This is a genomic window from Halobium salinum, from assembly GCF_026586625.1.
Classification (GTDB): Archaea; Halobacteriota; Halobacteria; order Halobacteriales; family Haloferacaceae; genus Halobium; species Halobium salinum.
Window position 1 is genome coordinate 615,824 of record NZ_JAODIW010000010.1, and the last position, 49,392, is coordinate 665,215.

A 49,392-nucleotide genomic window follows, 5' to 3' on the forward strand; every position below is an offset into this window, starting at 1 on the left:
AGCGGCGACGTCGGCCCCGTGTTGCGCATCGCCGCCGACGAGGCGCAGACGAGCCAGCGGCTGAAACAGGAGCGTCGACAGGAGATGCTCACCTACCTGATGGTCATCTACGTCTCCTTCTTCGTCTTCCTCGCCATCGTCACCGCCCTCCTCGTGGCGTTCATCCCCGCCATCGACGCGGCGCAGGCCGCACAGGCGGCACAGAGCGCCGCCGCGGGTGGGTCGGGAGCGACGACGGCGGGCGGCGGGCTGGGCGCTCTCGGTTCGGTCGACACCGCGGCGTACGCACAGGCGTTCTACCACGCCTCGGTCGTGCAGGCGCTCTGCTCGGGTATCGTCGCGGGCCAGCTGGGCGGCGGGCGGGTCGCCGACGGGGCGAAACACGCGCTCGTGATGTTGCTGGCGGCGTACGCGACGAACCTCGCGGTACCGACGCTGACGACGCTGTGGCAGGCGACGGTCGTCGCCGGTTAGTCACCGAGCCCGTTTCGAGGGAGCTTTCACCTCCCTCCGTCGACCACCGACCGTGACCGCGAGCGACGGCGACGACGACACCGAGGGCGACACGCCAGCCGGCGAGGCGGCGGACGCGCACCCGACGACCGGCGACGCCCGCACCGTCGGCGACACCTACGACCGAATCGCCGGCCACTTCGCGAAGACCCGCGAGTACGCGTGGCCGGAGGTCGAGTCGTTTCTGGAGGGCCGCCGCGGCGCCCGCGCGCTCGACCTCGGCTGTGGCAACGGCCGCCACGCCGAGCGCCTCGCCGAGCACGCCGACCGCGTCGTCGGCCTCGACGCGAGCCGCGGCCTGCTCGCCGAAGCCCGGGCGCGCGCCGCGGAGCGAGGGTTCGCGGTCGACCTCGTCCACGGGGACGCGGCGGGGCTCCCCTTCGCCGACGACGCGTTCGACCTCGCGGTGTACGTCGCCACGCTCCACCACCTCGCGCCGCGCGAGCGCCGGGTGGCGAGCCTCGACGAACTCGCGCGCGTGCTCGCTCCGGAGGGTCGGGCCGTCGTCAGCGCCTGGAGCACGGCCCACGACCGCTTCGAGAAGAACGAAGGATTCGACACGAGCGTCGACTGGACGCTCCCCGGCGGCGAGACCGTCGGCCGGTTCTACCACATCTACGACCCCGCGGAGTTCGAGGCGGACCTGACCGCGAGCGCGCTCCGCGTGGAGGAGACGTTCGTCTCCAGCGGGAACTGCTACGCCGTGGTCGGTGGGCCGTGACGGCGGCGGGAGGTGGAAACGGTCCGGGAGGAGCAACGGTCCGTGGGGAGGAACCGCGGGGAGGCGGAACGGTCGGGGGAGCGCTCAGAACGCCGTCCACTCGCCGACCCCGCGTCGACTCCGGAGACGGTACTCGCGGTCGTCCTCGACGCGCGTCTCGATGACGGCGTCGAAGGGGTCGTAGAGGGTGTGGAGGGTCTGTTCGTCGTGCATCGTCGAGCCGACGGTGGCGACGCCGGTCCAGCCGGAGTCCTCGATTTGGCCCGTCAGCACGCGGACGAAGCGGTAGACGCGCTGGGCGTCGAAGTACATCAGGAGCGTCGAGAGGGAGTGAAAGCCGACGGCGACGTCCGTGTACCCGCGGGTGCGGAACGTCTCGGCCACGTCGGTGAACTTCACGCCGATGGCGGTGAGGTTCTCCGGCGACCCGGCGTGTTTGACCAACTCGGTCTCGGCGCCCTCCCCGGGGGCGACGCTGACGCAGTCGACGACGCCGAACCCCTCCGGTGGGGCGGTACCGGCGAGCGCCTCGAAGTCCTCGCGCACCTCGTCGGCGCCGTCCTCGGTGGAGACCAGCAGCGCCTGCTCGCCGAGCGCCGACACGAGCCGCAGGAGGAGTTCGTACTTGCCGGACATCGGCGGTCCGGTGACGAGGACGTTCGACCCCTGGCGGATATCCGCCGTCGGTAACACGTCCTCGTCGGGGTTCATACCGCGACGTTCGGACCGCACCGTACAAAACTCTTCATTCTCGGCCGCCGACGAGGGGGTCACTCACGGCGCAGAAACGGGGGGAATCGGAGCGCCTCGCGGTCGTCGGGGTCGACCCGGTCGAGCAAACTCGCTCTGGAGAGCGCGTCCGGTCGGTCGGTGGCGCGGGGTCCGGACCGCGTACCGTCCGCTCCCTCCTCCGTACCCGTCTCCGCCTCGTCCCCGTCCTCGTCGTCGTCTGCGTCCGTCGACTGCGGAGGCCGGTCGTCGACGAGCGTCTCCCAGACCGCCGCGTCGTCCTCCAGTTCGGGCCGGAGCGACCCGCCCTTCTGTCGACCCTCGTGGAAGGCGAGTTCGACCATACTCCGGTCGTAGGCGGTGTCGACCGCGGAGACGAGTCGGTCGAGTTCCGCCTCGTCCTCGTCGCCGCAGGCGGCCGCGACTCCGAGCGCGAACGCCCGCGTGAGCGCGTCCTCGCGCTCCAGGCCGGTCCAGTCCGTGCCGAAAGCGTCCTCGTAGCGGTCCACGACTACTCCACGGTCCCGGTCGCGTCGACGGCCACCCCGTCGGCGCCGAACGAGACCGGGTGGATATCCGTATCCACGTCGGTCCCGCGCATCTTCACGACCTGGACGCCCCGGCGCATCCCGTCACCCTCGAGGTAGTTGTGCATGAACACGACGCCGTGGGCGAGGTAGTGCTCGTCGGAGTAGGAACTGGGGTCGGTCATCTCGGCGATGAGGACGACGGTGGCGTCGGTGCGCTTGAGCGAGGAGAGAAAGCCGATGAGGGTGTCCTCGTCGTCGTCGAGGAAGTACCGCAACAGCATCGTCGAGTCGATGACCAGCCGCTTGATGTCGCGGGACTCGACGAAGCTCACGATGCGGTTCGTGAGGTTCGACTTGTCGTAGCGGTCGCCCGGCAACCCGAAGAAGCGCTTCCCGTCGTTCGAGAAGGCGTCGAGGAAGGTGACGCGGTCGCTCTTGACCGCGCGGCCGAAGTCGAACTCGTAGTTCGCCATGTCCTCGACGATGTCCTCTTTCGTCTCGTGCATGCTCAGGAACAGACACCGCTCGCCACGGAGGGCGCCCGCGGTGACGAACTGTGAGGAGAAGGTGGTCTTGCCGCTGCCCGGAGGGCCACAGACGACGTACAGTCGGCCGGCGGGGAGCCCCCCGTCGACGAGGTCGTCGAAACCGTCGACGCCGCTCGAGATACGCATGGGGAGGGTCTTGGACGAACTCGACATAAGGGTTCCCCCTCGGTTATCAGCTTTGAAAAAAACCGCGGGCCGACCGGCGAGGACGCCGGACGGGGAGCCTCGGCGGTGGCGTCGCCGCCGCCGAAACGACACGCCCCGGGTCGCCTCGGGTCGGGTCGGTGTGGCGGGTCGTTCGCGGTGGGTCGCTCTCGGGAATCGGTCGCCGGAAGCCGTGGTCAGCGGGCGGCGAGCGGGTCCACCCAGACGACGAACCCGTCCTCGCGCTTGACGACGCCGCGGACCCCCTCGTCGTCGGAGAGCGTGGAGTCGTCGAGCGAGTCGGGGTCGACGGTGATGACCTGGTACACCTCGTCGACGACCCACCCCATCGCGCCGCCGTCGCCGGCCTCGTCGGGGTCGAAGACGACGATGCGGTTTCGCCCCTCGCCGGCGCCCGACGCGTGGATGTCGAACACCTTCTTCGGGTCGACGATGGAGGTGGTCCGCCCGCGGAGGTCCATCACGCCCTCGACGTGGGGCGGCGAGTTGGGGATGCGCGTCAGCTCGCCGGCGTCGACGATCTCGTCGATGTAACTGATGTCGAGGCAGTACGACTCGTCGCCGAGCCCGAACTCCAGCACCTGCGTGGTCGCGGCACGTGACATTTGACTGAACCTCGAAACGGCCGGAGGTAAAGCTATCCCCAGGATTATCAGCCGTGATTCTCGGGGCGGTGTCTTTATTCGGCCCGTTCGGGTAGCGTTTCCCGAGCGAAATGTACGGGGAACGAACGGACGGAGGTGGTCGCGGGCGACCCGCCGAGGCGGGGCCGTCCCTCGGTCACGGAGGTGCCGGTGCCGAGCGATAGCCCGCGGGCGGTCGTCGTCGACGACTCCCGGTTCATGCGCGGACTCATCGGCGACGTGCTCGCCGAGGGCGGCGTCGAGGTCGTCGGCGAGGCCGCCGACGGGAGCGACGCGGTCCGCGTCGTCGCCGAACACCGCCCCGACGTGGTGACGATGGATTTGGAGATGCCGGAGATGAACGGCATCGACGCGGTCGAGGCGGTTATGGCCGAGGTCCCGACGCCAATCCTCATGCTCTCCGCCCACACCGAGGACGGCGCCGAGGTGACGTTCGAGGCGCTCGACCGCGGTGCGGTCGACTTCTTCACCAAACCCGGCGGCGAGATATCGACGGGCGTCAGCCGACGCAAGGCACAGCTCGTCGAGAAGGTCCGCGAGGTGGCGACGGCCGACGTGTCGACGCCGCTCGCGCGGTCGAGCGCCGGCGTGGACGGCCCGTCCGGTTCGCGGGCGGGTCCGGGTGGAAGACGGACGCCGGCGGTCGGCTCCTCGTCTCCGGCGGGACCGACCGACGGTGGCGGCACCGACACCCGACAGGCCGGGTCGGCCTCGGTCTCGAACTCGACGGCGGGGCCGACGACCGACGCCTACGTCGCGAACCCGACGCTGGTCGTCGGCGCGTCGACCGGCGGCCCGAACGCCGTCGAGCGCGTGCTCTCCGAACTTCCGCGCGCCGCCGACTTCCGCGTACTCGTCGTCCAGCACATGCCGGCGGCGTTCACCCGCCGGTTCGCGGAGCGCCTCGACGCGAAGAGCGACTACGACGTGTACGAGGCGACCGACGGCGCACGCATCGGCGGCGGCGAGGCGCTCGTCGCCGAAGGTGACACGAACACCCTCGTGTCCGGGTACGCGAACGGTCGACTGCGGGTTCGACTCACCGACGAGGACTACGACAAGGGCGTTCAGCCGTCGGTCGACGTGACGATGGAGTCGGCCGCCGAGGCCGTGACTGGCCCGCTCGTCGGCGCGGTGCTGACCGGCATGGGGGCCGACGGCGCCGCCGGCATCCGCGCGATGTCACGAGCGGGCGGACACACGCTCGCCGAGAGCGAAGAGTCGGCGACGATTTACGGGATGCCGAAGCGGGCAATCGCGACCGGTGCCGTCGACGACGTGCGCCCCATCGACGCGGTCGCGAGCGGCATCTGCGACGCGGTCAGGGATGGTACGAGATGACGAGTGACCACACACAGGCGTTCATACACGAGGCCGAAGAGGGTATCACCGAGCTGAACAACGCGTTGCTGGCGCTGGAGGCCGACCCCGACGACCGCTCGGCGATGGACGGCATCTTCCGCGTCGCCCACACGCTGAAGGGCAACGCCGCGGCGATGGGGTTCACCGACGCCAGCGGCCTCGCCCACGCGCTGGAGGACCTCCTCGACGAGGTCCGCGCCGACGAAATCGAGGTGTCCCCGGAGCTGATGGACCTCCTGTTCGCCGGCGTCGACGAACTGGAGGCGATGCTGGGTGAGATTGCCGAACACGGCGAGTCCTACACCGACCCCTCGGACACCGAGGCGCGCGTCCGCGCCGTGATGGACGCCGGCGGCGTCGACGAGAACGGCCTCGGGGCGCGCGTCGGTTCGGACACCGGCGCCGAGAACGGCGTGGACGCCGACACCGAACCCACCGAGGCCGACGGAGCCGAGACCGACGCGGCCGCAGACGACACCGGCCCTGTCGATGCCGACACCGAGTCCACCGACGACGCCGACCTCCCGCTCTCGGCGGACGAGGTGCGCGCGGTGGCCGACCTCGCGGCCGAGGCGGACGGCCGGCTGTTCAGCGCCCGCGTCTCGGTCGGGGACAGCGCGATGAAGGGCGTCGACGCGATGTTCGCCGTCCGCGCCGTCGAAGGAACGTTCGCCGACTTCCGGACCGTCCCCGACCGCGCGGCCGTCGAGGAGGGCGACTACGGGGAGGCGTTCGACGTGTTCGTCGCCGCCGAGGACGCGACGGCGGTGGAGTCGACGCTCGACGGCGTGAGCCAGGTCGACTCCGTCGTCGTCAGCGACGTGACCGACGCGTTCGACGCCGACGCGGCCGCCGGTGAGCCGGTCGACGCCGACGACGGGACGGCGACCGACGACCGAGGGGTCGGGGAGCGGGCTCACGACGGCGCCGACGAGACGGAAGAGGAGACGACCGAAGGCACCGAAGCCGACGACGGCACCGAAGCCGACGACGGCGCCGGGGCCGGTGCTGGCGCCGGTGCCGACGACGGCGCCGAGACCGACGACAGCGGCGACGCCGATAGCGTCGGCGACACGACGTCGGACTCGCCGCCCGAGAAGAGCACCGAGTCGAGTCGGGACGACATCGCCTCCGTCCGGGTGGACGTAGACCAGCTCGACGAGCTGTACGGGCTGGTCGAACAGCTGGTGACGAGCCGCATCAAACTCCGCCGAGAGATGGAGGCGGTCGGCGCGGAGAAGTCCGAGAACCTGGACGAACTGGACAAGATATCCTCGAATCTCCAGAACACCGTGATGGACATGCGGCTCATCCCGCTGAAGAAGGTCGTCAACACCTTCCCGCGGCTGGTTCGGGACGTCGCCCGCGACCAGGGCAAGCAGGTCGCCTTCGACATCGAGGGCGAGGACATCGAACTCGACCGGACCATCCTCACGGAGATTCGCGACCCCCTGATGCACATCCTGCGCAACGCGGTCGACCACGGCATCGAGTCGCCCGAGGAGCGCGAGGCGGCCGGCAAGGAGCCGAAGGGGACCATCGAGCTGACCGCGACCCGCGAGCGCGACCACGTCACCATCCGGGTCGCGGACGACGGCGCCGGCCTCGACGTGGAGCGCATCCGCGAGAAGGCCGTCGAGAAGGGCGTGAAGACCCCCGGCGAACTGGAGGAGATGACGGACTCCGAGGTGTACGACCTCGTGTTCCACCCCGGCTTCTCGACGAACGACGAGGTGACCGACGTCTCGGGTCGCGGCGTCGGGATGGACGTGGTCCACTCCACGGTCAAACAGCTCGACGGGAGCGTGAGCGTCGACTCCGAGCCGGGCGCGGGGACGACAGTCTCCCTGCGCCTGCCGGTCACCGTCGCCATCGTGAAGGTGATGTTCGTCGAGGTCGCCGGCACCGAGTACGGCATCCCGGTGAAGAACATCGACGAGGTCGCTCGCGCCCGCGACGTGCGGACGGTCAACGGCCGCGAGGTCGTCGAACACGACGACGACATCTTCCCGGTCGTCCGCCTCGGCGACGTGCTGGGCGAGACCGCCGCCAGGGCCGCGAGCGGGGAGCCGCCGGCCGCGGCCGACGGCGGCTCCGTACAGACCGGTTCGGACCCGCCCGGGACGACCGACGACGCGGCGACCGCCGGCGTCGGCGGCGGCGAGGACGGGATGCTGTTGCGCATCCGGCCCGAGAAGCGCGCCGTCGCGCTCCACTGCGACGCCGTCCTCGACCAGGAGGAGGTGGTGGTCAAACCGCTCGAAGGCGTGTTGTCGGGCATCCCCGGCCTCTCGGGGACCGCCGTCCTCGGCGACGGGGACGTGGTGACCATCCTCGACGTGGTGACGCTATGAGCCGCTCCCGGAAGCGGGACGACGCCGGCTTCGGCCGCGTCGTCGAGTTCGTCGCCGACAGCGTCGACTTCGAGCCGGACTACTACAACGACGACTACCTCGGCCGGCGGGTCACCGCGCGGATGCGCCGACGCGACGCCGACAGCTACGACGCGTACCTCCGCGAGCTCCGTTCCGACTCCGAGGAGCAGGCCGCCCTGCTCGACGCGCTGACGGTGAACGTCACGAGCTTCTTCCGCAACGTCGAGATGTGGGAGGCCCTCCGGCCCGTCCTGCGCGAGTTGACGAGCGAGCACCGCCGGGTTCGGGTGTGGAACGCGCCGTGTGCCGACGGCCGCGAGCCGTACTCGCTGTCGATGCTCGCCCACGACGACCCCGACATCAACGAACGGCGCCTCCGCATCACCGCGACCGACATCGACGGCGCCGCCCTCGACGCCGCGCGCGAGGGCGTCTACGAGACGACCCGGACGACCGACATCGGCGAGGAGCTCTCGCCGCTCTCCGACCCCGAACAGTACGTCGAACGCGACGGGGACAGCTTCCGCGTCAGGGACGGAATCAAGCGCCCCATCTCGTTCGAGCGCCACGACCTCATCCGGGACGAGGCGAAGTCGGGGTTCCACCTCGTGTTCTGTCGGAACCTGCTCATCTATATCGACACGGAGTACAAGCGGCCGGTGTACGACACCGTGACCGGGGCGTTGGAGCCGGGGGGCTACTTCGTCGTCGGGATGACCGAGTCGCTCCCGCGCGACCTGCGGGGTGGGTTCGAGACGGTCGACAAGCGTCGACGCATCTACCGGCGGCGGGAGGCCGGGGAGGAGTAGGGGATGTCGCTCTACCAACTGGCACACGACGGGGACGCCGACACCCTCCTGACGAAGCTCAGGGAGAGCGAGAGCGCGGCGGTCCGCAAGCGCGCCGCCGAACTGCTGGGCGGGCTCGGCGAGGACCTCGACGACGTCGACCGTCGGGAGGCCGTCGGCGGCCTCATCGAAGTCGCCGCCGGCGACGAGGAGGCGACGGTCCGCGGGGCCGCCATCGACGCGCTCGACGGGTTCGGCACCGGGGCGGTCGAACGCCTCCTCGCCGAGTTGACCGGCGTCGACCCGGAGGAGGGCGCCGACTGGGTGACGGCCAAACGCTTCGCGAAGGCGCTGTCGGCCGACCAACCCGAACTCCGGATGGCGGCCGCGAACGCGCTCGGCCGCATCGGCGACGGCGACGTCGTCCCGCGACTCGTCGGCGCGCTCGACGACCCGGACGCGAGGGTCAGACAGCGGGCCGCCGCCGCGCTGGGGAGCGTCGGTCACTCCCGCGCCATCGGCCCGCTGTCCGGCCTGCTCGAGGACGAGACGCCGGCGGTGAAGCGTGCGGCCGCCGACGCGCTGGCGATGCTCGACGGCGACGCCGCGCTGGCCCCGTTGCTCTCCCTCCTCGACGACGACGGCGAGACCCTGCGGTGGATCGCGGCGAGCGCGCTCGGCAACGCGAGCAGCGCGAAGCCGGTGCCCGCGCTCGCGGCGGCGCTCACCGACGAGAGCGAGCCCGTGCGACGCTCGGCGGTGTTCTCCATCGTCCAGCTGTTGTCGAACGCGCCGCAGGCCCGGAGCCACAAGGTCCGCCAGGCCGTCGTCTCCGAGCTCACGGCGGTCGACGACGCCGCCGTCGTCGACCCGCTCGTCGCCATCCTCTCGGAGGGGAGCCAGCGGCCGCCCCGGCGGAACGCGGCGTGGCTGCTCGGACGGGTCGGGAGCGCCGAGAGTCGGGACGCCGTCGGCGACGCGCTCGTCGACGCGCTCGTCGACGACGACTCGACGGTGTCGCAGTTCGCGGCGACCAGTCTGACGAACGTCGGCGGGGAGCGCGTCGAGCGACGACTGCTCGACCTCGTCGCCGACGGGGCCGTCGCCGACGACGCCCGGGCGAAGGCCGTGTTCGTCCTCGGGCAGGTCGGCGGCGACCGCTCCCGCGAGCGCCTCGAACGGCTCACGAACGAGGCCGAGGACAAGGAGGTCCGGAAGCGGGCGTTCTCGGCCCTGTCGAAGCTCGGAGGCCACGCATGAGCGAGGAGTACAAGATATCAGACGTACGCGGCCGGTTCATGCAGCCGGTGAAGGAGGGCCGCCGACTCAACGACCCGAGTTGGACGAACGGCCGCATCGTCCTGTCGAACAAGCGGCTCGTCCTCGCCGGCAACGGTGGGAAGCGCACCGTCCCGCTCTCGAAGGTGGAGGGGCTCGGCGGGCGTCACGACGCCTCGCAGGCGGTCGCCCGCGTCTCCGGCTACACGAGTCTCCCCTTCGACGGCGGCGAGAACGTCGTCCTCGTCGCCACCGAGGACCACGACACCCTCGAGGGAGACCTCTACCGAGCGTTCCTCGACCAGGAGGTCGTCTACGCGAAGCATCCGGCGGTCGCCGGGGGGGTCGTCCAGGACAGCGTCTGGGAGCAGGCGCGGGTGAAGGTCGGCGACGACTCGCTCGACGTGGCGACGAAGAGCGGGGCGTTCGTCCAACTCGACCTCGACGACATCGGCGGCATCTCTACCGGCGAGCGGACCGTCGAGGGGGAGATGCGAGGCGTCATCGAGGCCGAGCACACCGAGGGGGAGACGAGCGTCCAGACGCACCTCTCGGGGACGGAGCGCCAGTGCCGGTTCCTCGCGGCGTACCTCCAGAAGGGCGCCGAACGGAGCAAGGCGAACGTGGACCTCGACGAGAGCGACCGCGAGGTGCTGATGGCGCTGTACTCGGGCGTCTCGCCGTTCGAGATTCCGAACTTCCTCGGGATGGACACCGACCGCGTGGAGTCGATATTCGAACGACTCATCGAACTCGACGTGCTGGAGGAGGTGCGCGTCCGCCGCGAGGTGTCGCTGAAGCCGCGCGGGCGCAACATCGCCAGCGAGGCGATGAACGACCAGTAGCGGGAACCGTCGGCTCCGTCCCTCAGCAGAACGGGCGGCGCTGTTCGAACTGTTCTTTGAGCGCCCGTCCGACGAGCGAGAGGTCCTCGAGGCGCAGCAGCGACACGATTCCACGGACCGTCCCCCGAGTCGCGCCGGCGAGCAGGTCCTCGTCCGTGCGCCGGAGGTCGCGCATGAACTCGTCGTAGCGCTCGTTCGAGGCGAGATAGACGAGGTTGCTCAGGAGCAGGCGCCGATGCATCTTCGGCGCCACGTCCTCGTGCCAGAGGTGGTCGTAGACGGCCATGTTCTCGGCGCCGGTGTCGCGCTCGTCCGGGATGAAGGCGCGGTCGATAGTCGCCGCCGCGGCTCGGCCGGACTTCATGCAGACGTGGATGCCCTCACCCCAGAGGGGGTCGATGGTCGGGACGGTGTCGCCGATGGCGAGGAAGCTGTCGGTGCTCATGCGCCCCGGCGGCTGGATGTGCGCCGACCCGCGGTGTTGCTTCCCGGCGATGCGTTCTGCGTCCTCGAAGCGTGGGTCGCGGTCCAGCCAGTACTGGAGGTAGTCGTCGACGGTCATCCCCTCGCGGGCGTACCCGCGGTGGGCGTCGTTCTGGACGTAGCAGACGCCGACCTTCGCGGTGTCGGCGCCGGTGTGGAAAATCCACGAGTAGCCGCCGGGGGCGAGGTCGTGGTCCAACCGGAGCATCATCGCGTCCGTGAGGTCCGCGTAGCCCGCACAGTCGAGGTCGATTCCGTCGAGTTCGTACTCGATGCCGATAGCCTGTCGCTCGCGCTCGAGGTCGACGACGCCGAGTTTCTTGGCGAGCGGCGCCGCCGGGCCCGTGGCGTCGACGACGACGTCGGCGTACACCTCCTCGCCCCCGCTGTGACGGACGCCGACGAGTTCGTCGCCCTCCATCACCGGGGCGTTGGCCCGGGCGCCGAAGCGGACCTCGGCGCCGCGTTCGCGGGCGTCGCGCACGAGGAAGCGTTTGAACTCCGCGAACTCGAGGACGGCGCCGGGCCGGGGGTGGACGTAGTGGTCGTTCGGCGATTCGAGCACTACGTCGTCGGTGTAGTGCATCACCACGTCGTCCGGGAGGCCGAACGACGACAGCGCCGGCGGGAAGGTGCCGCCGGTGGACTTGTTGCTCCCGCGCGGGAAGTCCTCCTCCGGCTCCGCCTCGAGGAGGAGCACGTCGTAGTCCCGCGCCGCGAGTTCGCGGGCGCACTGGCCGCCGGCCGGGCCGGCGCCGGCGATGACCACCTCATATTGGTCGTCGCCGTGGTTCACCGCCGCTCACCCCGCGTCCTACGGTCCCGTTCCGTTCGATATCGGTTCCTCCCCGTTCTCGGTCCCCGGTCGTCCGCTTCGGCCGCCATATCCAGACACTCCGGAGAACGAATCGATAAAACATGGGGCTTCGCGTCGGGCCCGCCCGGCACTCGCAGGCGTCCCTCACCGCGACGACCTGTCCGACGAGCGCAGTACCAACGCCGGGGACGGGTCGCCCGTCAGATAAATGCTAACACATAACACGGCGTCCGTGGTATCACTACCTGCGCACTACGGACGGCGTCGCGGGAGCGGACGGGCCGCCGAACGGTCGGGAAGCGACGCGGACGACCGACTGAGGGCGCGAGAGGGACGATAGCATGTCACAGTCAACAGAGTCGTACGAAGCGGCAGTCGAGGGGATGCAGGCGACGTTCCGAGGGGAGTTGATATCATCCGACCACTCGTCGTTCGACGACGCGCGCACGATTTACAACGGGATGATCGACACGGAGCCACGACTCATCGCCCGCTGCGGCGACGTCGCCGACGTCGTCGCCGCAGTGAACTTCGGGCGCGAGACCGGACTGGACACCGCCGTGCGAAGCGGCGGTCACAACGGAGCAGGTCTCGCACTCGTGGAGGACGGACTGGTGGTCGACCTGTCGGAGATGCGTGGCATCCGGGTCGACCCGAACGAGCGCACCGCACGGGTCGAAGCCGGCTGTACCTGGGGGGACGTCGACCACGCAACCCACGGGTTCGGGCTGGCGACGGTGAGCGGCGTCATCTCCACGACCGGCGTCGGCGGACTGACACTCGGCGGCGGACACGGCTATCTGACCCGAAAGTACGGGCTCACCATCGACAACCTGCGTAGCGTGGACGTCGTGCTGGCCGACGGCCGACTGGTCCGCGCGAGCGAGGCGGAACATCCGGACCTGTTCTGGGCCGTTCGGGGCGGCGGTGGCAACTTCGGCGTCGTCACCTCCTTCGAGTTCACGTTGCATCCGGTCGACAGCGTGGTCGCGGGGCCGCTGTTCTGGCCCATCGACCGACTCGACGAGACGATGCGGTGGTACCGCGAGTGGCTCCCGGAGGCACCGAGAGACGTGTACGCGTTCTACCTCGTCGCCGAAGTCCCGGGGGACCCGTTCCCGCCGGAAATCCACGGCGAGAAGGTCTGCGGACTGATGTGGTGTCACCTCGGGTCGCAGGAGGAGGCGGAGGCCGCCATGGGGCCGGCCCGCGAGGTCGCCGAACCCCTGTTCGAACACGTCGGGCCGATGCCGTACCCGGCGCTCCAGTCGATGTTCGACGACCTCTACCCCCCGGGCGACCAGTGGTACTGGAAGGGCGACTACGTCCGCGAGCTGTCCGACGAGGCCATAGACACCCACGAGCGGTTCGCCGAGGTCCCGACGCCGAAGTCGACGATGCATCTCTACCCCGTCGACGGCGCCGTCCACGACGTGGATGCGGAGGAGACGGCGTGGGCCTACCGCGACGTGAGGTGGTCGATGGTCATCGCCGGCGTCGACCCCGACCCGACGAACCAGGAGGCCATCTCCGAGTGGGCTCGCGGCTACTGGGAGGCGCTCCACCCGCACACCGCCGGCGCCGCTTATGTCAACTTCATGATGGAGGAGGGCCCGGACCGGGTCCGGGCCACCTACGCCGACAACTACGAGCGGCTCCAGCGGGTCAAGGCGGAGTACGACCCCGAGAACATCTTCCACGTGAACCAGAACGTCGAGCCGGCGGGCTGAAGCCACGAACCCGCTTTTTGACTCACTTCCGCCAGTAGAACTTCGGCCCGAGGGTGAGGTAGCACATCGCCAGCACGAGCAGGCCGAACGCGAACACCTCGCCGTAGAAGCCGGTGAGGAGGATGGCGAGGCCCTGGACGACGCCCATCACGGCCGCGTCCTGCGCGTGGAGGTCGGGGTAGCCGACCGTCGACACCATCATGGCGGCGAGCAGGCCGGTGACGGCGACGAGGAACATCGGACGGACGGGGCCGATGTACCCCGAGAGGACGCCCGCGGCGAGGATGGTCGCCGCGAGCGTCGTCTGGACGCCCTCGGTCGCGTCCGACTCCACGTCGTAGGCGGTGTAGAGGCCCAGTCGGGTGACGGCCATCGCGACGAACAGCGCCGGGAGGAGGACGCCGGCGGCGGCGGCGACGGGAGCGGCGTCGAACGTCCACATCTGTCGGGCGACGAGGGCGACCAGCAGGGCGGGGGCAACGCCGAAGGAGGCCACGTCCGCGAGCGAGTCGAGGTACTCGCCGGCGGCGGAGCCGCCGTACCGCCGCGCGAGGATGCCGTCGAGGGCGTCTGCCATCGCCGCGAGCAGGATGAGTCGGGCGGCGAGGCCCACGTCGACCGTCGCCGCGACCGCCGCGAGAAACCCCAGCGAGGCGTTGCCGACGGTGACGGCGTCGGCGACGCCCAGCCGGCCGACGAACCGCGGTTGCATACTCGCCGCGTCCCGTCCCCACGGTTTACGGTTTTCCATCGACGCGGACTGTATCGGTTCGGTGAGTGTGACACGAGAACACGGGGGTCGCGCGGAGTCGGTAGTCTACGGAAGCCCCCGGCGTCTCGGCTCGATGGACTCGCTGCGCCCTTCAGTCGCTCGTTTCACTCGCTCCTTCCAGTGCTTGCGTCGCCCGTCTTCGCCGAGACGCCGGCCCCTTCCGGAGTCCCGCCCGAGTGCGGTTGGTCAGTCGGTCGTCGTCCCCTCTCCCCGGAGTGACCTACGTCCGAACCCGGTCGACGCGCCCATCACCTACCCACCCCTTCGACGGCCGAACCAAGCGACCTTTACCCGTCCCGTCCCGAGGTTCGGGCATGAACCGTCGCGGCTTCCTCGCTGCCGCCGGAAGCGCCGTCACCGTCTCGCTCGCCGGCTGTGCCGGCGTCGGAGGCGAACAGCCCGGCGACGTACAGATGCGTGCCGTCTCCTTCGACCCCGCCGAGTACACCGTCTCCGTCGGCGACGAGGTCGTCTGGCACAACCCGAGCACGCGGTCGCACACCGTCACCGCCTACGAGGCCTCCATCCCCGACGAGGCCGAGTACTTCGCGAGCGGCGGCTACGAGTCGGAGGCGGCCGCCCGCGAGGGGTGGACCGGCGGCAACTTCGGCGGCGCCATCACGAGCGGCGAAACCTACAGCCACACCTTCGAGGTCCCCGGCACCTACGAGTACGTCTGCATCCCCCACGAACAGGGCGGGATGCTCGGAACCGTCGTCGTCGAGGAGTAGCGCCGCGGGCCGAGTTTCTGACCCTCAGCCGCCGTCGGGGTAGTAGCCGTCGAACCGGGTCGCGGCGTAGCGGAATCCGAGTCCCCCGCCGACCAGCGCGAGCGCCATCGTGGCCCCGACGCCGACGACGGCGACCACCGCGGCGTCGACGCCGAGCAGCGACTCCAGCACCTCCCCGACGACCGGCGTGCCGCCGACGAGTGCCGGCACCGAGAGGAGAACGAGCGCGAGCGAGAAGGCGGCGAACCCGAGCAGGCTCGGGACGACGGCTCTCCGACTTCGAGTGATACGCGAGGCCTCGAACTGCGGGAGCGCCGTCCCGACCGCGGCGCCGATTCCGGCCGCGGCGACCGGGAGCACGAGTGCGTTGACGACGACGGCCAGCGTCGCGACCGGCGCGAACGACGCCGCGACTGCGGCCGCGGCCGTCACCGCGGCGGTGAGCGGGACGCCGACGGCGGCGCCGGCCAGACAGCGACCGAGGACGAACGCCCGGCCGGAGACGCCGGAGGTGAGCGTCACCGGGAGCACGGCCCCCTCGTCGCCGATGGGGTTGAGCGTGAACGCCGCGGCGGTCGCCCACGCGCCGTACAGCGGGAGCGCCGCCGGGAGCCACCCCGGGACGACGCCGGTCCGAATCGCCGTCGACAGCGGGCCGCCGACGACGAACAGCGGGTAGACGACGTAGAGGAGGCTGATGGGGGCGCGCCGGGCGCGGAGCCAACTCCGGCGGGCGACGGTCACCGACGCCGGGGGAATCGGTCCGGCCGCTCCCGTGCTCCCGACGCCGAGCCGGTCGGCGAACCCGCCGGCCATCCCCGACGGTTCGGTTCGTGACTCCGTCGGCGTCACCCGCGGCTCGAACCAGAGCCGCTCGGCGACGCCGACCGACGCGACGTAGCCGGCGACGGCGACGGCGGGGAGGACGACGGCGCCGGCGGCCGCTCCCACGGCGTTCGCCGCCGCGAGCGTCCCCAGCGTCGCCAGCGAGCCGAACCACGCGACCGGCGGTCGGTCGGCGAGCACGACGAGGTCGGCGAGCCACGGGAGGTCGACGCCGCCGGTGACGACGGCGAAGTAGCCCAGAAAGAGGGCGACGCCGATGACCGTCTTGTAGCGGGCGAGGAGTTTCGAGCGGGCGATGGCGAGGCGGACGAGCAGACCCAGCGCGAAGCCGGTCGACGCGCCGGCCAGCGCCCCGCCCGCGAGCGCGAGGGAGGCGAAGAGGACGGCCGGGAGCGACCCCGCCCCGACAGCGAACGCCGCCGAGACGACGACGGCGACGGCGACCACCGGTCCCGTCACGACGAGCGTCTCCACCGCGGCCAGCCCGAGCACCACGTCCCGGACCGGCGCGGCGAGGAGGACCGCCTCCGGGGCGTCGGGGTCGCCGGCCTGGACGGTCCGGAGCGCGACGAAGACCGTCACGAAGCCGGCGAGGAGGACGACGGCCGCCCCGGCGGCCCGAAGCGTCGTCGCCGGCGAACCGAACGTCCCACTCCCGAGGAAGTACGCGGCGACGGCCATCCCGCCGACCGGCAGGAGGAGCAGGACGCCGCTCAGCGCCAGGAGGGCGAGTCGCCAGCCGGCGTCCCGGAGCCCTCGCAGACGCCGGCGGCTCTCGGTGCGGACGACGAGGCCGGCTCGCCGGGCAGACGGCGGGTTCACGAGTCGGCCTCGGGACCGGAGTCGACCTCGGAACCGGAGTCACCCTCGGGGCCGGAATCAGCCTCTGGACCGGAGTCGACCCCGGAGGTAGGGTCGGAGCCGACGCCGACATCGGTGGCGTCGACGTCACCACTACCGGCGGCGTCGTCCCCGCCGGTGACCGCGAGAAACGCGTCTTCGAGCGTCCCGCCGCCGGACGCCCGCTGTGTCAGCTCCTCGGGGGCGCCCTCGGCGACGAGCGACCCGTCGAAGAGCACGCCGACGGTGTCGGCCAGTTCGTCGACGACCGGGAGGATGTGCGTCGAGAGGAACACCGTCACGTCGTCCTCGGCGAGGTCGTCGAGGGTCTCCCGGACCGTGCGGGCGGCCCGCGGGTCGAGCCCGCTCGTCGGCTCGTCGAGGAAGACGACCTCGGGGTCGTGGACGAGCGCCTGTACCAGCCCCGCCTTCTGTTTCATGCCCTTCGAGTACGTGCCGATGCGTTTGTCCGCGTCCGCGGCGAGGCCGAACCGGTCGAAGAGCCGGTCGGCCCGGTCGCCGGCGCGCTCGGGGTCGAGGTCGCGCAGGCCGGCGACGTACTCGACCTGCTCCCTCGCCGTCAGCTCCTCGAACAGCGGCGGCTCCTCGGGGAGGTAGCCGATGTTCGGCGTGACGGCGTCGCGGTCGGTCACGTCGGCGCCGGCGACGTACGCCTCGCCGCCGGAGGGTCGCAGGAGGGTGGTGAGCATCCGAATCGTCGTCGTCTTGCCGGCGCCGTTGGGGCCGAGGAAGCCGTAGACGGCGCCGCGGTCGACGTGGAGGTCGAGACCCGAGACGGCGACCTCGTCGCCGTAGCGACGCGTGAGGCCGTCCGTCCGAATCGCGGGGGTGACCATAGGGGATGCTGTGACCGCCTGACGCAAAGGAGTTCTGTATGCGGGGTTTCGGGACCGGTGACGGACCCGGCCCCGCGCCAACGCTTTTGTGCTCTCACTCGCTCGCGTCGACCATGGAGCGAGTCGAGTTCGTCGTCCGCGGGAAGGGTGTCGAGACCGTCCCGGAAGCCATCAGCGGCGTTCCTCAGGACAAGCGGGTCGACTACGACGGCGACGGGTTCCGCGTCGTTACGACCGAACAGTACTACCTCAGGACGAACTCGAACCTGCAAGCCACGACGATTATCGAACTGCTCGACGAGACCACGTGCAGGGTCGCAATCATCTCCGGCGGCGGCGGGTCGGGACTGCTCGGGAGCACCATGGGGTCCGAATCGAGCGAGGCGAACAAGCTCGCCCGGAAGATCGAGGAGTACTGTGCGGAACGCGGTCTCGACGTGGAGCGGGCGTAGCCGCACCCGGGACGACGCGGCCGGCCGGCGACCCGAGCGCCGTCGCTCGACGGCGTGAAAGATGAAGAACTGAAGTCGGCCGGCGACGGAGACCCGGCTTACGCCGCGTCTTCGTCGACCGCGACGTCCTCCTCGTCGACGTCGACGGCGGCCTCCTCCTCGGCGGCGACCTCCTCGGGTCGCGCCTCGAGGGCGAGTTTCATGACCTCGACCCGGCGGAGCGGGTAGATGGTCTTCGCGTCGCCGTAGATGGCCGAAGAGAGCCGGCCCTCGACGATGCTGTCGACGAGCTGCTCGAAGGTGTTGTCCTTCGCGGCGGCCTCCACCTTGTCGATCATGATGCGGCGGATGGCCTGCTCCTGGCTGCGGTCTGCCTTCTTCGTCGTGATGGCGACCGGCTGGAGCTTCACGCGGTAGTCGTCCGTCGTCAGCACCGTGCGGTTGACGGCGATTTTCGAGGCGCCGCGGCGGACGAGCGAGCGCAGGTAGTCCCGCGTCAGCTCGTGCTTGACGAACTCGGTGTAGGCCGCGTCGGAGCCGACGTCGGTGACCTTGAACGTCAGCTTCGTGTTGTTCGCGCTCTGGTCCCCGGTGAGTTCACCGAGGGTGGTCTCGATGGTCCGGCCCATCACCTTCTCGGGCTCGTCGGCCATCGTCTCGCCCAGCTCTTTGCGGTCGAACTGCTCGGGGGCCACGAGGGTGTACCATCGCTTGCCCCGCTTCTGTCGTGATACGGATCGTTCGCTCATTGTGGTGTCGTGTCTGATTCGGTGTCTGCGTTCTGTGTGCTGTTCGCGTTCTCGTCGTCCTCGGAGTTCTCGGTGGCGTGGTCGGTGTCGTCCGCGTCCGCGTTCGTATCCATGCTCTCGACCGCCTCGCGTCGGCTTCGGGCGTCGGCGACGACCGTCTGGGCGACCGTCAGGTTCACCACGTAGTCGTCGACGGACGACCCGAGGCCGCCGGTCGTCCCGCGCTCGACCGTCGTGACGACGCGGTCGCCGTCGACCGTGGTCGCCATCGAGTCGGTGTTGTCCGGGGTGAGCGCGGCCGCGACGAGTCCGGCGTCGGCGTGGCGCGTCTCGATACGCGCCCGTCGTGAGCCGTCCTCCGCGCGGGTCGTCCGCGAGCGCCCCGCCTCCGAGTCGGCACCCGTCATCCGAGCGCCTCCCGGAGGGCCGCGATGAACTCGGTCGTGTCGCCGCCGAAGCGCGCGGCGCCGCGCCTCGCGGTGCCGTACCCCTCGCCGTCGAAGACGTCGGCGACCGACGAGAGCGCCTCGCCGACGTTCCGGGGGTCGACGCTCGCGACGGCGGCGTGTGCGGCGGTCGTCCCGCTCCCCTCGCTGACGACGAGCGCGACCGACTCCGGCGAGCGGAAGTCCCGCAGGAGTCGGGCCGCCGTCTCGAGGGCGGACCGGGCGACGGGCGTCGCCGACGTGTCGCCGGCGTCGGCGTCGAGGTCCGACTCGACGCGCGCGACGAACAGACCGTCGTACCGGCCGGTCGTCGCGTCCGCGAGGGCGCCGTGGGCGACTCGTGCGTGGTCGCGCCACGTCTCGAGCGCCGGCGTCCGGGCGTCGTGGCCCAGCGCCAGCGCGACGCCGGTTCCGGGACGCTCCCGGGCGACCGCGTCGAGCACGTCGGCGTAGCCGCCGACGGTCTCGAACGGCCCCTCGGGGGTCGCGTAGGGGTGGAGTGCGCGCTCGACGGACGCGGCCGCTCGCGGGGTCGCGAACGCCGCCGTCGCGGCTTCGAGAGCGACGGCGGAGGCGACCCGTCGGCCCGCCTCGTCGTCGAGTTCGGCGGGCAGACCGAGTTCGGCCAGCGTCGCACCGGCCGCGTCGGGCGTCCCCGAGAAGGGGGCCGACAGCAGCGTCGAGTGCGCGAGGCCGTCCGCGAGGTCCGCGGTCGGCACCGCGACGCCCGGTCGGCGTGCGACCAGGTCGCGACTTTCGGCGGCGTCGAGCACGTCCGGATGCTCGCCCGGCGGGTCGCCGTGGGCGACGACGCCGGCGAGTGCGATCACCGGGTCCGCGACGGTGTCGTTCTCGCCCGCTGCGGCGACGTCGACCGGGTCGCCGACCAGTTCGCGGGCGACCGCGAAGGCGGTCGCGCTCGCCGGTCGGCTCGCGAGTTCCAGGTCGGCGCCGGCGGCGGCGGTGCCGACGGTCACGGCGAGTCCGTCGTCGGTCGAGTCGACGACCGGGTCGGGAGCCGTGCGGGCCTGGAAGGGGACGCCGGTGGCACGGAGCGCCCGCGCGAGGACGCCAGCCGCCGCTAACGCGTCGCCGTCGGCGCGAGCCGCGAGGCGCACGAACGGTGCGTCGCGGAGCGCGCTGGCGAGCGCGGGGGCGTCTGCGTCCTCGGTCGGTGCGGGCGCGGTCGACATCGATTAGCCTTCGAGGAGTTCCTGGGCGACGTTGTAGTTGTAGGTGAAGTCGGCGTCGAGTTCGTCGCCGCGGTAGTAGGCGACGAGGCGTCGAATCTTCGACTCCGTGTTCTGGAGCGCCCGCTTGTTCTGGTGGTCCTGCGGGTTCTCGTTCATGTGCTCGCGGAGGCGCACCGCGCGCTCCATGAGGTTCCGGAGGTCCTCGGGAAGGTCACCGGAGGCGTCGTTCTCCTCCAGAATCTCGGTGACCTTCTTTCCGGTCGCGAGCTTGACGTTGGGGACCGGCGTCCCCTTCACGCCCTCGTCACGCAGTTTCATGCCGATCTGGCTCGGGTCGTGACCCTGTTCTGCCAGCTCGACGACGCGGGATTCGATCTCGTCTTCGTCGACGTCGCTCCACTCGGGGGGTTCGTCTGCCACCGGCTTGTCCGAAGCGGACGAGCCACGGCGGCGGGTGTGCATTCGTGCCATCGTTCTGAGATTGGAACACACAGGCCGCAGGAGAGCGATACGGGCGACTACGTCGCCACGCACGTCCGCAATCCCAAAGTTCGGGCGTCTTGATCGATGACCCCGAACGAGTCAGATTTGCGGCTGTGCTGTTCCCGTCTTGTGTTCCCCGCGTCCGGGATTAAACGGTTTCGTTCCCGTCTTCGCGAGTCGTCTCGGACGGAACCGTCTCGGTCGGGTCCCGTAACGTCGTGACGACGCTCGAAAGCCCCTGGCCTCTCGGGTCCGGGGCCTCGCTGCGCGCTTCCCTCGCTCCCTTCGGTCGCTGTGCTTCTCGCCCCTCGCACGGATGTACCGCGGACGGAGCCGCGGCGGCGCGCGCCGAGCGACCCTCGTGTCCGTGAGTACACCGTGCGAGGGATGACTGAGCGAGTGAGCGGAGCGAACGAGCGAAGGAATCGGTTGGGAGGGCGTGGCTGCGGTCGGGTGGGACTTCGGAAGGGGCCGCACGCTCGGCGGCTCTGTCTCGCTGCGCTCCTCGGTCGGTTGCTACGCTCCCTTCCTGCGGTGCTTACGTCGCCAAACCCGCCGAGCGTGCGGGGGCTTCCGGGCGTACCATCACGACTGTCACGAGGAGAAGGCGAGCCGTTGCATCAGTTTCCCAGCGAACTCACTCCACCCGTCTGAACATCGCGTGGGAGTCGGGCGCCGTCCGTTCGAAGCCGAAGCGCTCGTAGAACCCCTCCACGTCGGCGACGAGGGTCACGTACGCACGCGAGGGCGCGTGTTCGTCCACCCACTCGACCAGCGCTTCGGTGATTCGCGTGCCGAGGCCTCGGCCTTGTACTGCGGGGTCGACAGCGACGTCCGAGAGCACGTAGGTGGTCCCGCCGTCGCCGACGACGCGACCCATCCCGACCAACTCGCCGTCGGTGTCGCCTCTCGGGTGGTCGTCGCCTGCGCGGTCGCGGCGCACCGACACCCCGTACACCGTGTTCGGCAGGCCCGCGCGGGCGCCCTCGAGAGAGCGCGCCGGCATCCCCGCGGCCTCCCGCAGCGCCATGTATTCCTCCGGCGCCGGGACCGACTCGTGGAGGGTGTACCCGTCGAGGTCGTTCATGGGGGAGGGTCGCGGGCGAGCGCGAAGTAGCTGTCCCGTGCGAGACAACCTCACCGCCGCCCGTCGAAACTTCGAAGCCCTTAATAATGGTTCCACGGAAGATGTAGATGCGTTCGAGGGCTCGTAGATCAGGGGTAGATCACTCCCTTGGCATGGGAGAGGCCCCGGGTTCAAATCCCGGCGAGTCCACTACCGTTTCTCAGCGACACCACGCGAAGGAGCGGCGCGACTGAGCCGGTGGCGCGTGTTCGTGTGCCACGAGCCGGGATTTGAATCAGGGAGTGGAGCGAGCGCAGCGAGCGGAACGACCGTGGTTCAAATCCCGGCGAGTCCGCGTTTAGTATCGCTCTACGCCCGACTCCGCTCCACTTCCAACTCCTTCAACGTATCCGGCGTCTCCAACAGCGTCTCCAACCGGGCCTCGAACTCGTCGTCGTCCATCGACCCCTCGGCGTAGCGTCGCTTCAACACGGTGACGGGGTCCTCGGCAGGTTCCGCCTCCGCGACAGGTTCGGACTCCGCTTCGGTCTCCTCCTCGGACCCGAAACTGTAGCCGAACAGCTCCTCCATCAGTGACTTGTCCTCGTCGAACAGGTCGAAGAAGGTCAGCCAGACGATGCCGTACATGATCCAGAACCAGAACGCCTCGAACGTCGCGCCGCCGCTGACCAGCGCGGCGGCGCCGACGAGGCCGAGCATGACGGCGACGACGTGGGCGAGGTTCGAGTCGAGAAGCTTCTCGGGGGAGACCATGGTCGAATATCACCGCATCAGGTGATAAGCGTTGAACTCCACTCGACCAGTCCCCGGACCGACGAGCGCCCGATTACCTCCCGGTTACGACCCGGTGATGCCCTCAGGCGACCTACTCCCTGTAGAGAGTGCCATGTCCCCGACGAAACTGCAGACGAGGGACCCCGCTGTCCCCCCCACGCGACGGCCGCTCACGCGACGGCGCGTCGTCGCGCTGGGTGTGACCCTGCTCGTCGCTCCCCGCCTCGCCTCGCCCGTCGCGGCGAGTCACAACGACGGCGACGACGACGACTACCGGCCGGGACGGACCGGCGGCTGTGTACGCTACTTCGACTACGAGGACGAAATCGAGGAGGAGGAGGAGCGCTTCTGTGCCGGTCCGGAGGGCGCCTACTACGAACTGGAGGAGGACGGCGACGAGGAACGCTACGACTGGGACGCGGCCGGGACCCTCCGCCGGTACCGCGAGGAGGAGGCGGACGGCGACGAGGTGGAGTACTGGTACGACGGGAACGGCGTGCTCAGATACTACCGCCGGGAGGACGACGACGACGACCTGTACGAGGTCCAGTACGACGCGGCCGGCCGGCGCCGGTGGGCCCACCGCGAGGACGGCGACGACAACGAGGACACCTACTGGTGGTGGGACGAGGAGGGCAACCTGGTCGACTTCTGGGACGACGACTGAGGGGGCCCGCGGTCGGGTCTCGGCTCCGGGGCGGGTTACTGACCGGGAGGACGGGCACACGGTTTTTCTCCACGCCACCCCGTCTCTCCGCATGAAGGTCGCACTCCTCACCGTCGGCGACGAACTGCTCGCCGGCGACACGGTGAACACGAACGCGGCGTGGCTCGCGAGCCGTATCGACGAGCGTGGCGGGTCTGTCGTGCGCGTACTCACGATTCCGGACGACCGGGCGCTCATCGCTCGCTGGGTCCGCGAGTGGGCCGGCGACTTCGACGCCGTCGTCGTCACCGGCGGCCTCGGCGGGACGCCGGACGACGTGACCCTCGCCGCCGTCGCCGACGCCTTCGAGCGCGAACTCGTCGTCAACCCCGAGATTCGAGCGCTCCTCGTCGAGAAGGCAGAACACTATCGCGAGGAGCACCCCGACCTGACCGAGCGCTACGAGTTCGACTTCGACCTCGACGAGGCGGCCTCGCTCCCCGAGGGTGGACGACCGCTCGTCGTCGAGGAGGCGTGGGGCGTGGGCTGTGTCCTGGAGAACGTCTACATCCTCCCGGGTATCCCCGACGAGATGGAGGCCATGTTCGCCCGCGTCGCCGACGAGTTCGACGGCGACGTGGTCTCGGAGACGTTCCACACCCCGACGCCGGAAGGGGCGATGACCGCGGCGCTCCGCGAGGTGCGCGAACGGTTCGGCGTCGCGGTCGGGAGCTACCCGAGCACCGGGTCGGAGCCGAATCGCCTGAAGGTGACCGGAACCGACCCCGAGGCGGTCGCCGACGCGACCACGTGGCTCGGCGACCGGGTAGGCCGTGCCGACCTACCCGACGACGAGGCCTGAGCGCGCAGACGCGGACCGCCTGAGCGGCGCCGACACGGACCGCACCGGACCGCACCGGACCGCACGCCGACGGTCGCGTTCCGAACGAATCGTTTCGACGGCTGCGTCCCGAGCGCTTCGCACCGGCAGGTAACCGACGGGAAACTCCCGGTTCGAACGGGCTGCGGTCGACCGATTACCGACCGGTGACCCCGCCACCGACAGTCCGGTCGCGGCGGCGCGGGCGGCGCTCACCGGTCGGTAACTGGTCGGTGAGCAGGGACAGTAGACCCTGCGCTGTCGGTGTAGCGTCCGAAGAAGTCGCGCCGGCCGATAGCTCGTGGCCAGCGGAAGCCTAAACCCCCCCAAGGGTCAGGGTCGTCTCGCGGTCGCACCGCAACGTCCCGTCGCATCCTCTTCACCACCGTCCGGTGGTCCATCGTCGTCGGGCGCCGTCTCCCAGGGCGCCCGTTCTCGGCGGTCAGCGGTCGATTCGGCCCTCGGCACCGGGTACTCGGGCCGACTATCGGTTCCGGTGGGCGGCCATCGCGCGGTCGTACTCGGCGTCGATGGTGTTGCGCTGGGTGCGCTCAATCTGTACGTCGCGGTCTGCGTCACGACACGTGCGGAGGTGCTGCGGTCGGTTGTGTGTCGACACCTGCTCGCTGCAGAACGGACAGTTGAACGCGGTACCGGTCTTGCTCCCATCCTTAGCGGACATACACGTTCGGAGTGGAATTATCTACTTGAACGTTCGCTAACCCGGTGGTAAGCGGGGCCGATTGCCCCGCTGTAAGCACACATTCTCTAGGGGATGAATTTTAGTAGTTCCGATACGTTTCGTTCCCAATGAGACGCACCGGGCCGAGAGTGCCGCCGCTCTACCGATTCGTCCGTGACCGGTCCGGGGGGGCCGAGTCCATCGGGGTCGTGCTGTTACTCGTCGTGACGGTCGCGGGGACGACCGCCGTGGTCACGCTCGGCGACGAGGCGCTCTCGGGGGTCGAGCGGTCGGCCGACGTCCAGCGCGCCGAGCACGCCATGACCCTGCTCGACTCCCGCGGGGCGATGGCGGCGCTCGGCGACACCAACGCCCAGCAGGTCGACTTCGGCCGGGCGGGTGCGGGAAGCTACGGCGTCGACGGGAGCGCCGGTCGAATCACCATCGAACACGTCAACTACACCGCCGCCGACCCGAACGACGCGAGCGACCCGGAACTGACCGAGACCCTGTACGACGCTCCACTGGGGGCCATCTTCTACGAGAACGGCGACGACCGCATCGCCTACCAGGGCGGCGGCGTCTGGCGCGTCCGCGACGAGGGCGCGACGATGGTCTCCCCGCCGGAGTTTCACTACCGGCGGTCGACGCTGACGCTTCCCGTCATCCGCGTCACCGGGTCGGGGACCGCGTCGGGCCACGTCGGCGCGACGTTCGAACGGACGGCGTCCCGAGAACGGGTGTATCCGAACCCGGGCGCGACCGCCGACGACCCGAGCGGCGTCGGCGCTCCGTACGACCCCGACGGGACGGACGGGACCGGCGACGAGGTCCCCTACGACAACCCCGTCCGGAACGGAACCATCCGTGTGACGGTCCAGAGCGAGTTCTACCAGGGGTGGGCCGACTACTTCCGCACCCGGACGGACGGCGACGTGACCGTCGACGACGCGGCCGAGGAGGCGGTCGTCGAACTGCAGACCGTCGGCGGGACGATGGGCGACTTCGACCTTCCGACGCACGGCAACGCCGTCAACGTCGAGGCGATGTCCGGCGGTCACCCGATAAACGAGTTCGAAGTCACGCTGCAGGACCCCGCCAACAGCAACAACTACAAACACCTCTACTGGTCGTTCTCCGCGACGAACGGCGCCGAACAGTTCGAGGTACTCGTCTACTCCGCGGACAAACAGCGCTGCAAGAACGGCGGGGAGTTCGCCCCCCTCACCGTCGGCGTCCACTACACGAACGGCACGGCCACCCACGAGTGGGAGAACGCGAACGTCGACCCGACCTCCGGCGACATCCGAATCGAGTGTGCAGACATCGACAGCGACGGGAAGCAGGAGCCGCGCATCGTCTTCGACCTCGTCGGGTCGACGCCGATGGACTACCAGGACGTGTCGACCCCGGCCGACAAGTGGCAGACCGACCCGAGCGGAGCGTCGGACGCGAAGGCCTACTGGACCGAACACGACGACGATGCCGCGACGGGCGAACCCCGGACCTTCGTCAAGGGGACCGGGTCGGCCGAGTTGGGCGAACTGACGAACCACTACCTCTCTCTGATGGGGCCGGACTTCGACCTCGTGGTCGGCGAGACCTCTCCGTCGGGGAAGCGCATCGACGAGGAGGCCTCCTACGGCACCATCGACTACGACCAGGGCGCCGGCGGCCGCTACATCACGTTCCTCCACGTCACCGAGAACGAAGTCGAAGTGCGGGTCTCGTAATCGGGCCGCCCCGGTCGGCCGTCGTCGCCTTCGTACTTCCTATCCCCTCGTCGCGCCGTTGATTCGACCTCGGGCCACCCACTCACCGTCATCTCGTCCACTCGCCGCCCCTCCCGCTCGCTCCCTCGACCGGCCACCGACCCGGCGAGTAACAGACCGGGACCGACTGCCGGATCGGTCGACCGTTCCGCCGTTCGACCGCAGGACCGCACGACCGTCCGGCTGACGAATCGACCGACCGACGGCGTACTCGACCGTTCGGCCGACTGGGAACACCGTCCGACCGACCGCTCACTCGATGGAGACGTCTATCTCCACGACCGTGACGTAGACGCGTTCGACGCCCTCGACGTCGCACTCGACGGTGTCGCCGTCGACCGAGCAGTCGTCCGCGTTCGGCGTCGCGTCCTCGAGGTAGCGCTCCCACGCGTCGGTTCTGGGGGTCGTGACGTTGAGGTAGAGGTGGTACGGCTCCGTCTCGTCACGTTCGGTCACGAACACCCGTTCGGTGGCGCGCTCGGTCCGGACGAGCACCGTCGTCGAACCGGCCACGTTCGTCCCCGCGTCCCGAGCGGGACGGGTCGCCACGACCGGGATGATGGCCCGGTCGGTTCGCATCTCGTCGGCGTCACCGTCGTCGAGCACCAGGTCGGGCTGACGGGTGACCACGGCGCCCTCGCGCTCGCTCCGGAGGACGGCACCGTTCGAGTAGACGACCTGTGAACCGCCGTCGGCCTCGTACACGAGCGGACTCACCTCGTACTCGGTCGTCATCGATTTCGCCGCCGTCGTCGGGTGCGCGGCGGTCACGTTCACGACGGTCGGCTCGTCGACGGACAGACCCGCGTCGGCGAGTTTCAGTTCGGTCGCGCGGCTGGGAGCGCTGTCGCGGGCCACGTCGTCGACGTTGTCGGCGAGCACGTCGAAGGCGCGCTCGGCGTTGTTCACCCGCTCGAAGTCGCGGGCGTCCTGTAACCCCTGCTGGCCAGCGACGTAGACGATACCGACCGACGAGAGCACGAGCCCGAACACCAGGACGAAGCCGAGCACCTCGCTCACGCCACGTCGGTCGCCGCGGAGGGCTCCGGCGGCCCCGACACCGGGGCCGCCGGAGCCGGTGTCAGTCACCGGCATGCACCTCCAGATGGGAGTCAGTCTCGTCGTACTCGACGACCAGGTTCCCGCCCTGCACCGGCGCTCCCACCTGCACGTCCGTCCGGGTCCTGAACGTGACTTCAACCGTCACCTCCGGGTCGGCGCTGTGGAGGGTTACGGTGGCGGCGTCGTCGCCGGCGTCCGAGTCCGTGAGTTCGACCGTGTACGCCGACCCCCCGACGCGCTCCGGGAGGCGGAACGAGGCCCGGACGTCCGTGTCCGTCCCGCCGGCGACGACGAGGCGGTCCGCCGCGCTCACGTCCGCCGCCACCTGCTCGCCGAGCACCTCCAACTCGGAGCGGACGACCCGCTCGCGCTGGCCGTCGACGAACCCACCCATCGCGATGAGGAGTCCGGAGATGAGCACCGTCGTGATGGCGAGGGTGAGGACGTAGCCGAGTGGAGTGGAGACCGCGCGGTCGTGATGACCCGTCGAGGGGCTCGACGTCCGGTTCGGACGAGTGCGCGGTGTCATGGCGGCGCCTCCGTCTCGTCGCTGTCCGTCGACGCCATTCCCTCGTCGTCGGTGACGATCACTTCGACTCGCCAGTCACCGGCGTTCGCGTTCCCACCTTTCTCCTTGACCTGAACGTCTTGGAAGACGTAGCTACCGCCGTCCGGGTTGGTGGCCGGGGTGATTTCGTGTTCCTCCTCTTTGTTCCCGTCGGGGTCGTACAGGACGAGTCGGACCTGCGTCAGCGACCCGTCCGTGTCCTCGGCCGACCAGTCCACCGTGAAGTCGTACTTCTTCCCGCCGTCGGCGGCGACGCTGAACCCGTCGACGGTCGACTGTGGGGCCGCGTTGCCACCGTCTCCGCCACCCCCGTCGCCTCCGCCGCCACCACCACCGCCACCGCCGGCGACGGCACCGCCGGGGAGCGACCCGCCGATGCCGTACCGCCGGTCGTACCCCGAGGGGTCGACCGCGACGGTCGTCTCGTAGCGCGTGTCACCCGCGTCGTAGCTGAGGGTCGCCGCCGCCGAGTACACCGCGTCCGTGGCGTACGGGGAAGCGTCCACAACCGACGTCTCGTCCTCGTACTTCGTACCGTCGTCGACATCCTCGACGGCGTCCGCGACGAACAGTTCGTAGGTCCCGCGGACGTTCGGCGTCGTGTCGGTCCCCGCCCGTTCGAAGCGAATCTCGTGGGACTCCGTGAGTTCGGTGAGCGCGTCGAGGGCCGAGCAGTCCGTCCCGCCGACGTGCTCGTTCTCCACGTCGACGAGGACGTGCCCGTCGGTGGGGGTGGCGGTGCAGCGTGCCTCCATCGTTCGCGCCGTCCCGTCGTCGCGTAGCAGCGTGGCGCCGACTTCCCCGCCGTCCTCGTACAGGTACAGCTCCCACGTCGGGTCGGCGTCGGAGGGGGCCACGCCGCCCGCTTCGTCGAACACGACACGGAACATCGAACTGTCGCCGGCGTAATCCTCGGCCTCGTCGCCGTCGTCGGAGAGCGCGTGGAGGTCGGTCGTCGAGACGTTGAACCGGACGTTGCGGCTACCAGACGCGTCCGCCACGAGCGTCCAGTCGCCGGACCCGTCCGCGGACGTGAACGACCCCTCGACGTCCTGTGTGAGTCGCGTCCCGGCGACGGTCGACCCCGGGACGTGCTCGACCTCCACGGCTGTGCCGCGGGTCGCCGCGTGAACCGTCACCGCGTCGCTCCAGTTGGCCACGCTGTGTTCGTACACGGTCTCCCGGTCGCCGTGGTCCGCGTAGTTCGTGTGCGTCATCGCCCCGACCAGTCCGCGCTCGACTGACTCGCGGACGGCGTGCGCGTCGTTGAGCGCGGCGGCGTCGTTACGCGTCGCCAGGTTCTCCGTGTAGATTGCGGTGTTGAGCAACAGCGCGAGGGCGACGAGGAGCACTGCGAGCGCCAGCCCCGTCACGAGCAGGAGTTGAGCGCGGTCCTCGCTCCCGTGGTCGCTTCCGTCCCCTTCACCACCGCCGCTACCGCCGACCCACCTCACATCCGCCACACGACCACCTCCAGTTCGACCACGGCGTAGACGCCGCTCGCGGCGGTGTCGTCGGTGAAGTAGCCGTCCGCGTCGGCGAGTCGGGTCCCGGTCGGGTCGCCGCGCCAGTCGTCGACGACGTGGTCGTCGTACAGCGTCACCGGCCGGCTCGCGACGACCGCGTTGTCGCTCGGCTCGCCGAGGTCGACGACGTGGTGGACGCGGCGCTGTCCGCCGTCGACGTAGTAGGCGTTCACGTCGAACGCGATTCCGCGTTCGAGAAACGTCTGCGTGAGCGTGCGGAGGAACGGGACGGGCACGGAGTCGTCGTCCGCCCCGAACGCCTCGTTCGGCGGCTCACCCTGCGTGTACGCCCCACCGCGGCTGGTGTTCCAGTGGCGCGTCCCCGACTCGTTCCAGTAGAGGAGCGTCTGTCGCAGCTCCCCGCGGTCCCCTGCCACGGCGAGTACGCCCTCCGCCGTCGCCGCCTGCTGGTTCTCGATGTGCTGACTGGACGTGCTCGCCGTCAGCGGCGTCACCGCCGTGGCCTGCAACGCGAAGACGAGTCCGGCGACGAGCAGGAGGCTCGCGGTCACCGCCTCCAGCGTGTGTGCCTGTGCGCGGTCGCGGTCGTCCCGGTTCCGAAGCATCACCAGACACTCACCAGGAGCCGGTACGTCTCGCCGTCGTAGGAGACGGCGCGCTGTGCGACGGCGACGTTCCCGCTCGACGGGGGTGTCGGGCCCGCAGCGAGCGACCCGTCGTCGGTGCCGTCGCCGTCGAAGTCGGCGTCGACGACCCCGTCCGGCCCCTCGACCGTCACCCGTACACCGGACCCCTCCGCGTGAAGCGCCGCTCCGAGGTCGGAGGCGTCGGTTCCGAACCGACAGTCGAGGCCGCCGGCTCCGTCGCCCTCCGCGTCGAAGAACTCGCGGGCGCAGTCGCCGTCGAGGCGGTACGGCTCGGTCGGGTCGGCGACCAGCAGGTCCGCCGCCAGCGACTCGGCGAGGCGGTCGGCCCGTCCCACGTCCTCCTGCGTGCTGTCGAAGGGGTCGAGCATCCCGGGGACGAACGTCACCACACCGGCGACGGTGACGAGGAAGATGCTGACGCCGACGGCGTAGTCGAGCGTCGACTGGCCGCGGTTCGTCCCGCCCGCCATCAGCCGACCACCATCCACACCGCGAGCGCGATGGTCTGGAGCACGACGACGAACTTGACCCCGGAGACGATGTCGGCGTCGCGGATGTACCCCGCGATGAACCCCGAGAGGATGGCCTGCAGGGTGACCGCGTGGAAGAACAGCAGCGAGAGCGTGTTCGGGTCGACGCCCCCGCCGAAGCTGGCGGCGCCCGCCCCGCCGCCACCGCCGCCGCCCGCCTGGCTCGTCAGCCCGGCCATCACGTCGAGGAACTGTGTCTTGAGGATGGCCATGACGGCGAGGAGGGTCAGGTACGTCATGATGATGATGACGACCTGCATCCGGGTGCGGGACTTGCGCTCCCGGTCGATGTCGTCCTGGTTCTCGGAGGCCTGCGCGGCCGTCGTCAGGACGTCCGTAATCTGGCTCGACGCCTCCTGGGCCTTCGTGATGAGCTTCACCGTGCGGGCCAGCCGCGGGATGTGGTACTTGTTGTTGAACTCGACGAGCGCCTCCTTGAGGCTCATCCCGTACTGGACCTTCCCGTGCATGACGTCGAACTCGTCGGCGAGTTTGCCCGAGGAGGTGTCCGAGACGGCCTTGACCGATTCGAGGAGCGTCAGGCCGGTGTCGTTCGCGCTGGAGAGCTTCCGGAGGTTGTCTGAGAGCTTCCCGACGACGGCGGCCCGCGAGCGGACGTTCCACGTGTGGAAGACGGCGAGGGGAATCGCCGTCGTGTAGACGGGGACGTACACCCAGACGAACGTCGACCACACCGGCGACGCGACCATCGCGTCCCACGAGGTGGGCGCCGAGCCGCTGGCGACCGCGAGGCCGAGGAGGACGGCCACGGCGGGCCCCGTCAGCGCGAGGGTGTACAGGGGTCGGTCCCGGAAGAACAGGTGTGGCCGTCTCAGTAGGGCCGCTGTTTTGTGATTCCCCTCGCGCGAGTGTACCCGGTCGAAGAGGCTGTACGAGCCGACGAAGCTCTCGACGAAGCCGAGGTGGACGAGCCCCTCCTTGTGAGCGTCTTTCAGGCGGTCGGTCGCGTCGGCGGGCGCGAGAAAGCCGTCGCCGACCTCGTCCTGTTTGACCGTCGAGACGAGCACGAGGAAGCCGGCGCCGGTGATGGGGATGAGCCCGTAGACGGTGCCGTACAGCATCGCCTGGTCGGCGTTGCCGAGCATCCCCATGATGACCAGGATGATGATGAGCAGCAGGGGGAACAGCGAGAGCGTCATGTACATCTCGCCGAACAGCTCCAGGGTCTCCAGGGTCATCTCCTGTTGCTGTTTCGCCGTCCGCATGTGCTTCTGCTTCTTGTCGTCGAGGAAGCTCTGCATGTCGCCGCCGGAGTTGATGATGGAGAGCATGTCCGTCAGAAACTGCGACAGCTCGTCGCTCGGGGTCTCCATCGCCTGCTCCCTGATGGCGGTCCGGTAGTCGGTGCCGAAGTACTCCGTCTCGTTGACGATGCTCTGGAACTCGTGGGCGACCTCGCCGTACGTGTCCTCGGCCTGGCCCATCGCCTCCAGAATCTCGAGTTGGTTCAGCCCCCCGACGGAGAGGGCGTACATGAACGAGATGGCGTCGACGAGCAGCATGTTTATCTCGCGCTCCCGCGCCGAGGCCCGCGAGTACGGGATGGCGACGAGGGTGCCGAAACCCGTCGCGAAGCCGACGGAGCCGAAGACGACGCCCGCCAGCCCGACGGCGAGGGGCACCTTCACCGCGGTGAGGACGTCGGCCATCGCCTCGCTCGGGAGTTGCGCGCCGAGCGAGAGCATCCCCGGCGGAATCACGCCGAAGGCGAACAGCATCCAGGCGAGCGCCGTGCCCATCGCCCACAGCGCTCCGCCGGCGATGACGCCGATGCCGAGCGCCCGCGCCACGTACAGTTCGACGGTGACCGGCATCCGCGCCTGCGCGAGCTTCTCCCCCACGTCGCCGACGAAGTCGCCGTCGGCGTCGAACAGCAGGCGGAAGAGCGGGTAGAACGCGTCACCGAGCGGGTCGTCGGCGTCGACGCTCCCGCCGCCGGTCTCGAGGCTCATCGGGTGTCCTCGCTCCCGTCTCCGGAGTCCGCTTCGTCGTTCCGGGTGTCGGTCGCCTCGGTGTCAGCCGCGTCGGGGTCGGCCTCCTCGAACTCGCCGAAGCCCCAGTCGTCGGAGTCCTCGGGCGCCTCGGGGCCGTCGGAGTCGACGGACCGGTCGGTGGGCGTCGGCTCGCCGACGGTGTCGCTTCCGTCCTCCTCGACAGCCGCCGCTCCGTCGTCGTCGACGACGACCCGCCCCGTGGAGTCGTCAACGTCGTCGTTCCCGTTCTCGGCCTCCCCCGCGTCGGCGGGAGCCGACCCGACGAACGCCGAACCATCGGCCTCGAAGTCGAGCGAGTCGTCGTCCGGTGGGCCGAACGCCGGACCGCGGCCACTACCGCTCTCCGACTCCGACTCGCCACGCTCGTCAGGGTCGGGGTCGGGGCCGGGACCACCGAACCCATAGTCGCCGGCAGGCACGTCCGCGCCGTCGTCGGGGGTGCTGTCCCCGCCGTCGCCGTCCCCGTCGAGGAACCCGCCGAAGGGGTCCCCGTCTTCGTCCTCGTTTCGGTCGGCGAAGCCGTCGACCGCGGCCTCGCCGTCCGGCCGGTCGTCGCTCTCGTCGCCGTCGGCCGTGCTCTCCGGGGACTCGTCGGTCGGTGGTCCCTCCGGCGGTCGACCCGACGCGGAACTGTCCGTCGGCCCCTCGTCGAGGGCGGGGGTCCGCTCGTCGTCGGCCGGCCCGTCGAGTTCGTCGGGTCTCCTCTCGGGTGCGTCGAGTTGCGGGTCGTCGGGACCCGAGCGGTCGAACCCCTCGCCGGCACCGGGCGTCGCCTCCACGTCCTCGTCGGCTTCGACGCCGGCGAGGGCGTCGGCTACACTGCCGGCGGGGCGGTCGCGGAACTCGGGGAACAGCTCCTCCTCGGCGCGCGCGAGAACCGCCTCGGCCTCCGCGAGTACGTCCTCCGGCGGGTCGGGTCGGGGGACCATCTCCTCCTTCTCGGGGTCGACGTCGATGAGGACGGACTCCATCTCGCGGAGGTCTTCGAGGCTCGTCTCGAGTCCGTCGCGCGCCATCAACGAGACGATGGTCGGCGGGTCGTTGATGAACGCCTGGAGGGTGGCGGCGACCTGTGCGTACGTGTTCAGCCCGTTGACGATGAGGTACGCGATGACGACCTGCCGGCGGAACTGCTCCCCGGCGAGTTCGTCGGCCGACCAGCCGCGGTCGAACATGATCTCGTTGAACGTGTTCGAGTCGCCCATCTTCAGGAACTCGTCAGACTCGGCCTGCCACTGAAACACGTCCTGCACGTTGATTTCGTCGTTCTCGGGGTCGTAGTGGTTGATTTCGGTGAGCGACTTGTTCCGGCGGACCTTCCGGCCCTGCACGCGGGTGGAGGTCTGGATGGAGACGAGGTCGAGCGCCGTGAACATCGTCTTCGAGACGTTGATGGGCTCCGTCGTGAAGCGCTTCAGCACCTCGCCGACGCTGTCTGCGTGGAAGGTGGTGTAGGTAGTGTGGCCCGTGGACATGACCTGGAAGGCGGTGCGTCCCTCCTCGCCGCGAATCTCGCCCATGACGATGTAGTCGGGGCGCTGACGCAGGGCGGCTTCGAGGAGGTCGAACTCGTCGACGTCACCCTTGTCGTCGTCGGAGAAGGAGGGTCGAGTGACGCTGGCAATCCAGTTGCGCTGGGGGAGTTCGACCTCGCGGGTGTCCTCGATGGAGACGATTTTGGCGTTCGAAGGGATGAACAGCGAGACGGCGTTGAGGCTGGTCGTCTTCCCCGACGCCGTGCCGCCCGCGAAGATGAGCGACTTGTCGTTCTCGATGCAGAGCCAGAGGAAGGCCATCTCGTCGAGCGAGAACGTCTTCCAGTTGATGAGGTCGATGGGGGTGAACGGGACGTCCTTGAACTGCCGGATGGTGTAGTTCGTCCCGTGGTCGGACACTTCCTTCCCGAGCGTCAGCTGGGCGCGCGACCCGTCCGGGAGGGTGGCGTCGACCTGCGGCCGGCGCTTCGAGATGCCCTTGCCGGAGCGCTGGGCGAGCTTCACGACGAAGTCGTCCAGTTCGGTGCGCCCGTGGTAGACGTTCGAGATGATCTGCTCGTAGTCGCCGTGGTAGACGAAGACGGGCGAGTCGTACCCGTCACAGGAGACGTCCTCCACGTTGATGTCGTGTTTGATGCCGTCGATGCGCTCGTAGCCGATGAAGTCGCGTTCGAGGTAGTACAGCAGCTTCCGGACCTCGTACTCGGTGAGCGTCTCCGCGTCGTCCTCGAGGACGGCGGGCTCCGGTCGTGCGGCGATGCCCTCGATGTTGCCGTTCTCGACTATCGCCTCCCAGCCGAGCGCTCGAAGGACGCGTGGGCCGAGACCCTCGGCCCCGCCGTCGATGCCGAGTCGGTCCGCGAGCGCGTTGCCGAGGCTCCCCCCGGACTCGCGGCTGTACAGGTCGTATCGGTCGAGCAGGTCGTAGGTTCGGTCCTCGATGACCGTCCGCCGGTGGGCGTCGCCGTCCGGCCCCTCCGTGTCGTCGACGACGGCCTCGTCGTCGTACTTGATGGCGGTCCGGAGCTTCCCGGTGAGGAACTCCCCCAGGTCGGATTCGATTTCGTTGCGGTAGGGCTCGACGAGGTAGTACTTCTTCTCGTTCTCCTTCGTCGAGTGGAACACCACGACGAACGCGTACGGCTCGTTCACCCAGTACCGCTCCACCTCGCGGAAGTGGGTCTTCTTCGCCATCGGCACCGCCTTCTCCAGGTCGTAGCGGTTCGCGATGGTCGTCTGGCCCGCCGCCGTCGAGAAGAACGCGTCCTCGTCGAGTTCCTCGTCGACGTCGACGGTGCGCTCGTCGACTACCTCGTCCAACTCGTCGGCGCGGTCCGCGAGCCGTGAGAGGACGCTCTCGATTCGCTCCGGGTCGAACCCCGACCCGAGCGCCTCCTCCCGGGAGAACGGCTCCTTCTCGCCATCCGCGTCCCGTGGGGCGTCGCCGTCCTCGTCGTAGTAGTACTCGCGCTTGTAGTGTTCCCACAGCCACTCGTCTTTGACGACGGGCGTCGTCTCCGGGTCGCAGAACGACTCGAAGTACTCGGAGAGGGCGTCCGCGTTGCCGCCGCCGACGGCGACTCGCGGTTCGAGGTCGTCGGGGTGGAAGCCGAGGTACTGTCCGGGGTCGAAGTCGACCCGGTCCCAGTCGTCGCCGACGGGTTTGGTCGGCTCGTACTCCTCCTCCTCGTCCCAGCGGTCGCTCCCGGGGACGGCGCGCGGACCGGGGTACAGCTCGTCGGCGACGCTGTCGTAACCGTGTTCCTCGAGGAACTCCCGCCACGTGTACTCGCCGACGCGCGCCACCTCGCGCTCGCTGTCACCACCACTCGTGTCCGTCTCCACCCCGTCCCCCGTGGACTCCGCCGGCTCCTCCGGCTCGGTCCCCTCCCCCGAGTCGGCGTCGTCGGCGATGTCGATAGCCATTGCCACCAGAACGAAGCTCCCATTAAAAAAGTCTTGTCTCGGATTCTCACACGTGAAAATCGGAGATGGAGTCGCCCGAACGGCCGAATTTCGGAGGAAGCGGCCCGCTCGAATACCCCACTGGCAACTCGGCGTCCGTTTATGTCGGTTGAGCGTTGCGATTTGCGGACACCGATGCCGTCATATCGGTGTTCACCGAGTTCGAGTGAGTGAAACGGACGAGACGGGCACGGCGGGATTCGAACCCCAGTCGCTCCGCTCGCTGGCGCTCGCGTCGCTCCCTGCTTCGAATCCCGCGAGAGGTCCTCCGGTCCTCGCTGGCGCGAGGACACTACGGGCACGGCGGGATTCGAACCCCAGTCGCTCCGCTCCCCGGCGCTCGCGTCGTTCCCTGCTTCGAATCCCTCGTGGAACCGTTTTCACGGCTCGCTGTCGCTCGCCGGAAAACGGGCACGGCGGGATTCGAACCCGCGATCGAGAGGTTAGGAACCTCTCGCCCTGTCCGCTAGGCCACGTGCCCCGGCGCGGAGTTCGGCACCGCCGCTAAAAAGGGATGTGTTCCGTGAAAAGTGAGACCCGACGGCGTCGGGCCGGAGAGTGGGTGTCGTCAGTTGTTACGCTCGGTCTCGGTTTCGGCCTCGGTCGTCGACTCCGTCGTCGACGTCGAGCCGGTCGTCGAGTCCGAGTCGAGCGACGTGTCGCCGGAGACGGCCTCCTTCGTGTTCTCCTCCATCTCCTGGAGTTCTTCTTCGATTTCGTTGCGGCCCTTCTGGAACTCACCCATTGCCTGCCCCGTCGAGCGCGCCAGCTTCGGGAGCTTGTTCGCCCCGAACAACAGGACGACGATGAGCAGGATGATGAGCATCTCCGGCCCGCCGGGGATCGCGCCGAACAGCGGGAGTGTACTGAGCATCTCTACCCGTCCCTAACTCTGTGGCAATTATAGGCTTTTTGCTCCCCGCGGCGACACTCCGTCGAGCCGAAACGCCCGCCGAGCCCTATCCGAAGGCGCCCGTATGGCCGACATTGGCGACGAACCCCCCGACTGCATCGCACCAGTCGTCTACGAGGAGGTCGCCCCCGAGACGCTCTCTACGACCCCGGGCGCGGAGGCGCCCGCCATCCTCGTGTCCTCCGCCGGCGCGTTCACCGCCGTCTGCACCGAGGAGCCGTGTCCCTTCGCGTACGCCCCGGGAGTTCGACCCCGGCACGACGGTTCCGTCCCGGTCGTCAGCGACACCAACGGGAGCTACTCGACGACGACGGCGTCGTGACGTTCTTCGCGCGCCCCCGAGGCCTTTTTCTCCGCGGCGCGAGAACCCCGACCATGAGCGAAGAGACGGGCGCCGGCGGCGACGCGGGCGTCGAGGCGGGGGACGTGAGCGGGTTGAACGACGTGGAGGACGGAGCCGACGTCGACGACAGCGGCGGCAGGGAGTACGACCCCGACGCGGACCACGCCTACCCCGACGAGAAGCTGAACGAGGTGTTGCCGGCCATCGTCGAGGACCCCGAAATCTCGACGTATCTCAAGGCACAGAACGTCAACGCGGTGACGAGAAAGGGGTACAACGACCACGGGCCGAAACACATCGAGATCGTCCGGAACCGCGCGCTCCGGCTGTACGACCTCCTGAAGGAGGGCGGTGTCGAGTTCAACGGCGCGAGCGAACAGGGGCTCGACGAGGCCGACGAATCGGTCATCGTCGCGCTCGCGGCGACCATCCACGACATCGGCCACGTCGTCCACCGGGACGAACACGCCTACTACTCCATTCCGCTCGCCGCCGACCTGCTCGACCGGTTTCTCCCGCAGTTCTACGACACCGAGACGCAGGTCCGGGTGAAGGCGGAGGTGCTCCACGCCATCCTCTGTCACCACACCGAGGAGGACCCCCTCACCACCGAGGCCGGCGTCATCCGCGTCGCCGACGCCCTCGACATGGAGCGGGGCCGCTCGCGGATGCCCTACGAGCGCGGCGGGCGCGGCATCAACACCCTCTCCAGTCAGGCGATTCGCAACGTCTCGCTGAAGCCCGGCGACGACAAGCCGGTGCTCGTCGAAATCGAGATGGTGAACGCCGCCGGCGTCTATCAGGTCGACAACCTCCTGAAGGCCAAGCTCCGCAACTCCCGACTGGAGGACGACATCCGCATCGTCGCCGTCAACACCAGGGTCGAAGACCAGCTGGTCGAGCGTATCGAGCTGTAACGGGTCGACGGCTCGGTGCACCGCTCCTCCGGCGTCCCGGCGTTCCGACGCCTCGGACCGGTCGCCTCGTCGCCGGCGGTACCATCGCCGGCCGCGTCCTGCGACTTTCCTGCGCGGGTCGTTCACACGTGGAAAACCGGCGAACCCCTCGTGGAACCGCCCCTTTTCAACGGTGCGTGAGCTACTTCGAATCGAAACGTGTCGAGTTTCACCGGTTCGCTCAGCGTGCTCCGTGACCGCGAGTTCGCCGCCCTCGCCGGGACGGCGTTCGCGAGGAGTCAGGCGTACTCGACCATCCTCATCGCGCTCGCGCTGTACGCCGGGCCGGGACAGTTCGACACCACGGGCACCGTCGAGGGGCTGTTCGGCACCGCCTTCGCCCTCGTCCAGCTTCTCGTCGTACTCCCGCTCGGGCGGAAGATAGACACCGGGGACGCGAAGCGGTACCTTCTCGTCGGCCTGCTGCTGAACGTCCTCGTCTTCGTCGGCTTCGCCTTCGTCGCGAACCCCGTCCACGTCATCCTGATGCGGATGCTCCAGGGGCTCGGCGCCAGTCTGCTCTGGATCACCGGCTCGACGGTCGTCGGCGAAATCAGCCCCGACGACGCCAGCGGGCGGTGGCTCGGCGTCTACAACCAGGTCGGCGCGTTCTCCAGCCTCTTCGGCGACCTCGTCGGCGGCTACCTCCTCTACGCCCACGGGTTCAGTGCGACCTACGCGGTGCTCTCGCTGGTCACCCTCGGCGCGTTCGTGCTCGTCCTGCGCTACCTCCGGGACACCCCCGGCGGGCGGAAAGACCCCGAGGAGGCGACGAGCGTCGAGACGTTCCGCACCCTCCTCGCCCGGCCGATGGTCCGCGCGCTCGTCGCCTTCCGCCTCGCGTTCTCCGTCGGGAAGATGGCGGTCATCATCTTCCTGCCCATCCTCGCTCACACGGAGTTCGGCATCGGCGCGTTCGCCATCGGCTGGATTCTCGCGGGTGGGAAACTCACCAAGACGGTGTTCCAGGGGTACGTCGGCGACCTCACCGACGAGGTCGGTCGGAAACCCCTCTTCGTCGCGGGCGGCGCGCTCCTCTACGGCGTCGGCACGGCGCTCGTCCCGCTCTCGTTCGTCGCGGAGGGCGTCGTCGACCCGATTGCGCTCTCGGTGTACGGCGGCCGGTCGGTCACGCTCGGCGGCGCCTTCTTCGCGCTGTTCGGCGCCTACGGTCTGCTCGGCGTCGCCGACAGCCTCCGACTTCCGGCGAGTATGGCGCTGTTCGTCGAGGAGGGCGAGCGCTTCGACTCGGTGGCTTCGAGCATGTCGCTGCGCTCCATCTCGTGGAAGGTCGGACAGGTGACCGGCCCGGCGCTCATCGGCGTCATCAAGGAGTTCGTCTCGACGACCGCTGCCTTCCTCACCGCGGCGGGGTTCATCGTCGTCGCGACCGGCGTGTTCGTCATCGCGTACACCCGGGCACGGCGGACGACGACGGCGGAGCCGACGCTGGGCGACTGAAGACGGTAGGAACGGACGCGAGAGGAGTGACGCTACTTCGCGGGGGTCACGCCGACACCGGCGGATGTGGTCTCGGTCTCGACCTCGGTCGTCGCCTCGGCGTCGACCGCGTCGGCTTCGGCCTCGTCCACCTCGTCGCCGAGGCGGGCGCCCTCGGCCAGTTCGCGTTCGATTTCGGCGCGGCCCCGTTGGAACTCACCCATCGCCTGACCGCTGGCGCGGGCGAGCTTCGGGAGCTTGTTCGCACCGAACAGCAGGACGACGATGAGGAGGACGATCATCATCTCGGGACCGCTCGGCAGCATGAAGAGAGGGGTGAGAGTCACGAGGGGGAGATACGCGCGCCGACGATATCAAGCTACCAGCCCGCCCGAACCCGGATACATCGGGGTCGTGAAGGGTCTGAAGAGTCGGGCGTCGACCGGCGGCCGGCCACACCGTTAATCACGTCGCGGTCGTACTGCGGCCCGTCATGCCCACGGGAACGCTCCGTGACACCTACGTCGCCGCACTCCAGCACGACCTCGTCGACGTCGACGACGCGGACCTCGTCCTCGGGGTCGTCCGCCGACCCACGGGCTGGTTCTCCGCCGTCGTCGACGAGAACGAGCCCGCGCTCGCGCCGCCCGCAGACCTCCTCGACGACGTGCAGCGCCGGAAGGAGGACCTGAAGCTGGCCGGCCTCTGTGACGAAGGCGCGCACAACGCGGCGTGGGACGAGACCGACTTCGCGGACCGTTATCTGGACTACCTCGACGGCGACCCCGACGCGGCGTCGGCGATGAATCGCGTCCGGGCGTGTCTCGACGCCGGCGAGGAGGTGGTCCTCGTCTGCTTCGAGAACACGGCGAAGAAACGCTGTCACCGGACGTTACTGGCCGAGCGACTCGGCCGGATGGATTGTCACAGGTCCCCGTAGTTTCTCCCCCCCCGCGTGGGGCGAGAATCACTGCGTGGCCACGACACGCCCTATCGGTCGTCCGAGTAACTCCTCGGCGAGGGAAACGAGCGCTTTCACCCGGTACAGCGGGCCAGCACGTCGGCCGCGTCGGCGGCGCCGACCTCGGTCGGCTGTCGCGAATCCGAGAAGGCCACCCGTGCCGACCCGCTCTCGTCGTCCACGTCGACCGCGAGCGGTGCGTCGGGGTCGTCGAGGCCGACCGCACACAGTCCGGAGGAGGCGCTCCGGGAGACGCCCTCGTCGATGGCGTCGTTCTCGACGACCGCGACGCCCTCGCCGCTCCGGTCGAGGTCGGACACCGACACCGCGGTGTCGTCGCCTTCGGCGCGTACCGACACCCGGTCGGTCGAGACGTTCGCCGCGACGGTGCCGTCGTCGGACGCGAACGACAGCGAACCGCCGACGACGCGTGTCGCCCCGTCGAGGGCGCCTGCCGCGCCGTCGGCGACGTCGCCCGCGGGCCGGGAGACGACCCCCGGTGCCACTGCCTCGGCCGACGCACCGACGCCGGTTCCGACCACCAGCGCCCACAGCACGGCCCCGGCGAGGAGCACACGTCGTTGGTCCATGTCGACTCTCCGTTCGGGGCGTTCGTACAAGAGTATAGACCGGCTACTCCGCCGTAGCGGGTGGTTACGTCGAATCTGGGGGAGCCAGCGTCGGGTTCGGGGTCGGCGCGTTCCTCGCGGCCGCTCCCCGTGTGCGGTGTTCGAGAAGTGCGCCGGCCGGGAGTCGAACCCGGATCATTGGCTTGGAAGGCCAAGGTCTTGCCATTAGACCACCAGCGCTCACTACACTCGCTCCGATTCCCACCTCGCTCCGCTCGGTGAGACACCGGCGCTCGGCCTCACCTTCTCCACGACCCGTTAAGGGTGTTACCCTTCGCGTCGGACACGACGCTCATTCGCTTTCACTGACCTGTTTCCGAAATGTATAGAGGTCCACACACCCGCAGTCCCTCGGTTTCTGGGTCCGAACCGGGCGGTTATCACTTTCAATCCGGCGTAGAATTCGGTTTATCCATCGCCTCCTCGTCAGAGCTAAAGAGAAATGTCAATGCACGGGCCACCGGACGACGGGAGACGGGGTGACGGCGGGGGACCGCAGGGGCGCGTCGGCCGACGCGGCACGCTACGGGGGTGGCGGTACACGCGTCCGAACGGCCGCACGAGCCGGGCCGGGACGAGCGACCACATTCGGTGTCCGAACCGCCCGCGAGCGAGCGAGGCCGGTGTCGACGTGGCGGTCGAACACGACGAGCGGCTGGACTGGGAGGCGGAGCGAGGCGACTCCGCGGCGCACGGCGGAGATACGCGACTGATGGTGCCAGCCGTGGAGCGCGTGTTGGGGGTGGTCCCGATGGCGAGTAGGTGGACGAAGTTCCAGACGGACTGTCTACTGGCGGTGGTGGAACTCGAATCCGAGTCGGCGCCGGGGCTCACGGGCCAGGAGGTCGAGCGGCGTCTGGAAGCCGAATACGGGTACGAGGTCGGGCAGGGTCGCCTGTACACGAACCTCGACCGGCTCGCGACCGAACGGTACTGGAGAAGGTTCCGATCACGGGGCGGTCGAACGCACACCGACTGACCGAGGCGGGCCGGCGCTTCCTCCGACAGCGCCAACGGACGTTCGACCGCGCGAACCTCAGCGACGCCACGTCCTGAGTCGCCGGCCGGTGGTACCTGCTCTCGACCGGTGGTCACCGACCCGCCGTGGCGCTCAGTCGTCGCCCTGCCGCGGTGGCACGTGCTCGTGACCGCCGGCCACTCGCGGCGCGACCGCGTCAGTCGTCACTCCCCGCCCGGAACGCCTGCGCCGCCTCGCGGAGCGCCGGTGACAACCCCGGGACGTCGCCGGCGTCGACCTCCCCCTCCGCGCGAATCTGCTCCAGACTCTTCGGGTACGTCCGGAGGTCGTAGTGGATGGCGATGCCGGTGTCGGCCCCCTCACCCATGGCGACCGGAATCTGGTTGTGGCCGGGCGTGAGGTCGCCGACGGCGAACACGCCCTCGACGGAGGTGCGCCCCTTCTCGTCGACGGACACGGTCCCGTCCTCGTTGCGCGCACAGCCGAGCGCGTCGACGAGTTCCGCGTGGTAGTCCGAGCCGTACATCGGGAACCCGCCGCGATACTCGCGGACGGTGCCGTCCTCGAACTCGAAGCTCTCCAGCCAGCCGTCGTCGCCGCGGTTTACGCCCGAAATCTCGGTCTCTATCACGTCGACGGGGTGGGCGCGGAGCTGTTCGTCGGTCTCCTCGCTCCACTCGGGGTCGCCGCCGCGGAGCAGGAGGTCCACCTCGTCGGTGAAGTTGAGCATGATCATCGCGACGTGGGCGGCGCTCTCGCCGGTCCCCATCACGAACACCGGCTCGTCGACGAACATGTAGGCGTCACAGTGGAGACACCAGTGGAGCCCCCGGCCGGTGCGCGGAAGCGGCGGGTCCGGTCGAACGTCGGAGAACCCCATCGCGAGAACGACGCGGTCGACGCGGAAGGTGTTCTCGCCGTCGGTCTCGACGCGGAAGGCCACGTCGCCGTTCTCTGTCCCCCCGCCGTCGCCGCCGCTCTCGACGCGCTCGACTCCGGTGACGCTCCCCCGCTCGAACGTGGCGCCGTAGGACTCGACCTGTTCGCGTGCGGTCTGCAGGAACTCGTTTCCGGAGACCTCCTCGGTGACCCCGATGACGTTGTGCGTGTCGAGCATCATCGCGGCCCGGCCGCCGCCCCGGTCGACGACGACGGTGTCGTGTCCGAGTCGTGTCGTGTACAGTGCGGTGCTCAGTCCGGCGGGACCGCCGCCGACGACTGCGACCTCGTAGGACCGCTCGCCGTCGCTCGTCGCCGCGTCCGTGTCGGTCATCGGGAGAAAATTGCGGCTCTCGTCGGATAAGCGCTTCAGTCTCGGCCCACCACGCCGATTTCCGGACGCCGTCTCGCCGCCGCGGGGTTACCGCTCCTCACCCACGTCACGAAACGCCGCCCGGTAGCCGGTCGCCCCGAACCGGCCGCCGATGGACCGGATGTCGCGTTCGAGCGACTCGAGTCGCGCCGTCACCCGGTCGTATCGGTCGTCGGCCGGTTCGGCTTCGGCACCCCCCTCGGTCGCCTCCATGCTCGCGCGCTCGGAGACGAGTTCGGCGCTCTCCCGGAGTTTCACGTCGTAGGACAGCAGGTCGACCAGCCGGCGGACGGCGCTGTGGAGCTCGTCGTCGGCGGGCGGCGTGACGAGGTACTCGTCGAAGCCACGCTCCGCCACGTCGGTCTCCGGGACGCCCTCGGTGAAGACACCCGCACGCGCGAGGACGTCCCTGTCCTGCATCGCTCGCAGGACGCCCTCGGCCGGCCCGTCCGGCAGCTCGTCGTCGACGAGCGCGACGTCGACCTTCGGGTCGTCGTCGAGCGCCTCGCGCGCGCCGGCGACGGACCCCGCCGTCCGCACGGCGTAGGCAGTACACAGATACGACGCGCAGCGTCTGCCGCGTTCACGGTTCTCGGTCACGATCAGTACGGTTGCTTCGGATTCCATGTTCCCACGTTCCCTGATGACCTGCGGGACTTCCCCCGGGCCACCACCCGGCCCGCGCCGTCAGTCATCGCGTCTGAACATTCCGGGGAACAGAACAGTATTAAATCTACCCATCGCCGTGGTAGCTCCCCGCACGAAACAACCGGAGAGAATCACCGCTGATATTCGGGAGCGAACTTTCTTTGCCCCCGATTGACACCTGCCATCGACACGACCATGGCAACGTTACAGGGACTCGCCGAACTGGTCGCCGGCTCGTTGGGGCTGTTCGCGGCGACGAGCGGCGTCAGTGAGGGCTCCGGTGACACGGCCGGCCCGGGCCGAGGGGCCGAGAGCCGGCCAGACCAGCACGACGAATCGGCCACGAACGCGGCGGCGACGAACGGAGGCTCCTCCGACGCTCCCGGCGCCGACAACGCAGCCAGCACGCCCGGCGCCGCCGACACGCCCGCCAGGCTGTTCGTCGACGACGAGCGGCTGGCCGACGCGATTCCGCTCTGCGTGTTCGCCCTCGGCCCCGACCACGAGGTGAAGGTGTGGAACCGCGAGGCAGAGGCGCTGTGTGGCACCCCCCGGGAGGAGGTGCTCGGGACGACCGAGGTGAGCGTCGCGTTCTACCAGGACGGCCGCCGAGCGATGACGCTCGCGGACAAAGTGGTGGAAGCCCCCGAGACCGCGGAGGCGGAGTACGGCGTCAACCGGAGCGACGACGTCTCCTACACCCGGTACGAGGACACGAGCACGATGCTCGACGCGCGGGGTGAGGAGGTCGAAATCTGGTTCACCGCGACTCCCGTCTACGACGACGACGGGACGTTCCTCGGGGTCGTCGAGATGGTCCAGGACCGAAGCGAGATGGTCGAGAAGCGCCGGGCGGTCGAGTCGCTGGTGGGTGAGGTCAACGGGACGCTGTCCGCCATCGGGGACGGGGAGCTCTCCGCGCGCGCGTCGTACGAGGACACGACCGGTGCGCTCGAACCCGAGTTGCTCGGGGTCATCGACGCGACGAACCGGATGGCCGAGAACCTCGAATCTGTCGTCCGCGAAGTCGAGGGCCGGACCGAGGAGCTCGTCGGGGATATCGAGGAGACGGCGGACGTCGCCGAGGGAATCCGCGAGACCGCCGCGGACCAGCGCGAGGACGTCCGCCAAGTCGTCGACGAGATGGGAACGCTCAGCGCCAACATGGAGGAGGTCGCCGCCAGCGCCCAGGAGGTGTCCTCGGCGGCGAACGAGGCCCGGACGGCGGCCGAGACGGGCCAGGAGGCGGGGACGCGTGCCAGCACGGCCACCGAGGAGTTGGAGCGGACGGGCGAGAACCTCGTCGAGCAGATATCCGAGCTCGAATCGCACATCGAGAGCATCGTCGACGTGGTAGACGTCATCGCCGACGTGGCCGACCAGACGAACCTGCTCGCGCTCAACGCCAACATCGAGGCCGCCCGCGTCGGCGCCGACGGCTCCGGTTTCGAGGTCGTCGCCGACGAGGTGAAGGGCCTCGCAGAGGAGACTCGCACGCACACGGAGGAGATAACCCAACGCATCGAACGGGTCCAGTCCCAGACCGAGACGACTGTCGACGCCGTCGGGGACTCGAACGAGCGGATTCACGAGGCGAGCACGCAGATCGGCGAGGCGCTGACCTCGCTCTCCGAAATCGCCGATGCGGTCGACGAGGCGGCCCACGGCATCGAGGAGGTCGCGAGCGCCAACGACGAGCAGGCGGCGACCGTCGAGGAGGTCACCTCGCTGGCCGAGACCGTCGAGGAGAGCGCCGAAGCCGTGGAGCGGAGCGTCGGTCAGGTCGCGGACACCACCAAGTCACAGGAGGAGACGGTCGTCGAACTCGCGGCGCAGGTGCACGAGCTGTCGAACGACGAGTGAGCGGGCCTCGGCGACCGCCGGACGAGAGTCCCGCCGTACTCCGACGAACGAAGAGGTTTTCCCGCTCGTCCCCGCAGTAGGTCTCAACATACCATTCCGATGCCAGACGTAGTCAAAACCGGAGTCGACGGCCTCGACTCCATCCTCAACGGCGGAATCGTCCGGGACGCGACCGTCCTCGTCAGTGGGAACCCCGGGACGGGTAAGAGCATCTTCGGCATCCAGTACCTCTACGAGGGGGTGACGGAGTTCGACGAACGCGGGGTGTACATCTCCTTCGAGGAGAACGCGGAGGACATCCGACAGGCCGCCGAGTCGGTCGGCTTCGACCGGTGGGAGGAACTCGTCGAGTCCGGCGACATCAAGGTGTACGACAAGCGCCGGATGCTTCGCGAGCAGGACTTCACCTCCGCGGTCGACGGACTCCTCGAGGACTTCTCGAGCGACGAGTACGACCGCCTCGTGCTCGACTCGCTCACGATGTTCCAACTGTTCTTCGACGACGAGCGCGAGAAGCGCACCTACTTGCTGAAGTTCTCCGACGTGCTCAAACAGTACGGGCTCACCTCGCTTCTCATCAACGAGCAGGGTGCCATGTTCCCCGAGACCGAAATCGGCCTCGAGAACTTCCTCACCGACGGGAACATCTACTTCATCCAGACGCCGACGGACTCGGGTGTGAACCGGTACATATGGGTGGCGAAGATGCGAAAACAGGACATCAACACGGACATCTTCCCGCTCGAAATCGGCGAGGGCGGCATCACCGTCTACGAGCAGGCGGGCGGGTTCTCGATGATGGGGAAGAACGAGTCGCCGTTCTGACCCCGCGGCCGGCTTACCCTTGGCCTTCGGAGATAGTGCGCCACACCTCGTCGAGTTTGTTCTTGACCTCCGAACGCTCCTCCAGTTCGACGTCGAGCCCCTCGTCGAAGGTGACGTGCACCGCTTCGACGTTCCGTCGGTACACCTTGATTCGGCGGTGCTCGTCGGAGAGCGGCCGGTCGTGGAGTTCGAGCAGGTCGCTCTCGGTGAGCTCGTTGATGCGCCGATAGCAGGTCGCGATCGGCACGTCGAGTTGGTCGCTCAGTTCCTGTGCCGACTTCGGGTCGGATGCGGCGCTGAGGATATCGGCGTTGTATTTATTACCGAGGACTTGGATGATGTCGTCCGCCCTCATCGATATCGGAAGTGATGCTGAGAGACAGATAAGCGTGTCGAACAGGAAACCGGGACTGCGTGGTGCTTCCGGAGGCTCCCGCTACCGGGGCGACACTGATTATCAAGGAGAATATTTGGGGACGTATCTTTATCTGTGGCGGGATGGCACCTGAAACGAGAGGATGCAAGTCATCGAGAGTCTCTATCTGGCCACCAGCGCCACACTCGTCCTCGCGGGGCTGACGATGGTGGGGCTGGCGGTCAGAGCGTACGTGCAGACCGGTCGGCAGGCGATGGTCCACCTGTCGGTTGGGTTCGCCCTCGTCGTCGCGGCCGCGGTGACGACCACGATTAGCGCCTTCGCGAACGACTTCACGGGTGTGAAGTCCATTCTGTTGATCAACAGCGGGTTCACGACGTTCGGCTACGTCTTCGTCGTCTACAGTCTCGTCTCGTACGAGTAGCGCTCGGGCGGGTCTCGGGCGTTCGTTTTGCCGACCGGATTCGTCGACGCCTCCGCGTTTACTCCCCCGATTCGCACTGCGGTTGCTGTCGGTGTTCTCGCAATTTTGCTCTCTACGCACGCGCGTTCCAGTCCCCATCGAGTTTCGCTGTCGGGCTTTCGTCGGGTTCCCCATCGGTGCGAGCTGCGCGTCGGCCCGTCGGAGCGTATCGAGGGGGTGGATACTCTCGGGAGGTGGCCCGTCCGCACGGCGAGGCCCGTCGGCGTACCGGCGGGACCATCGGGTCACCTCGTCGACGCCGCTGTACCGTCGCATCCCCGCCCGATACACGGTTTATCAATTCGAATATTTTGATACTCACCTTTATCAATAAGTCGCGAAACTGATTGGATAGAGTCTGACGGTGATGACGCTGCGGTCGAGCCTCAGACGGGAAGGAAACCATATGTTCGAATTCATTACGGACGACGAAGACCGCGGGCAGGTCGGTATCGGGACACTCATCGTGTTCATCGCGATGGTCCTGGTCGCCGCAATCGCCGCCGGTGTGCTCATCAACACCGCCGGCTTCCTGCAGACCAAATCCGAAGAGACTGGCGAACAGAGCAGTGCGCAGGTGACGGACCGCCTGCAGCCGATCGCGAAGACGGGTCAGGTCGACTCGTCGGACGGTTCCGTCCACCAGATCGACCTCGTGCTCCAGAAGTCGCCGGGCGCGTCCGACATTGACCTCTCGACAACGACCATCGAGTTCCAGGGTCCTGACGGTGTTAAGCGAGCTTCGCTTGACGGTATCGACTTTACTGACTCGGCAGTGAGCCTTCAGGACGACGACACCTCCATCACGGCTTCGAGTGTCCTCAACAGTGGTGAGGACCGTGTCATCGTTTCCATTGACCTGACTGATGGTGGCCTCTTTGGCAACGGTCAGGATCTCAGCCTTCCCGAGGGCGGAGAGGCACAGATCAAACTCAACACGGAAAGCGGTTCGACGACCGTCATCCGCATCAAGGTCCCCGAGTCCACGACCGGCGACAGCGTCGTCTCGGTCTAAACTCGCGAACCAACCACGTTCGACTACGCGGCCCTATTTTTCAGTACACTACACCCGACAGCGACAGCCGTCGCCGGCCGGGGACGTTCACGCGGTCGTGTTTAGTTTGGAGAATTGAACCAGGCAGCGAACGCTTGGAGCCAGTTTTCAGCGGTTTCAGG

Annotated in this window: 50 protein-coding genes and 3 tRNA genes (1 of these 53 running past the window's edge); 23 read left to right on the top strand and 30 right to left on the bottom strand. The window is 69.0% G+C overall.

Features of this window, described 5'->3' with window-relative positions:
- Both N5095_RS21725 and N5095_RS21730 read left to right on the top strand, forming a co-directional pair.
- Window positions 1-474, top strand: partial view of a type II secretion system F family protein gene (locus tag N5095_RS21725; RefSeq protein WP_417337698.1) — the 3' portion only. 1,779 nt of this gene lie to the left of the window's left edge; only the last 474 of its 2,253 coding nucleotides appear in the window; its start codon lies off the left edge, out of view; the stop codon is at window positions 472-474.
- A gap of 166 nt (window positions 475-640) precedes the next feature.
- Window positions 641-1,234, top strand: coding sequence for a class I SAM-dependent methyltransferase (locus tag N5095_RS21730; RefSeq protein WP_267625372.1), 594 nt, complete (start codon window positions 641-643; stop codon window positions 1,232-1,234).
- 84 nt (window positions 1,235-1,318) lie between these two features.
- Here the strand turns inward: N5095_RS21730 and N5095_RS21735 are convergent, their stop codons facing one another.
- The 4 genes from N5095_RS21735 to N5095_RS21750 form a co-directional block, all read right to left on the bottom strand.
- Window positions 1,319-1,945: an RAD55 family ATPase gene (locus tag N5095_RS21735; RefSeq protein WP_267625296.1), complete on the bottom strand. Its 627-nt coding sequence runs from the start codon at window positions 1,943-1,945 to the stop codon at window positions 1,319-1,321.
- A gap of 59 nt (window positions 1,946-2,004) precedes the next feature.
- A complete protein-coding gene (locus tag N5095_RS21740; protein WP_267625297.1) occupies window positions 2,005-2,472 on the bottom strand; it encodes a DUF8057 family protein in 468 nt (155 codons plus the stop codon).
- A 2-nt stretch (window positions 2,473-2,474) separates the two neighbouring features.
- The gene (locus N5095_RS21745) at window positions 2,475-3,167 is read right to left on the bottom strand and encodes an RAD55 family ATPase (RefSeq protein WP_267625298.1); all 693 of its coding nucleotides are present in this window, start codon (window positions 3,165-3,167) and stop codon (window positions 2,475-2,477) included.
- Between the two features lie 215 nt (window positions 3,168-3,382).
- The gene (locus N5095_RS21750; protein WP_267625299.1) at window positions 3,383-3,811 is read right to left on the bottom strand and encodes a chemotaxis protein CheW; all 429 of its coding nucleotides are present in this window, start codon (window positions 3,809-3,811) and stop codon (window positions 3,383-3,385) included.
- Between the two features lie 237 nt (window positions 3,812-4,048).
- On the opposite strand from N5095_RS21750, the gene cheB reads away from it, so the two are divergent.
- From cheB to N5095_RS21775, 5 genes are read left to right on the top strand one after another with little or no spacing between them, the layout of a single operon-like run.
- Window positions 4,049-5,191 (top strand): chemotaxis-specific protein-glutamate methyltransferase CheB, encoded by a 1,143-nt coding sequence (cheB, locus tag N5095_RS21755; RefSeq protein WP_390203736.1) that lies wholly within the window; start codon window positions 4,049-4,051, stop codon window positions 5,189-5,191.
- Complete coding sequence (locus N5095_RS21760; RefSeq protein WP_267625301.1) at window positions 5,188-7,566, top strand: chemotaxis protein CheA; 2,379 nt, start codon at window positions 5,188-5,190, stop codon at window positions 7,564-7,566. Before cheB ends, N5095_RS21760 begins: the two co-directional genes overlap by 4 nt.
- A complete protein-coding gene (locus N5095_RS21765) occupies window positions 7,563-8,396 on the top strand; it encodes a CheR family methyltransferase (protein ID WP_267625302.1) in 834 nt (277 codons plus the stop codon). Before N5095_RS21760 ends, N5095_RS21765 begins: the two co-directional genes overlap by 4 nt.
- 3 nt (window positions 8,397-8,399) lie before the next feature.
- Complete coding sequence (locus N5095_RS21770) at window positions 8,400-9,635, top strand: HEAT repeat domain-containing protein (protein ID WP_267625303.1); 1,236 nt, start codon at window positions 8,400-8,402, stop codon at window positions 9,633-9,635.
- The gene (locus N5095_RS21775; RefSeq protein ID WP_267625305.1) at window positions 9,632-10,498 is read left to right on the top strand and encodes a CheF family chemotaxis protein; all 867 of its coding nucleotides are present in this window, start codon (window positions 9,632-9,634) and stop codon (window positions 10,496-10,498) included. Before N5095_RS21770 ends, N5095_RS21775 begins: the two co-directional genes overlap by 4 nt.
- Before the next feature lie 22 nt (window positions 10,499-10,520).
- Here N5095_RS21775 and N5095_RS21780 read toward each other — a convergent pair whose 3' ends face one another.
- Entirely contained in the window at window positions 10,521-11,777 is a 1,257-nt protein-coding gene (locus N5095_RS21780; protein WP_267625306.1) for a digeranylgeranylglycerophospholipid reductase, read from the bottom strand.
- Window positions 11,778-12,139: 362 nt separating this feature from the next.
- On the opposite strand from N5095_RS21780, the gene N5095_RS21785 reads away from it, so the two are divergent.
- Window positions 12,140-13,528, top strand: a complete 1,389-nt coding sequence (locus N5095_RS21785; RefSeq protein WP_267625308.1) for an FAD-binding oxidoreductase — start codon at window positions 12,140-12,142, stop codon at window positions 13,526-13,528.
- A 22-nt stretch (window positions 13,529-13,550) separates the two neighbouring features.
- Here N5095_RS21785 and N5095_RS21790 read toward each other — a convergent pair whose 3' ends face one another.
- Window positions 13,551-14,240 (bottom strand): protein sorting system archaetidylserine synthase, encoded by a 690-nt coding sequence (locus N5095_RS21790; RefSeq protein ID WP_267625309.1) that lies wholly within the window; start codon window positions 14,238-14,240, stop codon window positions 13,551-13,553.
- A 374-nt stretch (window positions 14,241-14,614) separates the two neighbouring features.
- Between N5095_RS21790 and N5095_RS21795 the strand changes: the two genes are divergently transcribed.
- Entirely contained in the window at window positions 14,615-15,031 is a 417-nt protein-coding gene (locus N5095_RS21795; RefSeq protein WP_267625310.1) for a cupredoxin domain-containing protein, read from the top strand.
- A gap of 24 nt (window positions 15,032-15,055) precedes the next feature.
- On the opposite strand, the gene N5095_RS21800 is transcribed toward N5095_RS21795, so the two are convergent.
- The gene (locus N5095_RS21800; RefSeq protein ID WP_267625311.1) at window positions 15,056-16,699 is read right to left on the bottom strand and encodes a hypothetical protein; all 1,644 of its coding nucleotides are present in this window, start codon (window positions 16,697-16,699) and stop codon (window positions 15,056-15,058) included.
- On the bottom strand, window positions 16,696-17,574 hold the full coding sequence (locus N5095_RS21805; RefSeq protein ID WP_267625312.1) for an ABC transporter ATP-binding protein: 879 nt from the start codon (window positions 17,572-17,574) through the stop codon (window positions 16,696-16,698). Before N5095_RS21805 ends, N5095_RS21800 begins: the two co-directional genes overlap by 4 nt.
- Window positions 17,575-17,687: 113 nt before the next feature.
- Between N5095_RS21805 and N5095_RS21810 the strand changes: the two genes are divergently transcribed.
- A complete protein-coding gene (locus tag N5095_RS21810; RefSeq protein WP_267625313.1) occupies window positions 17,688-18,026 on the top strand; it encodes a hypothetical protein in 339 nt (112 codons plus the stop codon).
- Window positions 18,027-18,124: 98 nt separating this feature from the next.
- Here N5095_RS21810 and N5095_RS21815 read toward each other — a convergent pair whose 3' ends face one another.
- The 5 genes from N5095_RS21815 to N5095_RS21835 form a co-directional block, all read right to left on the bottom strand.
- A complete protein-coding gene (locus N5095_RS21815; RefSeq protein WP_267625314.1) occupies window positions 18,125-18,775 on the bottom strand; it encodes a 30S ribosomal protein S3ae in 651 nt (216 codons plus the stop codon).
- Window positions 18,772-19,182 carry a KEOPS complex subunit Pcc1 gene (locus N5095_RS21820; RefSeq protein ID WP_267625315.1) on the bottom strand — a complete coding sequence of 137 codons (411 nt, stop codon included), beginning with the start codon at window positions 19,180-19,182 and terminating at the stop codon, window positions 18,772-18,774. Before N5095_RS21820 ends, N5095_RS21815 begins: the two co-directional genes overlap by 4 nt.
- Window positions 19,179-20,414 carry an exonuclease RecJ gene (locus tag N5095_RS21825; protein WP_267625316.1) on the bottom strand — a complete coding sequence of 412 codons (1,236 nt, stop codon included), beginning with the start codon at window positions 20,412-20,414 and terminating at the stop codon, window positions 19,179-19,181. Before N5095_RS21825 ends, N5095_RS21820 begins: the two co-directional genes overlap by 4 nt.
- 3 nt (window positions 20,415-20,417) lie before the next feature.
- Entirely contained in the window at window positions 20,418-20,885 is a 468-nt protein-coding gene (locus N5095_RS21830) for a 30S ribosomal protein S15 (RefSeq protein ID WP_267625317.1), read from the bottom strand.
- Between the two features lie 649 nt (window positions 20,886-21,534).
- Entirely contained in the window at window positions 21,535-21,984 is a 450-nt protein-coding gene (locus N5095_RS21835) for a GNAT family N-acetyltransferase (protein ID WP_267625318.1), read from the bottom strand.
- Window positions 21,985-22,101: 117 nt separating this feature from the next.
- On the opposite strand from N5095_RS21835, the gene N5095_RS21840 reads away from it, so the two are divergent.
- A tRNA-Ala gene (locus tag N5095_RS21840) sits at window positions 22,102-22,173 on the top strand.
- Window positions 22,174-22,332: 159 nt separating this feature from the next.
- Here N5095_RS21840 and N5095_RS21845 read toward each other — a convergent pair.
- Window positions 22,333-22,737: an SHOCT domain-containing protein gene (locus tag N5095_RS21845; protein WP_267625319.1), complete on the bottom strand. Its 405-nt coding sequence runs from the start codon at window positions 22,735-22,737 to the stop codon at window positions 22,333-22,335.
- A 220-nt stretch (window positions 22,738-22,957) separates the two neighbouring features.
- On the opposite strand from N5095_RS21845, the gene N5095_RS21850 reads away from it, so the two are divergent.
- Entirely contained in the window at window positions 22,958-23,425 is a 468-nt protein-coding gene (locus N5095_RS21850) for a hypothetical protein (protein WP_267625321.1), read from the top strand.
- A gap of 91 nt (window positions 23,426-23,516) precedes the next feature.
- Window positions 23,517-24,266, top strand: a complete 750-nt coding sequence (locus N5095_RS21855) for a competence/damage-inducible protein A (protein ID WP_267625322.1) — start codon at window positions 23,517-23,519, stop codon at window positions 24,264-24,266.
- A gap of 502 nt (window positions 24,267-24,768) precedes the next feature.
- Here N5095_RS21855 and N5095_RS21860 read toward each other — a convergent pair.
- A complete protein-coding gene (locus tag N5095_RS21860) occupies window positions 24,769-24,966 on the bottom strand; it encodes a hypothetical protein (protein ID WP_267625324.1) in 198 nt (65 codons plus the stop codon).
- 128 nt (window positions 24,967-25,094) lie between these two features.
- Between N5095_RS21860 and N5095_RS21865 the strand changes: the two genes are divergently transcribed.
- Window positions 25,095-26,699 (top strand): DUF7289 family protein, encoded by a 1,605-nt coding sequence (locus N5095_RS21865; protein ID WP_267625325.1) that lies wholly within the window; start codon window positions 25,095-25,097, stop codon window positions 26,697-26,699.
- Between the two features lie 291 nt (window positions 26,700-26,990).
- Here N5095_RS21865 and N5095_RS21870 read toward each other — a convergent pair whose 3' ends face one another.
- The 9 genes from N5095_RS21870 to N5095_RS21910 form a co-directional block, all read right to left on the bottom strand.
- Window positions 26,991-27,827 carry a DUF7289 family protein gene (locus N5095_RS21870; RefSeq protein WP_267625326.1) on the bottom strand — a complete coding sequence of 279 codons (837 nt, stop codon included), beginning with the start codon at window positions 27,825-27,827 and terminating at the stop codon, window positions 26,991-26,993.
- Complete coding sequence (locus N5095_RS21875) at window positions 27,820-28,329, bottom strand: DUF7266 family protein (RefSeq protein ID WP_267625327.1); 510 nt, start codon at window positions 28,327-28,329, stop codon at window positions 27,820-27,822. Before N5095_RS21875 ends, N5095_RS21870 begins: the two co-directional genes overlap by 8 nt.
- Window positions 28,326-29,831, bottom strand: coding sequence for a DUF7261 family protein (locus N5095_RS21880; RefSeq protein ID WP_267625328.1), 1,506 nt, complete (start codon window positions 29,829-29,831; stop codon window positions 28,326-28,328). The genes N5095_RS21875 and N5095_RS21880 overlap by 4 nt, the downstream gene beginning before the upstream one ends.
- Complete coding sequence (locus N5095_RS21885; protein ID WP_267625329.1) at window positions 29,819-30,460, bottom strand: DUF7288 family protein; 642 nt, start codon at window positions 30,458-30,460, stop codon at window positions 29,819-29,821. Before N5095_RS21885 ends, N5095_RS21880 begins: the two co-directional genes overlap by 13 nt.
- Complete coding sequence (locus N5095_RS21890) at window positions 30,460-30,972, bottom strand: DUF7287 family protein (protein ID WP_267625330.1); 513 nt, start codon at window positions 30,970-30,972, stop codon at window positions 30,460-30,462. The genes N5095_RS21885 and N5095_RS21890 overlap by 1 nt, the downstream gene beginning before the upstream one ends.
- A complete protein-coding gene (locus N5095_RS21895; RefSeq protein ID WP_267625331.1) occupies window positions 30,972-33,005 on the bottom strand; it encodes a type II secretion system F family protein in 2,034 nt (677 codons plus the stop codon). Before N5095_RS21895 ends, N5095_RS21890 begins: the two co-directional genes overlap by 1 nt.
- On the bottom strand, window positions 33,002-36,469 hold the full coding sequence (locus tag N5095_RS21900) for an ATPase, T2SS/T4P/T4SS family (protein WP_267625332.1): 3,468 nt from the start codon (window positions 36,467-36,469) through the stop codon (window positions 33,002-33,004). Before N5095_RS21900 ends, N5095_RS21895 begins: the two co-directional genes overlap by 4 nt.
- 447 nt (window positions 36,470-36,916) lie before the next feature.
- Window positions 36,917-36,989 (bottom strand) — tRNA-Arg (locus N5095_RS21905).
- A gap of 87 nt (window positions 36,990-37,076) precedes the next feature.
- A complete protein-coding gene (locus N5095_RS21910) occupies window positions 37,077-37,382 on the bottom strand; it encodes a Sec-independent protein translocase subunit TatA/TatB (protein WP_267625333.1) in 306 nt (101 codons plus the stop codon).
- 103 nt (window positions 37,383-37,485) lie between these two features.
- Between N5095_RS21910 and N5095_RS21915 the strand changes: the two genes are divergently transcribed.
- From N5095_RS21915 to N5095_RS21925, 3 genes are all read left to right on the top strand, one after another.
- Window positions 37,486-37,743 carry a hypothetical protein gene (locus tag N5095_RS21915; protein WP_267625334.1) on the top strand — a complete coding sequence of 86 codons (258 nt, stop codon included), beginning with the start codon at window positions 37,486-37,488 and terminating at the stop codon, window positions 37,741-37,743.
- A 53-nt stretch (window positions 37,744-37,796) separates the two neighbouring features.
- Complete coding sequence (locus tag N5095_RS21920; protein WP_267625335.1) at window positions 37,797-38,681, top strand: HD domain-containing protein; 885 nt, start codon at window positions 37,797-37,799, stop codon at window positions 38,679-38,681.
- A gap of 198 nt (window positions 38,682-38,879) precedes the next feature.
- A complete protein-coding gene (locus tag N5095_RS21925) occupies window positions 38,880-40,181 on the top strand; it encodes an MFS transporter (RefSeq protein ID WP_267625337.1) in 1,302 nt (433 codons plus the stop codon).
- 32 nt (window positions 40,182-40,213) lie between these two features.
- Here the strand turns inward: N5095_RS21925 and N5095_RS21930 are convergent, their stop codons facing one another.
- A complete protein-coding gene (locus tag N5095_RS21930) occupies window positions 40,214-40,486 on the bottom strand; it encodes a Sec-independent protein translocase subunit TatA/TatB (protein WP_267625373.1) in 273 nt (90 codons plus the stop codon).
- A gap of 167 nt (window positions 40,487-40,653) precedes the next feature.
- Between N5095_RS21930 and N5095_RS21935 the strand changes: the two genes are divergently transcribed.
- The gene (locus N5095_RS21935) at window positions 40,654-41,100 is read left to right on the top strand and encodes a DUF488 family protein, N3 subclade (RefSeq protein WP_267625338.1); all 447 of its coding nucleotides are present in this window, start codon (window positions 40,654-40,656) and stop codon (window positions 41,098-41,100) included.
- Between the two features lie 95 nt (window positions 41,101-41,195).
- On the opposite strand, the gene N5095_RS21940 is transcribed toward N5095_RS21935, so the two are convergent.
- Both N5095_RS21940 and N5095_RS21945 read right to left on the bottom strand, forming a co-directional pair.
- Entirely contained in the window at window positions 41,196-41,711 is a 516-nt protein-coding gene (locus N5095_RS21940; RefSeq protein ID WP_267625340.1) for a hypothetical protein, read from the bottom strand.
- 148 nt (window positions 41,712-41,859) lie between these two features.
- Window positions 41,860-41,930 (bottom strand) — tRNA-Gly (locus N5095_RS21945).
- A 451-nt stretch (window positions 41,931-42,381) separates the two neighbouring features.
- Between N5095_RS21945 and N5095_RS21950 the strand changes: the two genes are divergently transcribed.
- The gene (locus N5095_RS21950) at window positions 42,382-42,729 is read left to right on the top strand and encodes a hypothetical protein (RefSeq protein WP_267625342.1); all 348 of its coding nucleotides are present in this window, start codon (window positions 42,382-42,384) and stop codon (window positions 42,727-42,729) included.
- A 196-nt stretch (window positions 42,730-42,925) separates the two neighbouring features.
- Here N5095_RS21950 and N5095_RS21955 read toward each other — a convergent pair whose 3' ends face one another.
- Together N5095_RS21955 and N5095_RS21960 are read right to left on the bottom strand one after the other, a co-directional pair.
- Window positions 42,926-44,002, bottom strand: a complete 1,077-nt coding sequence (locus N5095_RS21955; RefSeq protein ID WP_267625344.1) for an NAD(P)/FAD-dependent oxidoreductase — start codon at window positions 44,000-44,002, stop codon at window positions 42,926-42,928.
- 87 nt (window positions 44,003-44,089) lie between these two features.
- Window positions 44,090-44,668 (bottom strand): HalX domain-containing protein, encoded by a 579-nt coding sequence (locus N5095_RS21960; protein WP_267625345.1) that lies wholly within the window; start codon window positions 44,666-44,668, stop codon window positions 44,090-44,092.
- 216 nt (window positions 44,669-44,884) lie between these two features.
- On the opposite strand from N5095_RS21960, the gene N5095_RS21965 reads away from it, so the two are divergent.
- Both N5095_RS21965 and N5095_RS21970 read left to right on the top strand, forming a co-directional pair.
- Window positions 44,885-46,552 carry a methyl-accepting chemotaxis protein gene (locus N5095_RS21965; RefSeq protein WP_267625346.1) on the top strand — a complete coding sequence of 556 codons (1,668 nt, stop codon included), beginning with the start codon at window positions 44,885-44,887 and terminating at the stop codon, window positions 46,550-46,552.
- Window positions 46,553-46,651: 99 nt separating this feature from the next.
- Window positions 46,652-47,377, top strand: a complete 726-nt coding sequence (locus N5095_RS21970; RefSeq protein ID WP_267625347.1) for an RAD55 family ATPase — start codon at window positions 46,652-46,654, stop codon at window positions 47,375-47,377.
- Window positions 47,378-47,390: 13 nt separating this feature from the next.
- On the opposite strand, the gene N5095_RS21975 is transcribed toward N5095_RS21970, so the two are convergent.
- A complete protein-coding gene (locus N5095_RS21975; protein ID WP_267625348.1) occupies window positions 47,391-47,732 on the bottom strand; it encodes an ArsR/SmtB family transcription factor in 342 nt (113 codons plus the stop codon).
- A gap of 163 nt (window positions 47,733-47,895) precedes the next feature.
- On the opposite strand from N5095_RS21975, the gene N5095_RS21980 reads away from it, so the two are divergent.
- Both N5095_RS21980 and N5095_RS21985 read left to right on the top strand, forming a co-directional pair.
- Window positions 47,896-48,177 (top strand): DUF7521 family protein, encoded by a 282-nt coding sequence (locus N5095_RS21980; protein WP_267625349.1) that lies wholly within the window; start codon window positions 47,896-47,898, stop codon window positions 48,175-48,177.
- A 445-nt stretch (window positions 48,178-48,622) separates the two neighbouring features.
- Window positions 48,623-49,231, top strand: coding sequence for an archaellin/type IV pilin N-terminal domain-containing protein (locus N5095_RS21985; protein ID WP_267625350.1), 609 nt, complete (start codon window positions 48,623-48,625; stop codon window positions 49,229-49,231).
- Window positions 49,232-49,392 lie beyond the last annotated feature (161 nt).

Bases quoted from the DNA above. Each gene is read 5' to 3' on its own strand.
- N5095_RS21735 (WP_267625296.1), bottom strand. From the start codon at position 1,945: ATGAACCCCGACGAGGACGTGTTACCGACGGCGGATATCCGCCAGGGG.
- N5095_RS21745 (WP_267625298.1), bottom strand. From the start codon at position 3,167: ATGCGTATCTCGAGCGGCGTCGACGGTTTCGACGACCTCGTCGACGGG.
- N5095_RS21750 (WP_267625299.1), bottom strand. From the start codon at position 3,811: ATGTCACGTGCCGCGACCACGCAGGTGCTGGAGTTCGGGCTCGGCGAC.
- cheB (WP_390203736.1), top strand. From the start codon at position 4,049: ATGCGCGGACTCATCGGCGACGTGCTCGCCGAGGGCGGCGTCGAGGTC.
- N5095_RS21760 (WP_267625301.1), top strand. From the start codon at position 5,188: ATGACGAGTGACCACACACAGGCGTTCATACACGAGGCCGAAGAGGGT.
- N5095_RS21765 (WP_267625302.1), top strand. From the start codon at position 7,563: ATGAGCCGCTCCCGGAAGCGGGACGACGCCGGCTTCGGCCGCGTCGTC.
- N5095_RS21770 (WP_267625303.1), top strand. From the start codon at position 8,400: ATGTCGCTCTACCAACTGGCACACGACGGGGACGCCGACACCCTCCTG.
- N5095_RS21775 (WP_267625305.1), top strand. From the start codon at position 9,632: ATGAGCGAGGAGTACAAGATATCAGACGTACGCGGCCGGTTCATGCAG.
- N5095_RS21785 (WP_267625308.1), top strand. From the start codon at position 12,140: ATGTCACAGTCAACAGAGTCGTACGAAGCGGCAGTCGAGGGGATGCAG.
- N5095_RS21790 (WP_267625309.1), bottom strand. From the start codon at position 14,240: ATGCAACCGCGGTTCGTCGGCCGGCTGGGCGTCGCCGACGCCGTCACC.
- N5095_RS21795 (WP_267625310.1), top strand. From the start codon at position 14,615: ATGAACCGTCGCGGCTTCCTCGCTGCCGCCGGAAGCGCCGTCACCGTC.
- N5095_RS21805 (WP_267625312.1), bottom strand. From the start codon at position 17,574: ATGGTCACCCCCGCGATTCGGACGGACGGCCTCACGCGTCGCTACGGC.
- N5095_RS21810 (WP_267625313.1), top strand. From the start codon at position 17,688: ATGGAGCGAGTCGAGTTCGTCGTCCGCGGGAAGGGTGTCGAGACCGTC.
- N5095_RS21815 (WP_267625314.1), bottom strand. From the start codon at position 18,775: ATGAGCGAACGATCCGTATCACGACAGAAGCGGGGCAAGCGATGGTAC.
- N5095_RS21820 (WP_267625315.1), bottom strand. From the start codon at position 19,182: ATGACGGGTGCCGACTCGGAGGCGGGGCGCTCGCGGACGACCCGCGCG.
- N5095_RS21825 (WP_267625316.1), bottom strand. From the start codon at position 20,414: ATGTCGACCGCGCCCGCACCGACCGAGGACGCAGACGCCCCCGCGCTC.
- N5095_RS21830 (WP_267625317.1), bottom strand. From the start codon at position 20,885: ATGGCACGAATGCACACCCGCCGCCGTGGCTCGTCCGCTTCGGACAAG.
- N5095_RS21835 (WP_267625318.1), bottom strand. From the start codon at position 21,984: ATGAACGACCTCGACGGGTACACCCTCCACGAGTCGGTCCCGGCGCCG.
- N5095_RS21845 (WP_267625319.1), bottom strand. From the start codon at position 22,737: ATGGTCTCCCCCGAGAAGCTTCTCGACTCGAACCTCGCCCACGTCGTC.
- N5095_RS21855 (WP_267625322.1), top strand. From the start codon at position 23,517: ATGAAGGTCGCACTCCTCACCGTCGGCGACGAACTGCTCGCCGGCGAC.
- N5095_RS21860 (WP_267625324.1), bottom strand. From the start codon at position 24,966: ATGTCCGCTAAGGATGGGAGCAAGACCGGTACCGCGTTCAACTGTCCG.
- N5095_RS21865 (WP_267625325.1), top strand. From the start codon at position 25,095: ATGAGACGCACCGGGCCGAGAGTGCCGCCGCTCTACCGATTCGTCCGT.
- N5095_RS21875 (WP_267625327.1), bottom strand. From the start codon at position 28,329: ATGACACCGCGCACTCGTCCGAACCGGACGTCGAGCCCCTCGACGGGT.
- N5095_RS21885 (WP_267625329.1), bottom strand. From the start codon at position 30,460: ATGCTTCGGAACCGGGACGACCGCGACCGCGCACAGGCACACACGCTG.
- N5095_RS21890 (WP_267625330.1), bottom strand. From the start codon at position 30,972: ATGGCGGGCGGGACGAACCGCGGCCAGTCGACGCTCGACTACGCCGTC.
- N5095_RS21895 (WP_267625331.1), bottom strand. From the start codon at position 33,005: ATGAGCCTCGAGACCGGCGGCGGGAGCGTCGACGCCGACGACCCGCTC.
- N5095_RS21900 (WP_267625332.1), bottom strand. From the start codon at position 36,469: ATGGCTATCGACATCGCCGACGACGCCGACTCGGGGGAGGGGACCGAG.
- N5095_RS21910 (WP_267625333.1), bottom strand. From the start codon at position 37,382: ATGCTCAGTACACTCCCGCTGTTCGGCGCGATCCCCGGCGGGCCGGAG.
- N5095_RS21915 (WP_267625334.1), top strand. From the start codon at position 37,486: ATGGCCGACATTGGCGACGAACCCCCCGACTGCATCGCACCAGTCGTC.
- N5095_RS21920 (WP_267625335.1), top strand. From the start codon at position 37,797: ATGAGCGAAGAGACGGGCGCCGGCGGCGACGCGGGCGTCGAGGCGGGG.
- N5095_RS21930 (WP_267625373.1), bottom strand. From the start codon at position 40,486: ATGCTGCCGAGCGGTCCCGAGATGATGATCGTCCTCCTCATCGTCGTC.
- N5095_RS21935 (WP_267625338.1), top strand. From the start codon at position 40,654: ATGCCCACGGGAACGCTCCGTGACACCTACGTCGCCGCACTCCAGCAC.
- N5095_RS21940 (WP_267625340.1), bottom strand. From the start codon at position 41,711: ATGGACCAACGACGTGTGCTCCTCGCCGGGGCCGTGCTGTGGGCGCTG.
- N5095_RS21955 (WP_267625344.1), bottom strand. From the start codon at position 44,002: ATGACCGACACGGACGCGGCGACGAGCGACGGCGAGCGGTCCTACGAG.
- N5095_RS21960 (WP_267625345.1), bottom strand. From the start codon at position 44,668: ATGGAATCCGAAGCAACCGTACTGATCGTGACCGAGAACCGTGAACGC.
- N5095_RS21965 (WP_267625346.1), top strand. From the start codon at position 44,885: ATGGCAACGTTACAGGGACTCGCCGAACTGGTCGCCGGCTCGTTGGGG.
- N5095_RS21970 (WP_267625347.1), top strand. From the start codon at position 46,652: ATGCCAGACGTAGTCAAAACCGGAGTCGACGGCCTCGACTCCATCCTC.
- N5095_RS21975 (WP_267625348.1), bottom strand. From the start codon at position 47,732: ATGAGGGCGGACGACATCATCCAAGTCCTCGGTAATAAATACAACGCC.
- N5095_RS21980 (WP_267625349.1), top strand. From the start codon at position 47,896: ATGCAAGTCATCGAGAGTCTCTATCTGGCCACCAGCGCCACACTCGTC.
- N5095_RS21985 (WP_267625350.1), top strand. From the start codon at position 48,623: ATGTTCGAATTCATTACGGACGACGAAGACCGCGGGCAGGTCGGTATC.